This is a genomic window from Flagellimonas amoyensis (assembly GCF_003058265.1).
Lineage (GTDB): Bacteria > Bacteroidota > Bacteroidia > Flavobacteriales > Flavobacteriaceae > Flagellimonas > Flagellimonas amoyensis.
Genome location: NZ_QBUK01000012.1, coordinates 1 through 57,671, shown reverse-complemented (window position 1 = coordinate 57,671; position 57,671 = coordinate 1). Strand labels below are relative to the sequence as shown.

The window sequence follows — 57,671 nt, the reverse complement described above, 5'->3', positions numbered from 1 at the left end:
TTTAAAAAAATAGTGAGTCAACAGAATACGTTAATATGAGTCCAGAAGTACCCATAATAATTTTAATTCTAGCGATTCCTAGCTACTTTGTATGCAGTTGGATAATTAGAAAGTTTAAAATTGGTCATGAAAGAAACAGTAGGCAGATTGCGATTGTCTCTGCTTTACTTCTAAGCCCTTTTGTTTATGTTGCCTTAATAATAATTTGGGTTTTTTCAGCTTCATACTACACTTCAAATGACTTTGATAAAATTGAATGGGATTCAAATGTTGAGGAACGATACCGGATGGCTGAAGATATAATTGATAGCAAAATGCTGATTGGAAAAACTAAATCAGATGTGATACAAATTTTAGGAAGTGAATATTCCATTAGTAATGAAAATCATTTATCCTATGAACTTGGAATCAAACCAGGGCTATTCAACATTGATCCAGACTATTTGGATATTAAATTTGAAAATGAAGTAGTTTTAAGTGTTAATCAATCTGGTAACTGAATTAAGGATTGTCTTAATCTATACCTCACTCCGCAAAACCCTCACCACTCCCCTAATCGCCGTAGCCACTTCCTGCAACTCTACTCTAGAAAAAGTATCTTCTTCCACATAGAACAACATCTCCACGGCCAAATCCAACCAATTGGCCAAGGACTCTGGTGTACCATAGACATCTAAAATCAATTCAGATAGTTCTTCTTGCCATTCCCTAGAAAATTCGGTCATCTTTTCGATATTACAGAAGACCAATTTCACAAATAATCTTCAGATGTCCGGCCCTATATATCGTACACCACAAAGACTCCAAAGATTTGATTGATTTTTGGCACCCCGAGTGGATTCGAACCACTGTGAAAGCTTTTGCAGAGCTTAACCTAGCCTCTCGGTCACGGGGTGATCTTTAAAGTTGGGTCAGACCAACTGCTTGATCAGCAAAAAGGCCAGACCAAAGGCAAAAATTGGTGCAACTGCCCACACGGTGAAGAACCGTTTTACCGTTCGGTTCGAAAATGTTTCCCTAAATCCGTTCTTGGTGATGCCCAGCGCAATAAAGGCTGTACCGTTCAACTGTACCAGGGATGTGGGAATGCCCTTGGTCATGGAGGCCATTAGCAAGAGGCTGGCCACCAAGATCGATATCACACAGGCATAAAAAGGGTTGACATCCACAATGTCCTTTCCGTTCTTCTTCGTCACCTTGTGTCCGAACAACGAACTCCCAATGGCAAAACAAGGTGCCGTCAACAGCATGGAATACAAAATGACCCGGGACAGGTCCGTCTCCCCCATCTGGTTCACCGCCAAAGATGCTATGGGGGCGGCGGCATTGGCCACATTGTTCGCCCCAATGGAAAAAGCCACGTACAGCGATGCGGCCACCAAAAGCGCCTTCAACCCCTTGTGTTCCTTCAAATGGTCGTAACTGTCCGTAAAGAACCGATCCTTTAAATAGGGAAACACCCATTTGGACAGGGCCAACATGATCAGGAACGACACCAAGGGCAAAATGAACCATGTGGGTAAAATCTCAAGGAACAGTTTTTGGGTGTTCAGGCCGTCCAGTGCCGTGGCCGCCCCTGCTATGGCCAACACGGTGGACTGGCTCGTGGATTGGGGCACGCCCAGCAGATTGGCCAGGAAAAGGGACAATCCGATACAGAGCAATATAATGGAGGTGACCATTGGGGTGAACAGGGACTGTTCCAACAGCCCGTTCCCCAAGGTAAGGGAGACTTCCTTGCCCGCCAACAAGGCACCGATAAGCACCATGATGCCAAAGAGGGCCGGAATCATGGTCCTTCTGATCACTCCCGCCCCATAAGCAGCGGAAAATGCCGGGGCCGTACCGCTACCGCCCATGTTCACGGCCAAAAACATGGATAGGAACAGGGGAATGGCCATGACTCCCCAAAAGGATTCGATTTCAATCAAGCTCGATAGTGTTTGCATGCTTCAAAATAAATGTTCAGAATAGTTTGAATTGTGTAGTGATCCCATAGGTGGCGGGGTCACCAAGCACGCCCGCATAATGTCCTGCATTGCCCCCTGCTGGCAACAATTGCTCAAAATAATCCTTGTTGAACAGGTTCTTGGCCCAGATAAAGACAGAGAAACTTTTGTTGCCCCTAAAACCCAGCCTACCGTTCACCAGCGTATAACCGTCAATGTTCAGATAGCGGGACGCCGAGGGACTCGAGGAGAACGATGATCGGGCATAGAGATCGGCCCCGAGAAAAAATTCCCCTTTTTCCCCAAACAGATTGCCCCCGCCATGGATCTCGGTACCCGTGGTGACCGTCCACTTGGATATCCCGGGAAGTACTTCTCCCGAAATGTCCTTATAGTCCTCCCCTCCGGTTTCTTCCAAAGGCACCGGTGCATTTGTGAAGGACACATAGGTGCCATCGGTATAGGACACTCCCGCGTTGAACCTAAAATATTGGGGAAGATCATAGAACACTTCCAGTTCAAGTCCCTGCACCCTGACCTTTTCCGCATTGGCCAAGTAACCCCGGGTGACCCCCAGCTGGGCCGACTGTACATTGGTCTGGTAATCCTTGATGTCCGTCCGGAAAGCGGTGAGGTTGAATATGGCATTCTTGAAAGGTTCTGATTTGAGCCCGAGTTCAAAATGGTCCACTTTTTCCGGTTTCACCACGGCCAGTTCCAAAAGGGGCACCCCATCCTCCGTGGGAATCCCACCAAGGTTAAGTCCCACTGGCTTGAATCCCAAAGAGTAGGTTCCGTACACCCTAAAATTTTCATGTAGGATATGGCTCAGGGTCAATTGGCCCGACAGGTTCCAATCATCGATATCCGTCTGGAAGGACATGGGAGTGAAGACCCTGTTCTGCAGAGCGATGAGCGCAGGGTCATCTGTCTGGAGTCCACCCGTCACCGTATTTTCAAAATCTACCTCCTTTTGGTCATAATTGATGCGAAAACCGGGCAGTAGGGACCATTTGTCTGCAAAACTCCAGTCCAACTGTCCAAAAAGGGCACCACTGAAATTGCGGAAACTGGGCCTGGTCTCTTGGGTGAGCCCATCCAATAGTCCCGGGGTCTCCCAAAGGGGATCTTGGTTGTTCTGGACAAACCGCCACTGGTCAGATCCCGCCTCAAGAATGTGTGCCCCTATCGCATCCAATTTTTGGTAAAAGGCAAACAGACCAAGGGTTCCGTCCAATCGTTCAGAAAACTCCCCTGCATAGCGGAACTCCTGTGAATATTGATGATGGATGGACGGGGCCTGAGAGCGTGAAATGGCCGAGAGGCCCGTAAAGTCCCTATCGTTGGACGGCGCCCATTTCCAACTTCTCCATGCCGTGGTGGAGGTCAGTGTGCCCTTTCCCAACGCAATGTCAGCGTTCAGCGACACACCTCCAAAATCCTGGTCCGAATTCCAAGGGGTATCATGGTCAATGACACGGTCGAAAGGGTTTCGGCTGGGCAGGTCGTACCCCAAATCGGCTATGATGTTCTCAAACTGCCTGAAATCGGCCCTTAAGGTCGGTGCCGTACCCGCATACACCTGTGCATACCCATCGGGACGTTGTCTGGTATAATCGGCCGACAACAAAATACTGATGCCTTCACTGGGCAGGTAGAACAACTGTCCCCGTAAACCTTGGTTGTTCAGGGTATTGGTATATTTTTCGGTACGTTGGTTGTAGATGGTCCCATCCCGATGCGTGCCACTAAAGGACAGACGGGCCGCCAATTTGTTGCCCACCAAAGGCCCGGAAAGGGAACCTTTGGTCTGTATGAAGCCATAATTACCAAAAGATTGCTCAAAATTGAGGGTATTGGTAAATGTGGGCCTTCTTGTGGTAATGTTGAAGGTACCGGCCGTGGTGTTTTTCCCAAAAAGGGTCCCTTGTGGCCCCCGGAGCACCTCTATCTGCTTGGTATCGATAAAATCCAGGGTGGTTGCAGCAGGTCGGGCGTAATAGACCCCATCCACATAAAATCCGGCACCGGGATCGATACCATCGTTGGTCAGCCCAAAGGTGGAACCCATCCCCCTGATGTTCAATGTGGTATTTCGGGGGTTGGACGAATACAATTGTACCGACGGTACAAGTTCCTTCACCCGGTTCACGTTGAAGGAGACTGAATTGTCTATTTCCCTCGCCCCAATTACCGCAATGGGTATGGGAATTTCTTGTACGGCCTCACTTCTTCTTCTCGAAGTGACGATGATCTCGTTCAGGGAAGTGCTGGAGGGAGTCAGGTAAATCTCCAAAACTTGGGGAGCGGCCAATCTAAATTCCTTGGTCTCGTAGCCCAAATAGGAGACTTCAATGGTAATAGGGTAATTCTCCGTATGCTCCAACCTAAAACTGCCCTCGAAATCGGTAACGGTTCCGTTTTGGGTATTTTGCACCACTAGGGTGGCCCCTACCAAAGGTTCCGAAGTGGAAGCATCATAAACCGTACCTCGTAACTCTTGCTGGGCATTGACCAAAGTGGTCCACAAAAACGGAAAATAGACCAAAAGATAAATTTTGTTTTTCATAACATTTATATTCTATAGGATTAGTATGATTTAAAAACAAAAATATAAAACATATATTTCCTACCAAATTAATAGGATTTAAAATTATAAAAAAAATTACTTGTTTTCCCTTAGCCTTTCTTCCCTTTGAAGTATGTTGGTCAGGGTAGCCGTATGTAGTTGGGCCACGGTATGCTTTCGGATTTCCATGGCGACCTGTCTGATGCCGCAGGTAAGTTCATCCACACATTCCTCGCAGCGCTCGTAGAAATTCTCCGATACACAGGGTAAAAGAGCGATGGCCCCATCAAAGAGCCGCATCACCTCGGCCATATGGATCTCATCGGGGGACTTGTTCAGCGAATAGCCCCCGTATTTGCCCTTGGTACTTCGCAGAATACGTGCATTCTTAAGTTCGGCCAATATGGATTCCAGAAATTTGAGAGGGATGTTCTCCTCTGTGGCAATACTTCTGACCGATACCGGTTGTTCCTCCAATTTAGATGCGATATGCACCAAGGCCTTGATGGCGTATTTTGACTTTTTTGATAACATCGATTGTACTGAAGTGCCCCTAAAATACAATTAAAGTATTTAATGCGCCGAGCTATTTTGCCAGAAAGATTTTAAACTTCCTCCCCTACGCCTTCATTGCCTTCGTTATTTTATGAACAGCGCCTTAAAGGTCGTGGCATCGTTTTCTTCCTCCGGGTTCTCCTCTTGGAACATTTTCAGAAAATTGGAAAAACTGGTCCATGAGGTATGCAGCATTCCCCTGTAGCGGGGTTTCATGTCGGCGGTGGCATCCTTTCGGAGTGTTCTCAGCATTTCTTGCTGTTCCAAGGCCACTTCGGGCTTTCGCCAAGAGCAGGTGGCCACATCAAACCCGTTCATGGCAAAATGGATGGCTGTTGGGTCGGGTCGTTCATAATGCCAATCGCAGATCATCACATCCTTGGGGATAAGGTCTATGGCACGGTGGGTATTGTTCATGCTGGCCTCCCACATGCCCATTCCGGTGGTCTTGCCATCGATCAAACGATCGCCCCAGATCCAGAGCCGTTTATTGGTCTTGGCCAAGTGGTTCCTGATCTTGGTGACCTCCCCTGCAAAGAGTTCCGCCTTGTCCCTACCGTTGCATCTGGGGCAGTTGGGCATCCCGATATAGAACACCTCGTCCATGCCCGCATGAAAGGCATCGGCCTTAAAGGCCGTTGTGATCTCATCCACAAGATCAAAGACCACTTTGTGCACCTCGGGATGGAGCGGACAATAGCTTTTACAGTACAGCCCGTCCGCATTGGGCCATTTGTACTCCTCTGGGATTTTCACCTCTGGGGTCTCATCAAATTCTGGATAGACCTCCAATAATTTTCCGATCTTATCGGCCCAGGATTGGTGTCCCAATAAATTGATCTGGGGAACAATCTGGATTCCGTGCTGTTGACAAGCGGCCACAATGGCATCCACATCCTTTTGCGTGAGCGGGTTTCCTGTAACCAGTTCTGGATGTGAGGTGTATTGAAAATTGTAATCGACCCGCAGTACCAGTGTATTGATCTTTCGCGGAGCCAGTTCTTCATTGATGAATTTCACGAACCGGCCCACATTGTCCTTATCGGGGGCCGCGATGGCCAAACCGCGTAAGGGCAATTGTTCTTCCTGTGCCCGGAGCAAGAAAACCGTAAACATCAAGAAGCAAAACTGTACTGTTTTTTTCATGTTTGTGTATTTTAGGTTGCCTTTAGAGGTAGATTGAACCTATCAAAGCTATACAAACATATCGATTTTGTTCATTTTTTGGAATTGATGGGATTTGAATCAATACACCTACCTACGCCTTTTACTGCACTGCTTCGAGGGCTTCGGTAATCTTTTGGTTCCACTCCAACTGTTTTTCCCGGTTTCTGGAAAAGTTGGTCTCCCAGTCGTACTGATCCTGAAAATCCTGAAGTTCCTTGAGGATATCCTTATAGATTTTTCGCACTTCGGCCTTTACATCATCAGAAAATGAGGTGCGTTTCAGCCTACCGCGCATTTTACGGGCGAAGAGTTCCGAAATGTCAAAATGGAGCTGTTCGTGGGCCAAAGTATTGTCGTTGCAGAGTGTCGGCCTATACCAAGATTCGTTCGGATAAAAATGGGCAGTTACCTCAAAATCCAGTTTTACTTCGTGGTGCAACAGGTTGGCGGAATAGGAATAGCTGATGCCACTGGCCGTAGTGGCAGCGGGAACGGCGGCCGGGGGAACTTTCCCCTTAAAATCGTCCCAGGTGAGCCTAAAGTTTTCATTCCAAGGGACACCCTCCTCAATTTCTTGTGCAGATCCCAAAAAACCGAGAAAAAGCAGGCATCCTATGAAAACTATCTTACCCAATGAAAATCGATTACTCTTTCAATGTCTGGATGTAGGCTATAGTGCACAGGGCAAGTGTTCGCGGTGTGTACCAGAATTTTTCTGTTCTTTTCGGACACATCGGCGGGAAGTTCCAGTTTCACCTCAATTTTGGATATCCGTCTTGGGTTGGCGGCCATGTGTTTGGTCACCTCGGCAGTGGAACCTGCCAAATCCACACCCAAGTCCCTGGCCTTGATGCCCATCATGGTCATCATACAATTGGCCAATCCGGTCGCCACAGTGTCCGTAGGGGAAAAGGCCTCTCCCTTTCCATTGTTGTCCACAGGTGCATCGGTGATGTATTCGCTTCCTGACCTGACATGGACACAAGTGGTCCGAAGGTCTCCGTTATAGGTTACTTTTGATGTCATCGAGATTCACTTCTTTGATCTGTAGGTCTTCGTACTTCATAATATAACAGGCTCGGTTGAAGTAGCCTGAGGTCCAATCGTTCAAATAATCAAAGCTGTTTCCGGTGTACTCCGTTAGCCCAATGATCTTGGAAGTTTCAAAAAGGTTGTTCTTATGGGCCAATTTCAACAAAATGTCGAAAGTAACATCAAAACCACGCACCGCATAGCGATCGGGCTTCAATCCATTATAACGCTTTTCATAGGCCGCAACAAAAGTGTCGTTGCCCGCTTCCCTGTAAAAGGACGGATAGGTGAACTGCAAATTGGACAAATGGGTCATGGAAACTGCATCGTCCTCAAACGCACCGTTGTAACTGGTGGTGAACATGCGTACTTTTGTCTTCTCCGTGTTCGCCGAGTTCAATATAGAAGTTACGCTGGCCACCATGTTGGGCTGCTCGGTTTCGAGGAACACCCAATTTTCCTTGGTATCCGAAAGTTTTACAAGAAATCGGTCCAAATGGAGTGATTTGTTGTCTATGATCTTTGCAATCTGCGCCGCCGGGAATTTGGAGAGAATGGAGTCGTGTGCCACCTGATGGGTGGAATCCGCTACAATGATCACATTCTCTCCTTTGTGTATTTTTTTCATGTAGGACAGCATTTTATCCCGCAATACGGCATCGCGCGGTACGGAGAAGAAAACGTTGCCATGGCTCAACTTGCTTTCCGAAGCGATAGGGGCAATCACGGGAATGTTCTTGCTGGCCGCTTGCACGGCAACCTCGTTCAAAGCCTCTGAGGCCACTGGGCCAATGATGGCGTTCACTCCGTTCAGGTTTTCCCTGAACAGGATTTCCTTCACCTTGGCTTGGCTCAGTTCGGTATCGTACGTTTTCACATCGACGGAAACACCCAGTTTCTTGATGGAATCCAAGGCTACCAAAGCCCCTGAATAGAATCCAAGGCTAAGGGCAAGGTCCCTTCGGTTCTTGATCATGCTCTCGGCCTTTTCCCTGTCGTTCACATTTACGCGATCTAGCCTGAAGGGCAGCATAAAGACCAGTTTGGGCCTGTTCATGACATCTATACTGTCTATCAGATTGATCTTGTCCAGTACCAAGGCGTTTTTCACCTCTAGGCCTGCGGCCTTTTCCTTGGGGAGTTTGAGCACCATTCCTGCCTTGAGTCCATTTTCAAGGTCGGGGTTCAGGCGGAACAGTTCCTCCCTGGAAATGTTCAGGTTTTGGGTGATCCTGAAAATATTCTGCTTGGGCTTTACTTCGTAAAAGATGAAGTTTTCGGTATTCACCGCCCCGGATGTGGCCTTTTTCTTGGGCAAACGGATGACCATCCCATCCTTGAGACCACCTTGTTTCATGATCTCTGGATTCAATTTGACAATGGAATCCGAAGGAATGCCATACTCCCTTCCCAAACTATATAAGGTCATTTTTGGGGGAACGGTGTAAGAAGTGAACAGGTCTACTTGCTGTTCCTTGAGGCTATCCCCTTTGGGGCGGGGAAGTTTGAGTTTCTGTCCCGCTGCCAAATAATTGGTGGTATTGTCCAGATCAGGGTTCAGGAGCAAGAGACTGTCAACGGTAATGCCATATTTATGGGCAATGCTCCATCGGGTCTCTTTGGGCTGAACGGTATAGGTCTCAAAATCGAGATCTCTTTCATCATCGATGGCTTTCTTGGAAAACTTGGGAATCTGGAGTACCATACCTTTTTTCAACTGCTCGGAATAGAGCTGTCGGTTATAGCGCTTGATCTGATCCTCGGTGACCTTGTACTTTTGGGTAAGCCCGAACATGGTCTCCTTTCTTTTTACCCTGTGTCGTGTGTAGCCAATGGGTTTTTCTTCCTGAAGTTCTTCCTCGGCAGGTTTTTTTTCCTCCACCTTCACGGCCCCGTTCAACGGAATGATCAACATGGTGTTGACCTTGACATCGGCAGCGCTTTTGATTTCTTTATTGGCCTGTAAAATGGAGTATGGCGTAACCCTGTACTTCTGGGAAATGCTCTGTAGCGTTTCCCCCTCTTTTACGGCATGTGTGGCATAATTCTGTGCGGAAACCGGGATTGCCGCCAAAAAGATGACCGCAATGACCAGTTGTAAGATGTTTTTTTTCATTCCCATTCTATAGTTGCAGGTGGTTTTGAGCTGATGTCATACACTACTCTATTAACGCCCTTGACCTTGTTTATTATATCGTTAGAGGTCTTTTGAAGGAATTCATAGGGTAAATTCACCCAATCTGCCGTCATTCCATCGGTACTTTCAACGGCCCTGAGCGCGACACATTTTTCATAGGTACGCTCATCTCCCATGACCCCGACACTATCTACGGGCAAAAGCATGGCTCCGGCCTGCCAAACCTTGTCATAAAGTCCCCATTTTTTCAAACCTTCAATAAAAATGGCATCCACTTCTTGCAAAATGGCCACTTTTTCCGGGGTGATGTCGCCCAAGATCCGAATGCCCAATCCCGGCCCGGGAAATGGGTGACGCCCCAAAATGGATTCGGACATGCCCATGCTGGCCCCTACCCTTCTCACCTCATCCTTGAACAACATTTTCAAGGGCTCCACGATCTTCAATTTCATATAATCGGGCAATCCACCTACATTGTGATGGCTCTTGATCACTGCGGAAGGACCACCACTTGCCGAAACGGATTCGATCCTATCTGGATAAATGGTGCCCTGTGCCAACCATTTTGCATTTTCCACTTTATGGGCCTCATCATCAAAAACTTCGATGAAGACCCTGCCAATGATCTTTCTTTTTCCCTCGGGATCGGATTCTCCCTTCAGAGCGTCCAAAAAACGTGCCGAAGCATCCACTCCCTTCACATTGAGTCCCATGTGCTTGTATTGGTCCAGCACATTTTCAAACTCATTCTTGCGCAAAAGGCCATTGTTCACAAAAATACAGTGCAAATGATCCCCTATGGCTTTGTGCAGCAACATGGCCGCTACGCTGGAGTCCACGCCTCCGGACAACCCAAGGATCACTTTATCGTCCCCGATTTCCGCCTTTAGTTCCTCTACCGTGGTCTCCACAAAGGCATCGGGGGTCCAGTCCTGTTTTAGGCCGGCTATGTTCACCAAAAAGTTTTCCAATATTCTTTTCCCATCGGTGCTGTGATAGACCTCGGGGTGGAACTGAATACCGTATGTTGTTTCGCCATCAATTTTGAAGGCTGCATTTTCCACATCGTGTGTACTGGCCAAACGGATACCGCCTTCGGGAAGTTCCTTGATGGTATCACTGTGACTCATCCAAACCTGGCTTCCTTGATCCAGACCTTTTAAAAATTCCTCGTCATTTTTCACGAAGGAAAGATTGGCCCTACCGTATTCCCTTGTCGCGGATGGTGCCACATTGCCCCCATGGAAGTGGGACAGGTATTGTGCCCCGTAGCAAATGCCCAACAATGGCATTTTCCCCTTTATCCCAGAAAGATCTGGATGCGGAGCGGTTTCCGATCTGACGGAGGAAGGCGATCCCGAAAGGATCACGGCCTTATATTCCGAAAGGTCTTCGGGCAGCTTGTTGTATGGTTTTATTTCCGAGTATATGTTCAGTTCCCTAACGCGTCTGGCGATCAACTGGGTGTACTGGGAACCGAAATCCAAGATGAGTACGTTGTTATGCATGGGCAAAAATAGCAATTTGCTTTAGTTGAAAAAGTATGTTTTAAAGGATATTTATGACACTTTTTCAAAAGGCCGCCTATCCCCATGGATTCCAGTGGTGTGCCATTTCCAATAACACCCTTTGGAAGAACATAACCTTATGTAGTTTTTTTCTTAACAGTTTTCGTCATTTATTTGCGTTTCCTAATACCAACAAAACATGATCAAGGGATTCATCTTTGATTTGGACGGAGTGATCACTGATACTGCCGAGCTGCATTACGAAGCCTGGAAAAAACTTTCCGATGGAATGGGCTGGCACTTTGACCGCGAACTCAATGAAAAACTCAGGGGCATTTCCCGAATGGATTCCATCAAGGTCATCATGGACCATAACCATGTTATCCTGACCGATGATGCCGTGGTTGAGCTTGCCACCAAAAAAAATGACCTCTATGTTGATAGTTTGGAGAGCATGACCCCCGAGGATTACCTTCCCGGTGCCAGGGAACTGCTCACCCATTTACGACAAGAAGGGTTTCTGGTCGCTTTGGGAAGTGCCAGCAAAAATGCGATCAAGGTACTCCAACAGCTCAATGCCATGCACTATTTTGATGTGATCGGGGATGGAAACAGTGTGGCCAAGAGCAAACCCGCTCCGGATATCTTTTTGTATGCTTCCGAAAAATTGAAACTACAACCCAGCAACTGTGTGGTTTTCGAGGATGCCGAAAAAGGCATTGATGCTGCGATTGCCGGTGGGTTCCACAGTGTAGGGATTGGACCCAAGGAACGAGTGGGCCATGCCGAGCTGCGGTTCAATACCATGAAGGAAGCCACCTATTTTGAGGTCAGGTCCTTCTTTTCCGATTTTTTCTGATTTCTTTTTAAAAATGGATATAAAAGCAAAAAGCCCCGGGAACCACTCCGGGGCTTTTCAATAAAATCAAAACCAACCTAAACATATGAGTTAACCAACTCATAAATCTTTACTTTTTCATAGCAACTTTCAATAACAAAACAACCATAGGGAAAAATACCCTACCTGTTTTTTTACTTTTTTTTTAAAAAAATCGATTTTTCGTCCTTGATCAGGATTTCAAGATGAGGAATCCGTCCCGGAAAGGATCCAATGCATCCAATAAAGTTGGGATCAGGGAGTCCCCCATTTCGAGGTACATCTCGGAAAAATTGAGCTGTCTTTCCTGAAGGGACCTGTTGGGAAACAGCTCATTCTGAAGGTCGGTCAGCCGGACCACATGGTCCTTCAGTTTTCTTTTCTGGGCCAGCAACAGGCGTTTTTCCAAGGCATCCAACCCTTTCTTTTGCTTGACTTCCTGGGCCTTAACAGCACCCATAAAACTCTTGTCGGTCTGCTCCGCCAATTCGTACATCAACCGGAACTGTTCTTCCAAAAGTTTTTTCTGGGGAGTAAAATCAATATCGATATTGGAAATCTCTCGAATCTTTTTGTTGATCAGCGAATGTTGTTTCAGGAAAAGGTTGGAAACCTTTACACCGAGTTTTTGTACTTTTTTGTACTGCTTCTCCGTGACCAGCAAAGCTGAATTTCGGAGCAAGAGCATGGGAAAGGTAATTCCCATATCCTCAAAATAGGGTTTGAGTTCCAACCAATAGGCCAACTCACCTCCCCCGCCAATATAACAGAGATTGGGCAGGATCACTTCTTGGTACAAAGGCCGGGCGATCACATTGGGTGAAAACCGCTCTGGGTGCAGCTCCAATTCTTCCCGGAGCTCATCTGGCGTAAATTTGATAGGGGTGTCCACCACATAAAAATCCCCCTTCTTTTCCACGATCCGTTCCCTAAGGCCATCCTTCAGATAAAAATAATTGATTTCCCTAGGATTCACTTGTATGGTATAGTCCGAAGATATCTGGGCAAGCGCGTCAATGGTCTCCATTACCTTATGGAAGGGCTTATGTTCAAAAATATCCTTCTCCGCAAACGGCACCAGCAATTTCTTCAGTGCAGCATCATCCCCGTCCACAATCACCAATCCTTGGTCGCCAAACAGTTCATTGGCCAAAAAACGGGTGGCCTCGGCAAGATTGTCATGCTCCAAGTAGGCCTTTCGGAAAAGATTTTTCAATTCTTCCGCTTTGGTGGTCTGCCCCAATTCGGCGGTCAGTGTATCAAAAAGGACCTCCAGGCCCTCTGTGGACAATCTTCCCACCGCGCCGGACGCTTTTCTGTTCCACAGTATCTTTTTTCCGTGCAGGTTGAAATAATTGATCTCTTCAAAATCATGGTCCTCGGTGGCCATCCAGTAGACCGGCACAAAATGATGGTTCAGATGCCTCTCCTTCAATTGCTTCGCCAAGTTGATGGCCGAAACGATCTTGTACAAAAAATATAAGGGACCAGTGAAAAGGTTCAATTGATGCCCTGTGACCACAGTAAACGTATGGGTGCTCCCCAAGGAAGAAATGTTGTCCAAAGTGGCTTCCGTTACCTCAAACCCAATGTATTGCTCCTTCAAAGAGGCCACCAAAATTGCCCTGTGGGCATCTGGATAGTTTTCCTGTTTTTCCTTGATCTGCCCTTCAAAGTTCTCCGGCAAGGGAAATCGGTTAAAAAATGGTTTTAGTTCCTCCCGTTGGTCCAGGTAATCGCAAATGAGCTTTGAAAAATAACCTGTTTCCTTAAAGGGTACACAATCTACTTCCATTAAAACTGAATGAGGTGGTCAAAGATAATTCTCTTCTTTTTTACTAATCCTAAAAATACGTTAATTACTTTTTTGACCATGTGACCTTTGAAAATTGTAACTCTAGCTGAATTTATTGTTAGATTTGGTTTGAACTAATTGACCACGCATGACCCGATTTTTATTTTTGGCAGCCTTCCTCTTTGCCCTTTCCATCCACTCCCAACAATTGAAATCTCCCTCTGAATTTTTGGGATATGAACTTGGAACGGAATTTACCCGCCATCACGAAGTGGTGGATTATTATGAATATTTGGCCGAAGCGGCCCCAGATCGGGTAAAACTCACCGTTTATGGGCAAACCAATGAACGTAGGCCCCTATTGCTGGCCTATGTGTCTTCCCCTGACAATATTGGCAATCTGGAAACCATACGCCAAGAACATTTAAAAAGTACCCAAGGAAGCGGAAGTTCCGAAAAGGCCATTGTGTGGCTCAGCTATAACGTGCATGGAAACGAAAGTGTGAGTACCGAGGCCTCGATGAAAACCATTTATGAACTTTTGACATCCAAGGGCTCCTATTTGGAAAATACCGTCGTCATCATGGATCCCTGTGTTAACCCGGATGGCCGTGACCGTTACAGCAATTGGTACAATCAATACAAGAATACACCCCATCAGGTGGACCCCAACAGTAAAGAACACAACGAAGGGTGGTGGAACGGACGCAGCAACCATTATATGTTCGACCTCAATCGCGATTGGGCCTGGCTTACCCAAGTGGAAAGCCAACAGCGCATCAAAAAATTCAATGACTGGTTGCCCCATGTGCATGTGGACTTCCATGAACAGGGAGTGGACAATCCCTACTATTTTGCACCCGCTGCCGAACCCTATCATGAGGTCATCACAGATTTCCAACGTGATTTTCAGATTACCCTGGGGAAAAACCACGCCAAATATTTTGATGCCAATGGATGGTTCTATTTTACCAAAGAGGTCTTTGATCTTTTCTATCCCAGCTATGGGGACACTTTTCCCATTTATAACGGCTCCATCGGGATGACCTACGAACAAGGGGGAAGTGGAAGGGCCGGCCTTGGAATAATCACCGGGATCGGGGACACCCTCACCCTGGAGGACAGGATCGCGCATCATTTCACCACTGGACTTTCCACTGTAGAGGTTTCTTCCCAGAATGCCAAAAAACTCAACGAAGAATTCAAGAAATTCTACCAAAACCAAAACTTCAAGTACAAAAGCTACGTGCTCAAGGGCAACAAGGACAAACTGGATGCCTTGAAATCCCTTTTGGAAAAACATGAAATACAGTTCGGGGACCTTTCCACTGGTTCTTACAAAGGCCATGCCTATGGTTCCGGAAACAATGGAAGCATGTCCGTTGACAAAAACGGGATGGTAGTCTCCACCAATCAGCCCAAGGGCACCTTGGTCCAGGTACTTTTCGAGCCCAATGCAAAACTTACCGACTCGTTGACCTATGACATCACCGCGTGGTCACTGCCCTACGCCTATGGATTGGAAGCCATTGCCTCCACTTCCTTGGTAGCACCCCAGAACAACGGGGATGTGACATCTAAATCTATCATCAATCCCGACAGCTATGCCCATCTTACGGACTGGAACAGTTTAAAAGATGCCAAATTTTTGGCCGAACTCCTCAAAGAGGGCATCCGGGTCAGGAAAACGGACCATCCCTTTTCCATTGAAGGCAAATCTTTTGAACGCGGTACTTTGATCATCACCAAAGGTGACAATGCCCACGACCCCAATTTTGTCCGAAAACTGCAAACCATTGCTGCCACCCATCAAAAAGAAATCGTGTCCACCAGCACTGGTTTTGTGGATTCCGGAAAGGATTTTGGCTCATCTTACGTACAGATGATCACCCAGCCCAAGATCGCTGTGCTTTCGGGAGGCCCTACCTCAACACTTCGCTTTGGCGAGATATGGCACTTTTTTGAGCAACAGCTGCATTATCCCTTGACCGTTATCGATGATGAATACGCCAAAAGGGTCGACTTGGGCAAGTACAACATTCTGATTTTACCCGATGGCCGTTATGGCAACTATTTTAATGAGGACCAACTCTCCGAACTGAAGGACTGGGTGCGAAAAGGAGGCAAGATCATAGCCATGGGCGGTGCCATCAGTGCCTTGGACGGGGAAAAAGGGTTTGGCATCAAAACAAAGGAAAAGGAAAAAGAGACGGAACAGACCCATATCCCACTCCCCTATGAGGATGCCGAAAGGGAACAGATAAAAGATGCCATTACCGGGGCGGTCTTCAAGACCAAGGTGGACAATACCCACCCACTGGCCTACGGCTACGGAACGGATTATTTCACCTTGAAACTCGGCAGTGCCAGTTACGAGTATCTGGATGGGGGCAATGCCGTTTATATGGAGGACAGTACGAGACCATTTTCGGGTTTTGCAGGCAGTAAGGCTCTAAAGAAAATCTCGAAATCCTTGATCTATGGTTCGGAGCAATTCGGCAGGGGCCAAGTCATCTATATGGTGGACAACCCATTGTTCAGAGGGTTTTGGGAGAATGGGAAGCTCTTTTTTGCCAATGCCCTATTCATGGTCAACTAGAACCATAGACAGTTGATTATAAAATGTTTAGTCCATGTTATTTAAGATATCAGAAGATACTACGGATTCCAAAATTTTGTATCTTTAATAGCACTTTCACGTAAAAATTTTGGGTATGCAACTGAACAAACCATTTCCACGCTCGTGGAAAACCGCGTCAACATTGTTTTTCGCAATGCTGGTCCTGACATTTGTTGGCACCACCAAGGCCCTTGCATTCCAAGAAGGTGCCGTTGATTTTGACCAATATAGTGGTGAAGTGGTGGACGAGTCCACAAACAAACCTTTGGTTTTTGCCACGCTCACCGTGGAGGGCACCAATATTAGCACCATTACCAATACCGAAGGAAACTTCCTCCTGAAAGTACCCAAAAACAGCACCAGTTCAAATGTGATCGTATCCTTTTTGGGCTACCGTACCGAAAGTGTGCCCCTATCCGAACTGAAGCCCGAAAACAACAAAATTTCCCTTGCGGTATCCGTTACCCAATTATCGGAGATCAATATCAATGCTCCACGGGACGCCATGGCATTGGTACGTGAAACCATGGCCAAAAGAGATGAAAATTATTTCGGTGACCCGACCCTCATGACCGCTTTTTACAGGGAAACCATTAAGCGGAGAAGAAGGAACGTATCCTTGGCAGAAGCGGTGGTGAACATCTATAAAACATCCTACAGTTCCAACAGGGACGACGCCGTGGAACTCTACAAGGCAAGAAAGAGCACGGACTACAGCAAATTGGATACCGTGGCACTCAAACTTCAGGGCGGACCGTACAACACCTTGTACGTGGATGTGATGAAATATCCCGAATACCTCTTCTCCAATGAATCCATTTCCAACTATAAATTTTCATTTGACAGGTCCATCAGGGTCAATGATGCCTTGATCTATGTCATCAAATTTGCCCAACACGAAAATATCCTGGAACCTTTGTATCAAGGGGAGCTTTACATCGATGTGGAAAAAAGAACCCTGACCAGTGCCATCTTTTCCTTGAACATTACCGACAAGGACATGGCCGCTCAACTCTTCGTCCGAAGAAAACCTGCAAAAGTGGACGTTTGGCCTACCGAAGTTGCCTATAGGGTGGATTATCGGGAAAAAGAGGGGAGATGGTATTATGGATATAGTAGTGTTACGATGGAGTTCAAGGTAAATTGGGCCGATAAATGGTTCAATTCCGTGTACAGCATGACCGCAGAAATGGCCATAACCGATTGGGAGAGAAATATGAGCGGTGAGCTTCCCAAGAACCGGGAACGCATCAAGAAATCCATTATTATGGGCGATGAGGCCATAGGTTTCACCGATGCTGATTTTTGGGGCGAGTACAATATCATCGAACCCGAAAAATCCATAGAATCGGCCATACGCAAAATACAACGGCAATTGCGCCGCGACGAGCGGAACAGCGACTAGGTCCAAATCCGCGGGCTAATTTTTTTGTGCATATATTTACTTTGGCTTTTTGCCATTGGTAATGTATAATGCAATCCTTGCCCAATGTCCAAACGAAGAAACTTTTTAAAATCGGTGACCGTTCTTGGGGCCACTACCCTTTTGCCACAGACCGGATGGGGAAATGAACCACAATCCATCGCACATCCCATCATCAAACCCAAAAAACTAAAAAAAGGCGACACCATTGGCTTGGTGGCCCCTGGCTATGCCATCAAACCCGAAGTCTTACAAAGGGCATTGCAAACCTTGGAGAAAATGGGGTTCAAAACCTTCCATACGCAGCGTATCATTGGCAATCATGGCTATTTCAGCAATACGGACGAAGAACGGGCCATGGATGTGAACCAGATGTTTGCCAACACTGAAGTGGATGGCATATTGTGTGCCCGTGGAGGATATGGCTGCACCCGAATCCTGGACCGTTTGGATTACAATACCATTCGGAACAACCCGAAGGCACTCATCGGGTTCAGTGACATTACGGCTTTGATACAGGCCATTTACAGTGAGACCGGACTGATCTGTTTTCACGGCCCCGTGGGCAGCACACTGGATGATTCATACAGTCAAAAGTATTTTAAAAAAATCCTGATGAAGGGAAAGGATGTCCAACCCATCAAAAACGTAAAGCTGAAAGATCAAGAGTTTCTGGAGAATCCAGAATATGAAAGGTATGTCATCACCCCAGGAAGCTGTCAAGGCGAACTTGCAGGTGGAAGCCTTACCTTGGTCAATGCACTGATAGGCACCCCCCACGAAATTGATTTCACGGACAAACTGGTGTTCCTGGAAGATGTGGAAGAAGCTCCGTACCGGATAGACCGTATGCTGACCCAACTCATTGAAGGCCCTACATTTTCCAAAGCAAAAGGAATCATGATCGGGGTCTGCAAAGGATGTGACCGTGAAAAAAACGACACCAATTTTACCCTAAAAGAAGTCATCATGGACAGGATTGCACCTTTGGGCATTCCCGCTGCCTATGGGATGAGTTTTGGGCACGTTCCCAACAACTTTACACTTCCCGTGGGTATCCAAGGAGCTTTCAATGCCGATGAAATGGGTCTGGAACTGCTGGAGGCCGCGGTTTTGTGACGCATTTCCAAATGAAATTACTTCTTTGATCATCAAAAAAATATACTACAGTCATTCCACAAGATTAGAACGCTTCACAACAAAAAAGAATCTGCATTTGGGTGTATTTCTATATTTGGCACCATAAAACATAAACCTTATCTAAACATGAAAAGAATTGTATTAGCAACCGTTGCTGTAATTGCATTGGCATTTTCAGCCCAAGCCCAAGATGTAAGATTTGGGGCGACCGCAGGGTATCTGAATGCAAGGGGAAGCGTTAAAGCCGAAGGCATTAGCATATCCGCCTCAGAATCTGGTTTTTACGTCGGGGGTGTAGCTGACTTTATGGTCTCTGAGAGTTTTAGTGTCCAACCAGAACTTCTCTTTGCAAGCATTGATGGGAGCAATGGCCTTTTGCTTCCAATTTTGGGCAAATTTGCCATCTCGGAAAAATTCAATTTTCAAGTTGGTCCACAACTGGTCTTTTCCTTGGAAGATACCCCAGAGGACTTTAGCAGTGTTGAGTTTGACATTGCAGGCGGAATCGGCTATGACATTAATGAAGATTTCTTCATTGAGGCCAGATACTCCTTCCAGATCAACAACTCCTACACCGGTAGCGAAGATGTAAAGGTCAGGGGAAATTATTTGACCATCGGGATGGGATACAAGTTCTTATAGGAACTCTTCTTATCGAACCAATATAAAAGGGAGCAGTGAATCACTGCTCCCTTTTTATTTTTAAGTTACATATGACGGCTACTTGGAGAAATCCTGAAGTGTCTTGATGATGATGGAAACACAATCCATCAATTGTTCGCGGTTCATCACCAAAGGTGGGGCGAACCGGATGATGTTCCCATGGGTCGGTTTGGCCAAAAGTCCGTTTTCCTTCAGGGCCATGCAGATGTCCCAAGCTGTGGAACTGTCCTCACTATCATTGATTACGATGGCGTTCAGCAATCCCTTGCCACGAACTTTTTCCACCAAATCGCATGTGGGGATGAACTTGTTCAATTCTTCCCGGAACAATTCCCCCAATTCCTGTGCATTTTGGGCCAGTCCCTCTTCCTTGACCACTTCCAAAGCCGCCATGGCCACAGCGGCTGCAATGGGGTTGCCCCCAAAAGTACTTCCATGGCTACCCGGAGTGATGACCTCCATGACCCCATCATTGGCCAAGACCGCAGAAACAGGATAGACTCCCCCTGAAAGGGCCTTGCCCAAGATCAAAATGTCCGGTTTTACCCCTTCATGGTCCACGGCCAACATTTTTCCTGTCCGGGCAATCCCGGTCTGCACCTCATCAGCAATAAAAAGCACGTTGTATTTTTCACAAAGGGCCTTGGCCTTTTTCAGATAGCCTTCGGAAGGTACATAAACACCTGCTTCACCCTGTATCGGTTCCACCAAAAATCCGGCTATATGCGGATTGGCTTCCAACGCTTTTTCCAAGGCCGTCAAGTTATCGTAAGCAATCTTGATGAAACCTTCCGTATAAGGCCCATAGTCTGTTCGGGCCACAGGATCATTGGAAAAAGAGATGATGGTGGTGGTCCTACCATGGAAATTGTTCTCGCATACCACGATCTGGGCCCGGTCTTCGGGAATCCCTTTCTTTTGGTAGGCCCATCTACGGCAGATCTTGAGGGCCGTTTCCACGGCTTCCGCCCCCGTGTTCATGGGCAACAGTTTGTCAAACCCAAAAACTGAGGTGGCATACTGTTCATATTTGCCCAACATGTCATTGTAAAAAGCCCTCGAGGTCAGGGTCAGGGTCTTGGCTTGGTCCATCATGGCGCTGATGATCTTCGGGTGGCAATGCCCTTGGTTCACCGCCGAATAGGCCGACAGAAAATCATAATACCTTTTCCCTTCCACATCCCAGACATGCACACCTTCCCCCCTGCTCAAGACCACGGGCAGCGGGTGGTAATTGTGGGCTCCGTGCTTGTTTTCCAAATCGATCGCTTGCTGCGAAGTCAAATGCTCTAAAACAATCATTTCAATAATGATTAAATTGATAAAACAACCATTCCTACTGTACCTTTATTCTTTCGGAGTCCCGAAAAAGCAGCGTGGGAGAGAAATCATCCCTTGGAGTGGCCGCAAATTACAAATTATTGCCCAAAGATAAAGGGGAAGATGTGGGCAAAGTTTTAGGGTCGATTTAAGATGCTCCACCATGACAAATGCCAAAAAGAGGTTACTTTTGCCGCATGCGACGAAAGAATAAACGACAGACGTTTGAACAGGTAGAAGTCATCGATGCCGGCGCCAAAGGAAAATCGGTGGGGAAAGCACCGGATGGCAGGATCATCTTTCTATCCAATGCCGTTCCGGGCGATGTAGTGGATGTGATGACCACCAAAAAGAAAAGCGCCTATTTTGAAGGGGTGGCCACCCATTTCCATAAGCTTTCCGATAAACGAACAACCCCAGAATGCCAACATTTTGGGACCTGCGGTGGGTGCAAATGGCAACATATGGGCTATGGGTACCAACTGTATTTCAAGCAACGGGAGGTGGAGAACAACCTCAAACGCATAGGAAACCTGGAACTTCCAAAGGTGAGTGCCATTCTAGGTTCCGAAAAGGAATATTTCTACAGGAACAAGATGGAATTTTCTTTTTCCAATAGTAGATGGCTCACCCAAAAGGAAATTGTCTCGGAGAGGGATTTTGAAGATAGGAACGCCTTGGGTTTCCATATTCCCGGCATGTGGGACAAGATATTGGACATCAAAAAGTGTCACCTTCAACAAGACCCTTCCAATGCCATCCGACTGGAGGTGAAAAAATTTGCCGTCGAAAACGGACTGGCCTTTTTTGACCCCAGAAACCAAAAGGGATTACTACGAACGCTCATGATACGGACGACATCCACCGGGGAAATCATGGCACTCCTCCAATTCTTTGAGGACCAAAAACAGGAAAGGGAACAGTTGCTGAACCATTTGATGGAAAAATTCCCGGAAATCACTTCGTTGCAATATGTGATCAACCCCAAACAGAACGACACGATCTACGACCAAGAAGTGGTCTGTTTTTCTGGTCGCGACCATATTTTTGAGGAAATGGAGGGGTTACGGTTCAAGATAAATGCCAAATCATTTTACCAGACCAATTCGGAACAGGCCCATGTGCTCTACAACGTGACCAGGGATTTTGCCGGGCTCACTGGTGATGAACTGGTGTACGATTTGTATACTGGCACAGGGACCATTGCCCAATTTGTCTCCAAAAAGGCCAAAAAAGTGGTGGGTGTGGAATCCGTTCCCGAAGCCATTGAAGATGCCAAGGCCAATGCGGTCCTAAACGGCATTTCGAACGTGGAATTCTTTGTGGGCGATATGAAAAATGTGTTCAATGATGATTTTATCGCCCAACATGGCAGCCCCGATGTAATCATTACCGACCCTCCAAGGGATGGTATGCACAAACAGGTGGTGGAGCAATTGCTCCAGGTGGCACCGCCCAAAATCGTCTATGTGAGCTGTAACAGTGCCACCCAGGCAAGGGACTTGGCTTTGATGAAGGACACCTACAAAGTGACCAAGGTGCAGCCTGTGGATATGTTCCCACAGACCCATCACGTGGAAAATGTTGTACTTTTGGAAAAACGGGTGTAATTGTTGAATTAAAATCCGCTACTATTTGGAATGAAGAGAATAATCCCCATCCTGCTTATCCTATCATTGCTCATCTATTTTTCTTCCTGCGAAAAAGATGACATCTGTGTCAACGGGGACACACCGCTTCTGGTCATTGGTTTTTTTGACATAGAAGATACCACTGTCGCGAAGGACGTGCCATCGCTCCGTATCAAAGAAGTGATCTTGGACAGCACCCTCAACACCTTTACTGACCGGGCCGATTTGGACTCGATAGGGATTCCACTCCGGAACGATGTGACCAGCACCTCATTTGCCTTTATCAACGATTCTGCCGATGATGATGAGACCGATGCGGAAACAGGAAACATTGATTCCCTGACCATTTCGTATACCACAAGGGAAGATTTTGCTTCCCGGGCATGCGGGTTCGTGATCAATTACGATGGTATCAGCATTACGCTCCCTGAAAGTGCAACCAATTGGATACAGGACATTTCTGTTGTCCAACAAACCATTGAAAACTCCAACAACATCCATGTCAAGATATTTCATTAGTCTTTTCGTTTCCATGGTACTGCTCCCCATTTGTATGTTGGGGCAGAGTGAACCTATAGACCTTCAACCCAAGGATACGGTGGAGTATAAGGATGAATATGGCCTTCGGGTGGGTGTGGATTTGAGCAAACTGGTGTTGTCCTTTGCCGATGAGGACTATACAGGCCTGGAATTGGTCGGGGACTACCGATTGACCCAAAAACTCTATTTGGCCGCTGAGATCGGGAACGAGACCAAAACACAGGGAGAAAGCCTGAACAGTACCCTGCTTTACAATTTCAAGACTTCGGGAAGCTACATTAAAGTGGGGGCAGAAGTGAACACCTACCAAAATTGGTTCGGGATGAACAATTCCATTACCATCGGGGGAAGGTTTGCCGCTGCAAGTTTTAGCCAGACCCTGAACGATTACACCATTTTCAACAGCAATCATCTATACAATCCCGACTTTTTGCCGGGCATCCAACCCAATGAGGAATTCAGTGGTCTGAACGCTTCGTGGTTGGAGTTCGTCATGGGCATCAAGGCCGAACTTTTCGCCAATATTTATATTGGCATGAGTGCCCGTTTGGGATTCTTGGTTTCCAATAAGGAAGATGAGCGCTTCCCGAACCTCTGGATCCCAGGCTTCAACAAGGTGACAGATGGGAGTAATTTTGGGGTGAGCTACAACTATAGCATTTCCTACTTCATCCCTCTATATAAAAAATCAAAAAAGAAAAAGGAAGAACCCGAACAGTAACCATGGAGAATAGCCATATCAATTATGTGGAGTTCAAGGCAAATGACCTTCAAGAAATAAAGGCTTTTTATGGCCCTACCTTTGGTTGGTCGTTCACGGACTATGGTCCCGATTATGTTGCCTTTTCGGATAGTGGGCTCGAAGGTGGTTTTGAAAGAACCGAGGAACAGGCAGTGAACGGAGCTTTGATCGTACTCTACCATGAGGACCTGGAAGGCATACGGGAAAAGGTGGTCAACGCAGGGGGTGTCATCGTAAAGGACATATTCCCGTTTCCCGGCGGCAGAAGGTTCCATTTTACCGACCCATCCCATAATGAACTGGCCATTTGGTCGGACAAATAAGCAATTCCAACTTCGTTGATCCCAACAAAAAAAGGACCTGAATTTTCAAGTCCTTTTCCCGATAATTAGATTGAGTTAGTTAGTTTGTGTTCTAAACACATGCCAAAGCTAAACATTTATTCCACTTAAGCAAATTTTTTCGTTGTTGTTGTTGCAACAATCACAAAATTGTTGATCTAGTCCTGGTACTTTGCCTTCTTGCTCCCTTCATAAATTTCGTACTTGACCAAGCGTGCCTCCAGTTTTCCGTTGTACGCCTTTATTTTCCGTGATGGACGTAAACCGACATGCTTCAAAGCTTCAAGGTTGGAGGTGATCATCCATGCATCCGTGCCTGGATACTCCTGTTTCAGGGTATCTCCTATCTTGGCATAGAATTCGTCCACCTCAATGGGCAAACGCTCCCCATAGGGAGGATTGAACACCATATGCAACTTGCCTTCCACCGGTTTCTCCGTCCTGAAAAAATCCTTCCGATCTATGGTGATGTATTCCGCAAGATTGGCATTCTCCACATTTTCCTGTGCCTTTCGCACCGCTGAAGGGGCCTTGTCGTATCCAATTATCTTATGATGGAACTCCCGGATCTTCTTCAAACTGGCTTCCACAATTTTTTCATGCAGTTCTGCATCGTAATCCTTCCAATGCATAAAGGCATATGCTTCCCGATTGATGTTGGCCGGGATGTTGCAGGCAATCATGGCCGCTTCGATCAAAAAGGTACCGCTACCGCACATGGGGTCCAAAAAATCGGTGTGTCCGTCCCAAGCACTTGCCAAGAGCAGTCCGGCGGCCAATACCTCATTGATGGGCGCAATATTGGTCAAAATGCGATACCCCCTCTGGTGCAATGAATTTCCAGAACTGTCCAATGAGACCGTACAGGTATTTTCATGGATGTGGATATTGATACGCACATCGGGATCCTGTGAATCCACATTGGGACGCTGTCTTTCCACTTCCCTGAATTTGTCCACAATGGCATCCTTGCCCTTGAGGGAGACGAACATGGAATTATTGAACACTTCCGAACTCATGGTAGTATCTATGGCAAAGGTTTTATCAGCACCAAAAAATTGGGGCCAATCCAGTTCGTAAATTTTTTTGTAGAGGTCCTTTTCGTTGAAGACCCTGAACGTGCTTATGGGCTTGTACACTTTCAATGCCGTCCGAAGGCAAAGATTGGCCTTGTACATGAACCCGGTGTCCCCTTCAAATGTTACGTTCCTGACACCTTCCTCTACCCTACCAGCCCCCAAGTTCCGTAGTTCTTTGGCCAAAAGTGGCTCAAAGCCATAAAGGGTCTTGGCCATCATCTTAAAATTTCCTGCCATCCTATCTTAAAATCTTTCCGTAAAAATAGGCTATTTTTGCCCCTTCAAGCCTAGATATGGATTTTCCTTCTATCTTCATTTATTTGGCCCCCATCGTTGCCGTTTGGGCAGGATTCGCATTTGTACGGTTCACCAAGCCTTCTGATACGGCCCGCATCAAGCTTTTGTTGGCATTCAGCGGTGCCTTTTTGTTGGCGCTCACTTTTTTTGAACTGCTCCCGGAAGTGTATGAAGGCCATGATCCCAAAACCATAGCACTTTATATTTTGGGGGGCATCTTGTTGCAGATTTTTTTGGAATTCTTTTCCAAGGGAGCGGAACATGGACACTTGCACATCGATTTGAAGGAAAATAGGTTTCCCTTGCTCCTATTTCTGAGTTTGTCCATCCACGCCTTGGTAGAAGGTGTTCCCATCCATGGCAACAATTCCATTCTCTATGGCATTATCATCCACAAGGTCCCAATTGCCATAGTCCTCAGTATTTTTCTGCTAAATTCCAAAATGAAGTTGGGCACCATCCTGTTGTTCATGGCCGCCTTTTCGCTGATGACCCCTTTGGGCAGCTTTGTTTCGGCACAATCGGAATGGATGGAGAGCCACGGCCATTTGCTGACCTCCTTGGCCATTGGGGTATTTTTTCATATTTCCACCATCATCCTTTTTGAAAGTGCGCAAGGACACGCTTTCAACCTAAGGAAACTCTTGGTCATCATTCTGGGAATAGGGATTGCTTATTTTGTGTAGCTTCGGTTTTTATCAAACCAAATACCCAATAATCCCATATATCAAAAACCAATGGCTCACGGCGCCACCCAACACAAAAAAGTGCCATATCAAATGGTTAAAGGGAATCCTTTTCACCGCATAAAATAAAATGCCTATGGTATAAAAGGCCCCTCCAAATCCAAGGTAGAGCAAACCTGTGGAAGACATATGCCCCATCAAATAAGGAAGGTCAATGACAATCAACCACCCCATTACCCCATAAAGTACCAAGGAAAATACTTCAAACTTTCCCGTGAAAAATATTTTCAACACCGTTCCGAACAGGGCAATGCCCCAAACCAGATAGAACAACAACCATCCCTTTGATGGCAGCAGCACCGTAAGACACACTGGGGTATAGGTCCCGGCAATCAGGTAATAAATGCTGATATGGTCCAAGATCCGAAGCTTTTTTTTGAGTTTGGGGTCTTCCACGGCATGGTACACGGTAGAGGCCACAAACAACAATACGAGCGACAGGGAATAGGCAATGAGACTGCCTTTCAGATAGGGCGTTTGACCCAGTTCTTTTTTGAAAAGGAACACACTGCCCACCAAGGCCAGGACAATCCCGAACGCATGGGAATAGGCGTTCCACTTTTCTTCCACTAAAACAGGGTCCGTTTTGGCAACCACAACGCTTTTTTATCAAACAAATGGAGATGCCAAAAGTAGCCCACAGGGACGCTTTTGCAAAATGTTCTTTGCTATTTTAGACATTAGGGCTTGAAATACGCCACGAGCTCCGGCACGGCCTTCTTCAGTTCGTCCACCGCCAAATCACACACGGCAAAGGCTCCTGTTGGTGAAAGGTGTGTATCGTCCGCCTCCCCCACCGGAAAAATAGCGTATTCGCCCGGGAGATAGTGCAAAAACAATTGCTTGGAACGTTCCTCCCCAAAAGTGGAGACCAATTCGCGGGTGCGCTCCTCCATTTCAAGCAGAGGGACTTCCATTTCCTTTACTACTTCGCGCACTTTGTCGGGATAGACCCCGTGGGTATGGACCAACACACCGTTCTCAAATTTCCTCCGGGTGATGGATGTGGCCAAAATGGGGGTTGCCCGTTCCTTCCGCACATCGAGGACAAACTGTTTCAAGTTGGCCCTGTACTGCTCTGGTGTGGAATAACGCAGTTCTCCCTTGCTGGGGGATTCATCATTGTGCCCAAACTGGATGATGACATAATCCCCGGGTTGTACCTCGCTGAGCAATCTGTCCCAATGCCCTTCTGCCCTGAAGTCTTTGGTGGCCCGTCCATTGATGGCATAGTTCTTCACTTGGATACCTTCCACATATAAGGGCAACACTTGCCCCCAACCTTTCTCGGGGTTGTTGGGTGTATAGGGCTTGTTCGCCATGGTGGAATCCCCTGCCAAATGAATGGTAGGTGTATGCTGCGGCATCGAAAATGCCAACAGCAAAGGGATCAATACTAATAATTTCCTCATGCTTTTTTATTCAAAGGATACAGCTCCCTCTGGAACTCCTTTACCCAGTTCGGCCTGGGCTTGCAACTTCTTTTCCAATTTTACCTTCCCCGTCAATGGGCCCAAAATCCGGACAGGACTGCCCTCCTTCATTTCGTGGGAGAATGCATTTACCTCCACATTTTTGCTGTTGTATAGCGTAAGGGCACTTCCCTTGGTCGGAACAACCTTGACGTCTTTTAAAATCAGACCGTCCGTGTCCACGGCAACAATGCCTTTCTCTGCCTCCAAAAAGGCATTTTCCAAGGTAACATTTTGAAGGTTCATCTCGGGTAATCCCTGGAAATTGGCCGCAACACCCGAAGCTACCACCCGAATGTTCTTCATGTGGATGTTTTTAAAGGATGGCGTTTCTTCGGTGACAGGCACCAAGGCCTCATCACGTGCCTCATCCTCCGCACTTTGATCTTCCTCCAAAATAGGGGAATTGCCCTCATAGAACAGGTTGAAATTGATGGCGTCCGTAGGGATGTTGATCATATCGATGTTGGAAATATGGATGTTCTCCACAACGCCTCCCCTTCCTCGGGTACTTTTGAAGCGAAGTCCAATATCGGTGCCGATAAATGTGCAGTTGGAAACATGGACGTTCCTTACCCCGCCCGACATTTCGCTGCCCACCACAAAGCCTCCGTGACCGTGATAGACAATATTGTTCCTCACGATCACATTTTCCGTGGGCATGCCCCGGTCCCGCCCGTCCTTGTTCTTACCCGATTTGAAACAGATGGCATCGTCCCCCACATCAAAGGTGTTGTTGTAGATGAGTACATTTTTACAGGATTCCAGGTCTAGGCCGTCCCCATTTTGGGAGTACCATGGGTTTCTTACGTTAAGGTTACGGATGATGACATCTTCGCTCATGAGCGGATGGATGTTCCAAGCAGGTGAATTTTGGAACGTTGGGCCATCCAACAAAATACGCTTGCTCTTGACAATACTCACCATTACGGGACGAAGGAAATCCTTCATTCCCTCCAAAACCTGTCTGTCATTGGACTGGGGCACGTTAAAGTTGTCCGTGGCTATAAATCCGGAGAGGGAGGATTCAGAGGGAAACCAAATGTCTTCGGTTTCGTTAAGTACGCCTCCAGATTTGACAAGGCTCTTCCATTGGCTGGAGGTCATCTTTCCCTTTTTCACATAACGCCATGCATCCCCACTGCCATCAATGGTCCCGTTTCCTGTAATGGCGATATTCTCCACCCCGATCGCGTAGATGGGCGACATACAACGAACGGTGTTCAACCCCTCAAAGCTGGTCTCCACCAAGGGGTATTCGTCAAAATTCTTACTGAAAAGCAGCAATGCCCCATCTTCCAAGTGCAGGTTGATGTTGCTCTTGAACTGTATGGGACCCGTAAGCCACATTCCCCTTGGCACCACTACCTTTCCGCCTCCTTTCTTGGATACCTCTTCTATAGCATCGGCAAATGCGCTTGTATTGCTCTGGATGCCATCACCCACTGCGCCAAAATCTGCAATGGACACCTGATAATCCGGAAAGGAGGTCTCTTTGACCCTTGGCATATCAAACTCCACCCCTTCATACATATCGGCTGTTTCTTCCTTGGGTTGCTCGGCGATGGTCTTACCTTCTTTTTCACCGCAGGCCACAAATGATAGTGCGACCATCCCTAAAGTCATCAGTTGAAATCCAATCTTTTTCATGTGCTGTAAATTGTTCAGTTTATTGCTTTATATCATTTCAAAAAATCCTCCCTGAGAGGTGTAAATACATCAATCAATAGGCCCGCTTCGAGACATTTTACCCCATGCTCGATATTGGGCTGGGCAAAAAAACCATCACCGTCTTTCAATACTTTGGTTTGGCCATCCACAGTGACTTCAAACTGCCCACCGGCCACATAGGTGACCTGGGAATGAAAATGATGGTGCATGGCACCGATGGCCCCTTTTTCAAACTTGACCTTTACCATCATCTGCTGGGAATTGTACCCTACAAACTGTCGGGAAACCCCTCCGCCCAAATCCTCCCAGTCGGAGGCTCCATCAAAAAATAGATCTTTCTTCAATTTCATCTCAGTTGTATAGTTTTATCTCGGCCGGAACCCAGCCATTGAATATGTTTTCCAAGGTATATTTTTTCACCTCATCGGCGTTTAGTTGGTGCGACCAGTCCACCCTTGTTTTAGGGCCGGCCCCTGGCCCCTTGCTATTGGATTCGGCATAATAGGTCGTTTTTTCCTTATCCGGGAACATCTGATCCCCGGGCCAATGGTGCCATCCTTCGGGCAGTATGTGAGGTCCTAGGTCAGAATCGATGAAAACGGTTCGGGCATAAGGCCTCCACGGACGTCCGAGATATACTTTGGATACGCCTTCCTCCGCAGTCAATCGGGCATTGAGGAACACATAACCATAGGTTTGACCCTTTGGTGTGGCTGCCGCCGTAATATAGGAATCCTTTAGGCTACGGATCTCACAATCCTTGAAAACGGCCGTTGCCTCCCCAAAAATGAAATCGGTGGTCCCTGCAATGAGGCAGTTGTCATAGTACTGTCGACTGCCTTCGTTTGCCGTATAAACTGTGTCCTGGCAACCCAAAATAGTACAATCCTCGGCAATGAACCGATCACCCTCTACATGCAGTGCCACAGCCTGTCCCTTGTCGCACCAAGTGTTCTGTATGGTCAGGTTTTTGAAATGGATGTCGTCCCCTTCCACAAGAACGGTATGTGACGTAAAGGTGGATAGTTTACCGTCATCCTTGGTCATTTTCCCTGAATAATTGTTCCCACGGATGATGGTCCCGTCCCTGCTTTCCCCAATAAAGGTCAACTGATGCTTCCAGGAAGGAATCTCAATATATTCTTCATAAATCCCTTCCTTGATAAAAAACTGTACATAGGAAGGGCCAAGGTCGCGAGTGGAATTGATGGCCTCTTGGATCTGGGTGAAATCGCCACTCCCATCCTGCGCCACCACAATTTTTCGATAAGGTTCCTGGGCCTGAAGAATACATCCCAAAAGAGAACATAAAAGAAATACCTTGAACCTCATCATTTGAACACTTTTTGTAAAAATTGCACGGTATGGTCCACGGTCGGTTCAAACCATGGGTGGACCAACCAAAAGGAATGGGGGGAATTGGGGAAGGTAAGTACTTCACTGTAAATGCCCCATTCCGAATATTTTTTGATCAAATCGTCCCGACCTGCATGAAATCGGGGCTGTGCACTGTTGATGAACAGTATGGGCGGTGAGTCCGGGGCGATGAACTCCAAGGGAGAAGCATCTTCCCACACTTCCAGATTATCTGCCTTCATGCCACCCAACCAGTATCCTGCATAAGTACCTTCTTCCGCTTCGGGGTGGACAAAGGAGACTATCCCATCCACATTCACAATGGCCTTGATGTGCTTGTTCTTCATCCCGACCAAGGAGGCCAACTGTGCACCTGCAGAGGCACCCAGAATGGCTATTTTTTCGGTATCCAAAGGATATTTGGATGTGCACAGATATGTTACCGCTGCATTCAAATCCGCTATGGCGGCCGGATATTTGGCCACATCGGCCAAACGATAGTTCACTGCCATGGCCACAAAACCGTTTTCGGCCAAATGCTGTGCCATAACGCGTTGGTTTTCCTTACTGCCCGAGATCCATCCGCCTCCATGCACCAAAATCACAGCTGGTGTTTTATGGGCAATATCCTTGGGATAATAGATATCCGCCTTTAGGGACACTCCATCCACTTGATGATAGGTAAGATCCTCTTCATATACAATCTTGTCGGATTGCAATGGCTCCACAGGAACAATGTCCGGGTAGTTTTTGAGCAATTTCTGGTAGGTGGCGGCTATGGTATAGGGAGTGGCATTGGGCCTTTCCACTTGGGCCGATACAACTCCACCGAGCAGTAAACAGAGCATCGTGATATGTGTGGGCAATAATTTGATCACTTCAATTGCTTTAGGGCATCAAATACCAGTTGCGCCACCGCCTTTGCCCCTTCGGGCTGAAAGTGGGTATTGTCCTCCTGCCCATCGGGATAGGCTTCATAGACCCCAGCGGGCAAGTTCATAAAATAGGTTTCGGACACATAATCTTTTCCCTTTGAAGAGAAAAAGTCCATGGACAATTGGTTCAGGTCGATCAGCGTAACGTCCATTTCCGCTGCAACTTCTTTGGCCGCTTGGGGATATTCACCGTGCACATTTTCCAGTTTACCTTCTTTCCAAGGGTAATTTCTGGCCACTGGGGTCAATATGATGGGTCTGGCATTCTTCTGCAGTGTCTGTGTCACGAACAACCGGAGAAATTCCTTATAGCCCTCAATGTCCACAAAACGTTCGGTCTTGTTCTCAGCAGCATCGTTGTGCCCAAATTGCATGATCACCAAATCACCGGGCCGGAGCGCCTCATAGACCGAACGCCAACGGCCTTCCTGAAAAAAAGTACGGGTGCTCCTGCCTCCCCTGGCCCTATCTTCCACACGGACCGAATCGGACTGGAACAAAGATCTCACGGCATCCAAACTGTCCTTGACAAAAAAGGATTGGAATCCCTGGCCCCAACCCGCTACTGGATAACGGGTCTTCATATAGTCTTTTCCCGGATCATAATCGCCCGTGTAATCGGCCATGGTAGAATCACCGATCAAATACAGTGTCGTTACCTTCTCTTGGGGTTGACTTGCCCAAAACAACAACACAGACAAAACTGCTAAAATTCCTTTCATGCTCTTTTTATTCTGTAATCCTAAAATAATCCACATCAACATAGCCACCATATTTGGTGGCTGCCTCACTGACACTGAAAACCCCCACCTTAGCACCTACCCATTGCCCGGGCTGCGCCTTGAAGGGCTTTCCTATTTTGGTGTATTTTTTTCCATTTGTGCTATAACTGAACTGACACATCGCATCGGGTCCCGTGACCTCGACCTGAAGATACACTTCGTTGGTCTTTACACGAGTTTCCTCGTTGGTTTCTTCGGGAAGGTTCTTTTTGGCCTGGATGGACTGGGTCTGCTTTAAGACATACCCCTCTGCATCGTGGGTGAGCGTGAGGGTGGCGTAATCCAGACCGAATAGCATCAATCCTGCACTTTTACCAACTTCTGCTTCTTCTGGTACCAATTTGATCTTGGTCGTTGCCTTAAAACTGGGTGCAGGAAACTTTTGCAACAACAATGCCGGCATGTTCCAGAGGTTGTTGTCCGCTTCTTTCTTCTTTACGGTGAACAAACGCAAAAACCCTCTGTCCTTGATCAAGGAATACCAAGTGACCTGTGGGTTTGCCTGCCATTGCCATTGCAATCCTATATGGTCTGAATTGAATTCATCGGACTCCGCCGGAGCGATGATCGGATGGCCAGCAACCGGTTTTTTAAATGCCTGGACAGGTTCCCCGATGCCATTTCCATCCAAGTCCTTGCCCATAAAGGGCCAATCATTTTTCCAATCTACAGGTTGAAGGTGTACGATACGCCCGTAGGCATCCACATCTTGAAAATGGATAAACCAATCGGTGCCATCGGCAGTGTCCACCCACCCTCCTTGATGCGGGCCATTAACTTGGGTAGACCCTTGTTCCAATACAATCTTTTCTTCATAGGGACCATAGATGTCCTTCGAACGCAAGATCAATTGCCAACCTGTGGCCACTCCGCCTGCCGGTGCAAAAATGTAGTAGTAGCCATTCCTTTTATAGAATTTTGGGCCTTCCACTGTTGGATGGGCATCATGACCGTCAAAGACCACGGTCCCTTTATCGAGTACCTTTGTCCCTTCGGGGTTCATCTTGTTGATGGCCAAAATGCTCTTCACCGCTGCACGGCTCCCTGCATAGGCATGGACCAGATAGGCATTTCCATCTTCGTCCCAAATAGGACTGGGGTCGATAAGCCCTTTTCCTTCCATGACCAGAACGGGTGGCTCCCATTCGCCATAAGGGTCCTTGGTCTTTACCATGTAGATCCCAAAATCGGGGTCGCCCCAATAGATATAAAATTCATTGTTGTGGTGACGAAGGCTCGGCGCCCATATCCCATTGCCGTGTTGCGGTACATTGAACACATCTGCAGGAACGATTTCCTGAACGGCGTGGTTGATCAGTTTCCAGTTCACCAAATCCTTGGAATGCAGAACGGGCAGTCCCGGTACTGCCGTGAAGCTGGAAGCGGTCATGTAGTAATCGTTCCCTACCCGGATCACATCCGGATCGGAATAATCCGCATATAAAATCGGGTTTTGGTAGGTTCCATCTCCTTGATCGGAAACCCAAACCTGGGAAAAACCCCATGTTACCCAAAGGAGGGTCAGCAATGGGACTACTTGTAACGCTTTTTTCTTCATTGCAAGATCAACTGTTCTTTGCACCACAATTGTGATGGTCTATTTATCCAACTCCAAGGCCGCCATGATAAAAGGCCCTACCCCTTTGGGGTCGTTGGGACGAATGAGTTCGTTCACATAATACTCGTACGAACCGTCACGGTATGGATTTCCACCCAATCCGGCAACCCCGCAAATTTGGTTGAGACTTACGATACCCTTGTCGTCCTTTGTACCGAACTCCTTGACCATGGCATCAAAACTTTCGTTGGCCACGGTCTTGTATTTTTTGGGCAGATGGCCTTGATTGGCCCCCTTCGCCAAGGTATAGACAAACATTGCCGAAGCGGAGGCCTCCAAATAGTTTCCTTCTTCTCCTCCTTTATCGAGTACTTGGTACCACAGTCCCGTCTTGGGATCCTTGACCTTATCGATCGCTTCCGCATATTGGTTCAAGTAATTGACCAGCCTTTGGTGTCCCGGATGCTCCTTGGGGAAAAAATCCAGTACATCCACCAGAGCCATTCCGTACCATCCCATGGCACGTCCCCAAAAATGGGGCGACAATCCGGTCTCTTTGTCCGCCCATGCCTGCTCTTTGCTCTCGTCCCAACCATGGTACAGGAGACCTGTATCCGGGTCTTTGGAGTTTTGTTGGATCAGGTCGAACTGCAATACAATATCATCATATGCCTTTTGGGCCGTTTCCCCTTCATCAAATCGTTGGGTGTACTGCGCATAGAAAGGTTCGCCCATGTAAAGTCCATCCAGCCACATTTGATAGGGATAGACTTTTTTATGCCAAAAGCCTCCTTTGGAATTGCGGGGCTGTCCCTTGAGTTGTTCCCTCAACTGATGAATGACCTTGAGGTATCTTTCATCCTTTGTTTCATCATATAGGCCAAAAAGGGCACTGCCCGGTTTTACGCGGTCAATATTGTAAACGTCCATCTTGTAGGTCTTCACATGGGCACTGTCATCGATCATCAGGTCGTACCAATCCTTGATGTATGCATCGTATTTAGGATCGGGATATTCGGCTTTTACCCGCTGACAGGCCAAAAGCATGAGCCCGTGTGTGTATTCCCACTTGTGCTTGTCCACAAAATCGAGTGTCCATGCCTCTGGATTTCGTTCCATTTCGGACAACATCATCCGTTCCGACCATTTCAGGTTCTCGGGCACGGTCAATGTCATCTCTTCGGAGGATTCTTCTTTTTTTGGGCTTTCCTTACAGCTCAAGGGTGCCATCAACAAGAAGAGTACTCCGATTGTTCCGAACAGTTGTCTCATTATTCCAAGGTTCCTTTTTGGTCCAACTGCTGCAACTTGGCATCCAAATCCTTGAAAAAATCGGCTTCGTTGGTGATCCCATCCAATTCTTGCTCCCAAGCAGCCAAGAAATAGTAAGTGACCCCGTTGGTCGTTGGTTTGAAAACCACCAAATGGTCGTCAGAACCTTCTAGCTGTTGTTCCAATTCGTCCATTTTATAAAATACGGCCATTCCCAATAGATCGGTATCGTTCACCAAGGTCTGGTTTCCATAGGTGGCGATATAGCCCCACTTGCCATCTGTGCTGGTCTTAGACTTGACGGGTATGTGGTCAAACTTCACAATTCCTGTAGAGAGCCCAGAAAATTCAGTGGAAGGTTTCAATTCTACTTTGGTGAACCTATCCTCTGGATAGATTGACAATAATGCTTTCAAATCTGTGGTGATATCCGCCGCTTCCCAGCCTGTGTAGTCAATGGTCACGGTGGCCACACCTTCTGCATTGGCCACCGAGGATGCAGTGGTGCCTACTTTCTGAAAATGCACTATGGAATCATTTACGAACCGTCCGTAACCTCCAATTCCCATGGATTTTCCTGCTTTGAGGATGTCCTGTCCCCAGTAGCTCATTTCGTGGTAGTCGTCAAAACCATCTTGACCCACATAAGGCAACACCAAGGAATCCACTTTTTTACCATAGATATCGATAGCGTTTCGCCAATCCAAATAAAGACGGTAGCCCACATTTTTGTTCTCCCACCCCGGTCCTTCATACCGAATGTACCAGGAATGGTCGGTATGCTCTTCGGGGACGGTCATCTTTTCCACATTTTTGAAGGTACCGCCTATGTATTCTTTATGGTCTCTTGGACCATCTTCCCAAGTTCCTCCTTCTTTGATGGAAATTTCAGCATAGGGAGCGGCCACGGCCACTTCCACAACTTCTGGTTCCTTTTCAGCCTCCTTTTTTTCTTGTTTGCAGGCCGTAAGCCCCAATAGAACGATTCCTGATAGTGTTAAAATGTGTCTCATCTTTTTTTGAAATAATCGGTTATCCATATTTAAATTTTTGGGTTCCAATCATCGGTCCCCTTCAAAATAGCTTCCGTTGTATAGTTCTCGGCCTCCTGCTTGGTCAACTGCTTGGCCCATCCTACGCGCGATTTATTGTTCGCTCCAGGTCCCGTGGAGCCATACTCTGCATAAAAAGTGGTCTGCTCCGCTTGGGGCTTGTTCCAGTTATGCCATCCTTCGGGCTTGATATGCTTGTCCATATAGCAATTGATGAACACCGTTTGGGCATGGTCCCGCCAAGGTCTTCCCAAAAAAAAGGTGTTCGCCGCTGCACTCCCGGTCAAGCGACAGTTGATAAAGACCAATCCGTGGCTTCTATCTTTCTCCGTGGATGCTGCGGTGAGGTAGCCTTGGTCTTTGGCAAAGATCTCGCAGTCCTCAAAAACGGCAGTTGCCCAACCAAAGATAAAGTCCACTGTCCCTTCAATATAACAGTTTTTGTAGAATTGGCGTGTACCATCTCCTTGCACATAGAGGGTGTCCTGATACCCGAGAAACCTACAGCCTTCGAAGATTGCCCTGTCCGCCGATACGCGCACCGCAACGGCCTGACCCACGACTCTTCCATCTCCCGCATCGTTCTGAAAGGTGATGTTCTTGGCCCTGAAACCGGCACCGAACACAAAAAAGGATGAAGACCCCGTGGTCCCGACTTCTTCGCCAAAACTGTTGAGCGTGCGGGCAGAATCATTATAAGTCAAAATAGTGCCTGTGGACGATTCCCCCACAAATGTGACATTGGTCTTGGTCGAGGGCAGGGTCAATTTTTCACGATAGACCCCATTCCTTATAAAAATCCGTGTTTCGGCTTTCCGAAAATCAGGAACGGCGTCAATGGCCTCTTGAACCGAACCATAGTCCCCAGTACCATCTTGGGCCACTACAAAATGGTAGCGTTCCCCATTCATCAACGAGGTGTATTGTTGCTCCTCCACCAAACTATTGATATACACCTCCAGATTGGTGTACTCTTTACCCAAATTGAAGCCCATGGAATCGTCCTTAGCCAGATCCAGTCCCTTTGCCCTTTCCCAAGCATCGGGCATGCCATCTTGGTCAGCATCCTTAGGGGCTTCGCCGGATTTAAGCTCTGGCCATCCGCCCACCTGCTCTTGGGAATCTATGATTCCGTTTCCTACCGATGTGGTTCCGCTTCGCACATCGCTAACAATCCGTTGATCCACGGCATCACGTTGGAGGCTGGCCCCAGCCGATCTCAACACGGAAAGATAAGCCTCTTGGGCAGATTGTGTCCTAATATTCCCATTTACGGGAATGGCTTTTTCAAGCTTGGTGGATTTCGGATCATCACACTGCACGCCACCACTCCAGTTGTCCTTTGAAATCTTGGGAAATCCTTCCATATGGTTGCCATCCACATAAAACTTACCGTAGGGCTCTGAAGGATTTACAATCCTGTCTTTGGTTGACTTTGACGTAGCCGGACCAGATTTGAAATAATTGTTCACCACATTATAAGTGCCCTTCTCTCCTCCATAAATGCTGTTGCCTCCCCAATTGTAAATGACATTGTTTCGGAAATCGACAAACTCATCGGGCAAATTGACCGTGGTCGACGAACCACTGAACCTTGGATTCCTGCTATTGTTGGAAGCGATAAGGTTATGATGGAAAGAAACCTGGGCTCCTCCCCAAATGCCTCCATAGCCATGATCCCCTTTCTGGTGTACGGAACGGTTCAAAGCTTCTGACACGATACACCATTGCATCGTAAAATTATGGTTTCTATAAAAAGAAGCTACCTCATCCGTTGCCCAGCTCATGGTGCAATGGTCCAAAATGACATTCTTGATATCCCTTCCACCAATGGCGTCAGCCTCTTGATTGTTGCTATCCCCCATTCGAAACCTCATGTAACGGATGATGACATTGTCCGCCTTGATGGAAACCGGATAACCGGCCAATGTGATGCCTCCGCCTGGTGCCGTTTGCCCGGCAATGGTAAGGTCTCCCCGGTTGATATCCAATGAAGATTCCAGATAGATGGTACCCGATATGGCAAACACAATGGTGCGCGGACCATGCTTTACAATCCCTTTTCTGAGGCTACCCTCTCCTGAATCGTTCAAATTGGTCACAATGTACACCTCTCCACCACGTCCTCCCGAAGCGTGTCTACCAAAACCCTCTGCAGATGGAAAGGCCAAGGCTTCGCCCTCGGATTGTGATAAACCCCAAAAAGGCACACACATCATAAAAATGGCGGCCATAAAAAAGGACATTGGGCCGTTCGGCCCTATTCCTATGTTCCTATTTTCAATCATTCATAAAATTTATGGGCCATTGCCCAAACAAAAACAATAGGGCGGGCTCGAATCATGGCCTTACCCGCCCTATATCATTAAAACAAACTATGTCCTACACTATTGGAGCCAGCGTGGGTCTCCAATTCCTTCATCGATCAATGCTTGGTTGGTTACGGTATAATCCCCATTTGCCGCATCGACAAAGCCAGGGTCCAAAGTGGTAAAGTTCGCTGATGTATCATAACGATCTCGTGTTGAATCATAAAAACTGGGTGCATTAAAATAGTTATTGTTGGCAAATGTTATATCATCATCAGTAGAAGCTTGATTGGAATAATAAGCGTTCGTTTCTGCAAAAAGATTGTTGGTCACCGTAATATCGTTGTCATCAAAACGAATGTACACAATCCTGTCTTCGGTATTGGAAACCCCTACAAACGTACAATGATCGATAAGCACTGTTGCCGTGACACCTATTCCGTTGGTGTCTCCAGCTCCATCCATTCGGATAAAGTCCCGACCATTTGGAGCATCTATGAATGTACTGTTGGTCACTTCAACATTGTGCACATCACCACTCCTAAAGTCAATAAAATCCCCTCCCCCCAATGTTGCGTTGGATGCAATGGTGTTATCCACGATGAAATTGCCCAAAATGGCACCTGCGGTGCTGCCATAGATCAATTGGCGACCAAAATCATGGATGTTACAACCTCTTATCTGTACTGAATTGTAATTCCCAGCAATCTCCATTGTCACTAGGGTGAATAGGTCTACAGTTCCTACAAGCTCTAAATCCACCAACTGAAGGTCTTGCAATCCTGGAGCCATGCTGAAGGATACACTTAAGACTGGCTTGTCATAGGGATAAAGACCCTGTATGGTTATGGATTTGTCAATGACGATATTACCCACAAAAGCTTCGTAAACGCCAGGGGCCAATACCAGTACATCACCGTCAACCGCATTTGCAATGACTACGCTCAAATCTTCTTCTGGCTGCACCAGAGTGGCGTCACCTATGTCGATGAGTGTTGTGAAAATCGATGTTCCACGCACGGTACCATTGTTATAGAGCACCACGGTATATTCCGTCTCCCCTGTCAATCCTGAGATCGTTGCCATACCCACTGAGGCTTCCTCTGGGGTTATGGGACGTTCCACATTTCCTGGATTGATCAACAGATGGGTTACGGCACTTCCTTCTGGCCACCTTAATGTGGCTGCTGTTGCTTGGATATCACCATCCTCACTGGGCAAGAATATCTGTTCAGGATCTGTTTGAATGGATACCGATACCCATTTGGAATCCTGCTTGCCTTCTGCTATCCCTTTCACCCGAGCGGAATAAAGGGTCTCCCCATCAAACTGCTCCTGGATCGGAAGGTCTTCGGGCGCTACTTCCACCGTACGGATGATATTATCGAATCCGGCACCTTCCGCAAATTCCACAATATAGCTATCTGTATCCTGTCGCACATACCAGCTCAATTCTATAGTGGTCATGTTACGTATCCTTGCCGTGAGGTCCGTTGGTGCGAACACCCGGTTCACATCGAGTTCCTCTATGACTTCCCCTTCCTTGGAGTTACAGCCCACGGATAGGACCGCCAAAAGGGCCATGGCGAATATTGTTCTTATATATCTGAATGTTTTCATTTTTCTGATGTTTTGTGGATGACCATTAATAGCCATAATCGTTAACCAATTGTCCGTTGCTACCATCTATGAACACCTGCCAGATGGGCCAGAATTGGCGTGCATCTGGATCTACGCCCGGTTTGTAGAGCGCATCGATCTTATCCGCATTGAAAACATCCCAGGCCTGGGCACTATACTCAGGTCCCGGTGCACCTTCTTCACCCCTGTTCAAACCAAAGATTTCCAAGGATTCGTTGTCCGCTTCGTTGATCCTCCAATACAAAGTTGAGGGTACATTGGCATAGTCACCTGCCCTGGAGACCAAATCGTTCAGTTCCGTTTTGGTTTCATCAAGCTTGTCACCCAACATATTCCAACGGATGAGGGCCTGCTTACGGACCATTTCTCCCGCAAATTCCAATTTGTGCTCTTCCACGATGGCATTGAACATTGTTGCTTCGCTGGCTTGGGCCGCAGACAGATATGCGTCCACTTCCTGGGCATGGTCTGCAGGGTCGAAGGCACGCTCGCGCAGTTCACGCAAATAAGGCACCGCAGCACCGGGGCCATTCAGTTCATTGGCGGCTTCAGCAGCCATGAGCAACACTTCGGCATAACGCATGTAGACCCAGTTCAACCCATCATCATTGGAAGACGTCACATAACGGGTCATCCATTCGTAACGGTACTTTCCAAAGTTCCACAGGTCCAAACTAAGGAGTTGCTGTTGGGCAAAACCGTCAGTATTGGCTTGTGCATATTCATAAGGAACACAAGTCACATCCCTTCGTTGGTCAGCTTCGGAGTAATCGTAGAACAAACTGGGAACTGGACCAATGGTACCTCCCCTGGCTTGTCCGGTATGCTGATCCACACTTCTGTGTCGCACCCCAAATGTAAAGGCCACACGACCCCTACCAGATGCAAAGGGCAACTCCCAAAGGGATTCACCTCCGGCGGAAACATTCTCTTGGCATACTTTTCTCCAAAAATCTTCAAAGGTGGTCTCCAGACGGGCCGTACCACTTTGTATAACATCCCTGCATTCCTGCAATGCAATGGTGTACATGGCGTTTCTGGATAATTCGGGATCATTGCTCAAACGGATTCCATCAGGATATTGCTGATATCCACCGGCTATCAGGGCTATTTTTGCGCGAAGTCCTTTTACAAAAGCCTTGTTCACCCGCTCCACACTTGATGTAAGGGACGATTGGTTGGGCCATGCCACCAATTCTGCCGCTTCCTCAAGGTCCATCAAAAGCTGCTTATATATGACATCCCTACTGGATTTTGGGATGTAAAGAGTTTCTGAGGATATGGGCTCAAAACGAGCAGGAACATCTCCCCACGCCTTGGTCAAATCTGCATAGACTATGGCCCTCAATGTAAGGGCTTCCCCCAAATGTTGTCCCATCTCGGTTCCCGGCATGGGATCTCCATATTCACGGATGCCACGGATGACGATGTTTGCCCGTTCAATACTGGCATACATCTGCGCCCAAGCATTGTTCTCCGTATTCATTTGGGAATTGCCCGGTTTTGCGTCGTAGTTGATCAAATCATATTGGTCACTTGTTGTATAATTGTGCCCATTGTTATGCCACTCCACATCAGTGTTCATTCCGTACCAAGGAATAAAACGGCCGCGATAGGAGTTGGTCTGTCCAAAAGGTATCTTGATACCATCCACTGCACCCATGGTAAGTCCGGGTGTGGAAAATATAACGGATTCATCGAGGGTGGACTGTGCCGGTGCATCAACTTCACAAGAAGCCAGCATTCCCATAACCACAACACCCATCAAATAGAATATTCTTTTCATTTCTTTGATTTTTTTGATTAAAAGTTAAGGTTTACACCGAGTACGAACTGACGGCTTCTTGGGTATGGTGAAAAATCCACACCGGGTGTCAGTGGTGTTCTCCTTCTTGTGGATACTTCTGGGTCAAGTCCTGAATATTTGGTCCAAAGCGCAACATTGTAACCTGTTGTATAGATACGGAACCTAGTAAATCCAATCTTCTTGACCACATCATCTGGCAATGAGTATCCCAACGTGAGGGTGTTCAATCTTAAAAAAGAGCCGTCTTCCACTGCCCAGTCACTGAACACATAGTTGTTCATGTAGGGTGACCACATCGTGGTACTGGCATTCAACGCTTCCAACTGGGAAGGGTCTGTTACCACTGTCCCTGTTGCTGGATCAATATTGGTCCATCTGTTTCCCAAGGCCATTTCCGAACCTAGGTTACGGTACTGACTGTTCCTGTTGGCGGTGGTGTATTCAATCTTATTGGCATTGTACACATCATTTCCATAGCTATAGTTGAAGGCAGCTGTAAGGTCAAACCCATAGGCATAACCATTGAGCACAAATCCCCCTGTATGTTTTGGCAGAGCCCTGCCAATGATATCCATGTCCGCATCAGTGACCAACCCATCACCGTCAATGTCCTTGAACTTCATGCTACCGGGCATCGGTGTGTTTCCCAATACTGCAGAGGCATCGGCCACTCCTTCCCTAAGCACATAGCCTCCGTCCACAAAATCAAAATCGGACACTTCGTAACGACCATCGTGCAGGTAACCTTGCATAATCCCGATGGGTTCCCCTTCCATGATCAAAAATTCGTTATGGATGTCGGAAGAAGCCCAATTGGTACGCTCACTAAAGGCTTCCATGATACCCAATGAGGTCACTTTGTTGTCGTTCTTGCTAAAATTGAGCGAAAGGTTCAACCCATAATCCTCTTTTTCGATGACCGCTATGTTCAAGCTGGCCTCTATACCTTGGTTCTGGGTCTCTCCCATGTTGCGGTATTGGTAATCATAACCCGTACCGGGCACTGGGAACCTCATCAACAAGTCCTCTGTATTGTTCCTATATACTTCGAACGACCCGCTCAGGCGATTGTTAAAGAGTCCAAAATCCAGACCGATGTTTCTTGTGATGGTGGTCTCCCACTTTAGTTCGGGGTTCGCCAATATGGTGGAAGCTGCCCAAAAACTGTCCACCCCGTTGATCCAAGTGGAGTTGTTGGACACGAAGTTTTGTACGGTCTGCCCAACGGGAATGTTTTCATTTCCAGCCTGTCCATAACTTACACGGAGTTTAAGGGCATCCAACCAATCGGTGTCCTTCAAAAATCCTTCTTCTGAAACTTTCCAAGCTACTGCCGCAGAAGGGAAATAGCCCCAGCGGTTGTCCCCCAAGAATTTACTGGAACCATCCGCCCTAAAGGTAGCCGTGAACAAATACTTATCGAATAGGTCATAGTTCACACGTCCAAAAAAGGACAATAGTTTTTCATCTGGGCTGTAAAAATTATCCACAGATTGGGGAGTTCCCTGCGTGGTCAACTTTCTGGCCTGGTCAAAATCAAAAAAGCGGGGAAGTCCGTGCACCACTTGGGTCACTTGGTTGCGCTCATAAAGGATATACTCTTGCCCCAATAAAACCTTCAGCCTATGATCATCATTGAGGTATTTTCCCAAATCGATGTCAAGGGTATTTGCCGTACGGAACCTATTGTCCTTCCGATCACTCATGATGATGGCCGGCAAGCCTTGGTTCTCTGCCGCGGGGGCATTGTTCGCATAGTAGGTCTGGCGACCATAGAACCGGTAATCCAAATAGCTGTAATTGTCCAGACCCAAATCGGCCTTAAATTTTACATTATCAAAAATTTTCCAACCAAAACTGCCCAACATGTTGTAGTTCTGTCTTTTTTGCAAACGATCGTTATCCGCCGTGGCTACAAAGGGGTCTATCAGTGCAGTGGATGAATACTCCTCGGTGTCAGTAGTAGTGATTCCAGCCAAAGGAATGGGTGTGTATCCCACCGAATGTCTGAGTCTGGCATCTGCTGAGGATGATTCATTTTGTTCGTTGGCCCCTCCTCCTTCAATCTCGGTATCGGAATAACGTATGGTAAAGGATAGGTCAATTTTATCATTCACCTTGTTGTTCAGTTTCAACGCCAAGTTGTTACGAATGAATTCAGACCCGACTTGGATCGCCTTTTCATCAAAACGGGCATAGTTGAAATTGTAATTGAACTTTTCCGTCCCTCCCCTTACACCAAAATCTTGGCTGTGGATCTCTCCGGTCCGTCCATAAATCTGCTTTTGCCAGTTATTGCCTTCCAACCCATTGTACTGGTCGATGTCCGAATAACCTCCAAAAATATTCTCGTAGGAGGATAGGTCCTCAGCATTGCGGAGCATTGCATATTCGTATTGCCAGGCCACAAAATCAGCAGGGTCCAATACATCGATAGTATTGGCGATCTGTTTCATCCCGTAAAACGAGTTGATGGATACGGCAACTTTTCCGTCCCTTCCGCTTTTGGTGGTGATAATGACTACCCCATTGGCACCACGCGAACCATAAATAGCTGTCGAAGATGCATCTTTCAACACAGTGATGTTCTCAATATCCGATGGAGAAATGTCATTGATGCTGTTCACCGGGAAACCATCCACGATCAACAATGGGGAGCTGTCCTGTGTAATGGAACCACCTCCTCGCACACGGATGTTGACTTCTGCATCGGGCGAACCTTCGGTGGATACGATCTGAACCCCGGCCAAACGCCCGGTCATGGCCTCGGCCGCGGTGGCAACGGGCACATTTTTAAGATCGGTCCCCGAAACGGTCACCACCGAACCTGTCAAATCCGACTTACGGGCAGTACCATAACCAATAACCACCACTTCGTCCAATTCGGATGTGGATTCCGTCAGTGTAATATTCATGGTGGAATTGTTCCCCACCGTGCGTGTTTCGGTGGCAAAGCCCAAATAAACGAACTCCAATACGCTTTGCTCCCCCGCAACGGAAATTTCATAATTACCATCAAAATCGGTGGCAACTCCATTGGTGGTACCCTTTTCCACAACGGCAACTCCAGCCAAAGGCATTCCATTGGCATCGCTCACCGTTCCCTTTACCACATATTGCTGTGTAGCGGGAAACAGCATTTTGCCCAGTACTGCATGGGTGTCGCTCTTGGCATTGAAGCCCAGCATGGGCAAAAAAGCCAAAAGATGCCCCATCAGCACCAAGAGTACTTTCTTCCTTAAAAAGAATGTTTTTTTCATAAAGTTGTTTTTGAGTTAATTTTCTGCACAGGTCGCCTTCCAGAAGGCATTCAATGTTTGTTAGTTGTAACTTTTTGTAATCGATTGCACCAAATTATATATTAATTCTGAAATTGCAAAAATTTAAGTGAGAAATTTAGAGATTTAGTAAATAAAGGAACCTATTATTACTGCTTTCACACATAAAAAACCCTATATTATCAACTATTTCTCGGCCAATACCCTAAAAAAGCCTACATGTATTGGGAATTTGTTATATTTTAGAAATATTTTCAATCGATTACATAAATTTGTCTGGAAAACCACCGCGTTATGGCAAAGAATGAAAAGGTTACCATTTACGACATTTCAAAAAAGTTGAACATTAGCGCGGCTACGGTGTCTCGGGCTTTGAACAACAATCCCAAAATAAGTGAGAAGACAAGGGAACTTGTCATGAAAACGGCCCAAGAGCTCAACTATAAGCAAAACAGGTTGGCCTTGGCCCTTAAAAGTGGGAAAACGAACAGCATTGGGGTCATTGTGCCCTATATCAACCGGAATTTCTTTTCTGCTGTGATCGATGGCATTGAGAAACAACTTACGCCACATGGCTACAATGTGATCATATGCCAATCCCATGAAGATGCCATAAACGAGGCCAATCATATCACTGCGCTGTTGAACACCCAGGTAGACGGTATCTTCATGTCGGTTTCAAAGACCACCCACGACACTGTACATATTGAGAAAATCCTAGAAAACAACACCCCGTTGATCTTCTTTGACCGTAAAAAGGATATACCCGGTGTAAGCTCGGTCACCATTGACGATTTCAGGGGAGGCTATATGGCCACGGAGCACCTTATCCAACAAGGAGCAAATAGGGTGGCGCATTTTTGTGGTGATTTGAACCTCGAGATCTATAGAAACAGGCACAATGGTTTTTTGAAGGCCCTGGAGGATTATAACATACCCATCAACAAAAACCTTATCATACATACAAATAGTAGAATTGAGGCCGGTGCCGAGGCTGTGGCCAAACTTTGGGCCAAGAAGAACAGGCCCGATGCCATTTTCTCATCCAGTGACTATGCTGCGTTGGGCGCTATCCAAGAACTACGCAAACTTAACGTGAAGATTCCCGAAGAGGTAGGTGTGATCGGTTTCAGTAACGAACCTTTTACCAAATACATGGAACTTCCAATGTCTTCCATCGACCAAACCCCTGTCACCATGGGCGAAATTGCCGCTCAGGTGTTCTTAGAGCAGATCAACAACAAGCAACATGTACTTTCTGTGGAGAAAAGGGTGGTCCTAGCCCCCGAACTTGTCATCAGGAAATCGTCCAATAAAGCAAAGAGTCTTAAAGGGACACTCCCCGTTTCCACGGAATAAAATCGTTCTGGTTGAGTAACATGGCCTTGGATTTTATTTCCCCAGAGGCCACTTTGATAATGTATTCCAACATTTCCTCCCCCATTTCCTCAATGGTCTTTTCTCCTTTGATCACAGGCCCTGCATCCACATCAATGATGTCGGACATCTTGGCGGCCAGTTCACTGTTCGAGGATACTTTGATCACTGGAGTGATTGGATTTCCGGTAGGGGTGCCCAATCCAGTGGTGAACACGATCATATTGGCCCCTGAACCTGCCATGGCAGTGGTGCTCTCCACATCGTTCCCAGGCGTGCAGAGTAGGTTAAGCCCTGGTTTGGTCACATATTCCCCATAATCCAACACTGAGGTCACAGGTGAGGTACCTCCTTTTTTGGCGGCCCCGGCAGATTTCATGGCGTCCGTGATTAGGCCGTCCTTGATATTTCCGGGCGATGGGTTCATATCGAAACCTGAACCTGCATCCACTACCGATTTCTCATAGTCCCGCATCAGTTCCAGAAAACGGGACGCATCCGCGTCGTCCACACAGCGGTTTACCAGCTCCTGCTCCACACCGCACAATTCGGGGAATTCGGAAAGAATGGGTGAACCTCCCACCGCCGATAAAATGTCCGATGCATATCCCAAGGCCGGGTTTGCGGATATTCCAGAAAAACCATCGGACCCACCACATTCCAATCCCAATTTGATCTTGGACAACGGCGCAGGCTGTCTTTGGATTTGATCGGCTTTTTTTATGGCCTCAAAAGAATCCTTGATGATGGTGGAAAGCATTTCTTCCACCGTTCCCATCTTTTGTTGCTCATAAATGAGCACTGGTTTTTGAAAATCGGGGTTGATGGCCTCCAATGCCTTTTTGAAAAAATCTATCTGTAGGTTTTGGCACCCAAGGCTCAAGACAGTGGCGCCGGCCACGTTGGGGTTGTTCACATAACCCGCCAACAGCTTGGCCAGCAATTGCGAATCTTGGCGGATACCGCCACAGCCCCCTTGATGGGTAATGAACTTTACTTCAATATTGTTGAAAAAACCTTCCTGTTCCTCTTCTTCCGCTGGGTCCGAACCCGAAGTCGGCTTCAATAGGTTCCGAAGCATCAACTGGTGCTTGGTCGGCCTGTGATAGGCCAATTCCTTTTCGAAAACCTCTTTCAACACCTCAATATTCCTATTCTCACAGAAAACCAAAGGAAAGAACAACCATACATTGGCGGTCCCCACCTGTCCGTCTGGGCGGTGGTATCCCATAAAGGTACGGTCCTTCCAAGCGGATATATCTGGAGAGGTCCATGATGTGGTCTCGGTTTTTCCCGTGGTCACATGGCTTTGGTGCTTTACATTATCAGTGGTCAGCAATCCGCCTTTTTTGATGGGCTTTACCGCTTTTCCAACGAGAACGCCATACATATAAACGGCATCGCCCACACTGAGGTCGTCCAGTGCAATCTTGTGCTTTGCCTTTGTTTTTTCCAAAAATGTAATGGGCCTTTCTTCAAAAACCACTTCCGAGCCAGCAGAAAAATCCACCAATGCAATGGCGATGTTGTCCGCTGGATGTATTTTGATCAAAGTCTTCATAAGTTCATAGCTTTTTTGGCATTTTGACGGTTACCCGACTACTTTGCTGTCTTCTGAAAATTTGTTCAATCCTTCGGCTATTCCGAAGGCATCTATGCATTCCAGTGCCTTTGCCACATGTTGGGACAATCCTGGGACTAGGGTCAAATCTTCATCCCAAAAAGCCAAGTGTGAAAGTGTCCTTTCTGAAATGGCTGCATAATCGTTGGTGCCCCACAAGGTCTTGAAGAAGTCCACCACTTGGGCATCATCTTGAACCGGGAGTGTCGTTCCTTTCCAGTCCCCTTTGTAAAAACGGATCAGGCAGGCGAACGAAAAGGTCAAGTGCAACGGCAACTTGCCAAATTTATCTTGATAATCCAACAGACTGGGCAATACCCTTACCTTGAACTTGGAAATCGAATTCAATGCGATACTTGACAATAGGTGTTTGATGAAGGGGTTCCTGAAACGATCAAAGACTTCCTCCGCAAAATCATCCACTTCGGCCTGTGGCAAGGGTAAAATTTGATTGATTTCCTCAAAAACCGCTTGTCTCAAAAACGCACTGGTCACTGCATCGTCCATGGTTTCCTTCACCGTGGTGTTGCCATACATGATGGACAATGGCACCACTGCTGTGTGTGCGCCGTTCAGTATCCTTACTTTTCGGGTACGGTAGGGCTGCATGTCCTTTACCACCAACACATTCTCATCAATTTTATGGAAAGGGATTTTCTCCAAAAGTCTATCGTCCCCTTCAATGACCCATAACAGGAATATTTCAGCAGCTACGATCAGTTTGTCCTTGTATTCCAATCGGTCCTCATAGGAGGCCAGATCGTCCTTGGGATAACCAGGCACGATCCTATCCACCAAGGTATTATGGAAATGGTTATGGTTTTCTATCCAAGCTATAAATTCTTGGCCCAAATCCCAATCCTTGGCATACTGGAGAACCATTTCCTTGAGCGTATCCGCATTATGGTTGATCAACTCACAGGGAATTACCGTAAGTCCTTTGTCTTCTGCTCCATTAAAGTGTACATACCGCTTGTGCAACAATGCGGTGACCTTTCCGGGAAAGCTGCTGGGGCATGAAGCATACCCTTTGTCTTCAGGATTGTAGGCAATCCCTGATTCCGTGGTGTTGGAAATCAAAAATTCCAAACTTTCCTCTTCTGCCAACGCCAAAAACTCTTGATAATCCGAATAGGGGTTTATGCCTTTTTGTACACTGGAAATGACTCTTTTTTCATCAATGAGCTCTCCTTTTTTGATCCCCCTCATAAAAAGGGTGTATAGTCCTTCCTGTGCATTGATGGTAGGAATCAATCCTCCGTTCAGAGGTTGGACCACAACCACACCTCCATTAAAATCAGCTTCGGTATTGAGCCTATCCACAACATAGTCCACAAAGGCCCTTAAAAAGTTGCCTTCACCAAACTGTACTATCTTAATGGGAAGTTTGGCCCCGACATTTACCGTGGTTCTATTTAAATTATTCATGTATTTTCTTTTTCAATTATAGGTTATACCCCAAAAACCCTTGGCAACCACAGGCTAAGGCCTGGGAAATAGGTGATGAGGAACAGCGCCACGATCATGGCAATGAACAATGGCAGTAGAGGTTTAATGACTTTTTCTATGGTCGTATTGGCAATACCAACGCCCACGAAGAGCACTGAGCCCACAGGTGGCGTGCAGAGGCCTATGCAAAGGTTGAGCACCATCACGATGCCGAACTGTATGGGGTCCATCCCCAGTTCGGTCACGATTGGCAAGAAGATGGGAGTGAATATGAGCACTGCGGGTGTCATATCCATAAAAATACCCACAAACAACAACAACAGGTTGATTATCAATAAGATTATAATTGGATTATCACTCAAACCCAACAACACATCACTGATACCCTGCGGAATGTTCTCAAAGGACATCACCCAAGACATACTCATGGAAGCACCGATGAGCAACATTACAATGGCTGTGGTCGCAGAGGACTCCAAAAGGATATTGGGCAGATTTTTCCACGTGATCTCCTTATAGGCAAATCCAAGGACCAAGGTATAGAGCACTGCGATCGCGGAGGCTTCGGTGGCGGTAAAGACGCCCATCACGATTCCTCCCATGACCACGACCAAGAGCATCAAACTTGGGAAGGCTTTCCAGAAAGTGACCAGCACTTCTTTCATTGAACTTCTTTTCCCGACGTTGAACCCTTTTTTCTTGGCCCAGAAATAGGCGACAATCATTAAAAAGAGTCCTGTCAGCATCCCTGGAATGTATCCGGCCAAAAAGAGCGCGGCAATGGAAACCCCACCACTGGCGAGGGAATACACAATCAGCACGTTACTGGGCGGTATCACCAATCCTGTTGTGGCCGATGTGATGTTCACCGCCACCCCAAATTCCTTGGAATAGCCTTCTTTTTCCATTTCAGGACCGAGTATGCTTCCCATGGCGGAAGCGGATGCCATGGCGGAACCTGCAATGGCCCCCATCAACATGGCGGATATGATATTGATCAAGGCCAGACCTCCCGGTAGCGATCCCACCAAGGTCTTGGCAAATGCGATGAGCCTGTGGGCTATGCCCCCTTTGTTCATCAGTTGCCCCGAAAGCACAAAAAAGGGAATGGCCAGCAGCGCAAAACTATCCAGTCCGGTCGCCATCCGTTGTGACACTGTGGTCATTGCCGGCAAAGCAGGTATGCTCACCAACATGGTCAACAAAGATGAAATGGAGATGCTCCAAGCCACAGGGGTCCCTATGGCCAATAGGCATACAAAGCTGACAACCAAAACCAAGATAGGTATATAATCCATGTCTATTTTTTATAAATGAGGTCCGTAGTTTTATAGTAGATGATCAATAGACCGCTCAAGGGCAGTACCGTATATATAAAGGCCAAGGGAACATTGAGTGCGGGGGAATGCTGTTCCAGGATATAGCTGATGTACACCAACCGTATCCCGCCCACGACCAATGCAAAAAAAGCGAACAGGATGATCAGCACGTTCACCATTCGGAAGAGCAACAACTGTGTCTTTTTACCGGCTTTCATGGGAAGTACGTCAATGGCCACGTGCATGTTCCTTCCCGAAACATAGGCCGCGCCCAGAACACCTACCCATATCATTAAATATCGGGCCAGCTCGTCCGTAAAGGAACTTGGGTTGCCCGTGATGTACCTACTGAACACCTGCCACAGTACATTGATGACCATGACGGCCATGATGACCACCAAGATCCAGCCCAAAATTTTGTCCACTTGCTTCCTGAAGCCCATAATTAGTTGGTTTGTTGGATTTGTTCTATGAGGTTGCTCATCACCTTATCATCCTTGTATTGATCGTATATCTCTTGGACCGCCTCCTGAAAAGGGGCCTTATCCGGATAGATCACTTCAACCCCGGCCTTTTCCACTTCTTCAAGGGCTTCCTTTTCAGAAATGGCCCATAATTCCCTCTGATATGCCACGGAATTGTCGGCAGCTTTTTGCAACCATTGTTGTTCCTGCTCGGAAAGCTTGCCCCACAAATGGGTACTGACCACCAAAACATCGGGCAACATGGTATGCTCGTTGATGGTGTAGAATTTGCAGACCTCATAATGCCTGGACAGGTAGAAGCTGGGAGGATTGTTCTCCGCGCCGTCCACCACGCCCTGCTGCAATGAGGTGTAGAGTTCGCCCCAAGAAATGGGTGTGGGTGCACCTCCCAGGCCGCGCACCATGTCCATGGCCGTGGCACTTTCCATGACCCTGATCTTCAATCCCTTCAGGTCGTCAGGTGTGGTCACTTGTTTGTCCTTGGTATAAAAACTTCTACTTCCGGCATCATAATAGCAAAGGCCCTTCAACCAGAATTTTTCGCCCTCATCGAGCAATTGTTTGCCGATAGGGCCATCCAGCACCGAAAAGGAATGTTGTTTGTCCCTGAAGAGAAAAGGAATGCCAAAGACCTTCATCTCCGGGGCGAAATTTTCCATGACGCCCACGGAAACCTTGGTCATGTCCAAACTGCCGATCTGCAAAAGCTCCAAGCTTTCCCTTTCGGACCCCAATTGTTGGTTGGGGTATATCTTGATGCTCATCTTTCCGCCGGACAATTTTTCCAAGTCCTCGCCCATTTTGAGCATGGCCTTGTGCACAGAATGGTTTACATCCAGACCATGGGCCAATTTGATTACCCTGGTCTCATTGGCCGTATCGCAAGCTGAGATCACGATCAACAGGACCAATCCCAAAAACCATCTGTATCCTACTTTCATAGTTATCCCTTAAGCTTCTTGATGATGTCCAGACTCTGCTTCACTGCGGCCTCCAAGGCTGCAAAGTCCCCATTGGCCAGAATTTCCTTCGAGATGAGCTTGGAGCCCATGCCCACACAGGTCACCCCTGCCGCAAACCATTCGCCCAAGCTTTCTTCGGTCGGCGACACGCCTCCAGTGGGCATGACCTCCGTCCAAGGTTGTGGTCCCTTGATGTCCTTGACAAAGTTGGGACCATAGGTCCCCCCGGGGAAGAGTTTTACGATCTCACAGCCCAGTTCCTCTGCCCTGGCAATCTCGGTAAGGCTCCCGCAGCCGGGCGACCACAGTACTTTCCTGCGGTTGCACGCGATGGCGATGTCCTCCCTGAGCACCGGGGTCACCACGAAGTTTGCCCCCAATGCCATATATAGTGAAGCCGAGGCCGCATCGGTGACGCTGCCCACACCCATCATCATTCCGGGAAGTTCTTTCAGGGCATATTTGTTGAGCTCTCCGAATACCTCGTGGGCAAAGTCCCCACGGGCCGTGAACTCCATCAACCGTGCCCCTCCCTCGTAACAGGCCTTGAGCACCTTTTTCCCCAATTCGATATCGCGGTGGAAGAACAACGGGACGAGTCCCGTTTCCCTCATTCCCTGTGCCACTTGTGTTCTTGTATAATGTGCCATTGGTTCTTTTCTTTTAGCTATTATCGGGCCACCCTTCCTGAGGCATCGCCGCCCATCAATTTTTCGACTTCTTCCACCGTCACCAGGTTCGCATCCCCTTTGATGGTATGTTTCAGGCAGGAGGCCGCCACTGCAAAGTCAAGTGCCTTTTGGTCGTCCCCTTCATATTTCATCAATCCATAGATGAGGCCGCCCATGAAGCTGTCCCCTCCGCCCACACGGTCCACGATGTCCGTGATCTGGTACTGGCGGGTCTCGTACATCTTCTTGCCATCGTACAGTACGCCCGCCCAACTGTTGTGCGAGGCACTTATGGATCCCCTTAGGGTGGTGATCACCTTCTTTGCCTTGGGAAACTTCTCCATCATCTGCTTGCAGACCGACAGGAACGCCGCTGCCTCCACATGTTCCCCTTGGGTGGTGATGTCCAGTCCCTCCGGCTTGATGCCGAAGTGTTTCTCCGCATCTTCCTCATTGCCCAGTACCACATCGCAGTACGAGGTGAGCTCCGACATGATCTCTTCTCGCTTCGCATCGTTGCAGTACTTCCAGAGCTTGGCCCGATAGTTCAGGTCCGTCGAGATGGTAAGACCCTTCCCGCTGGCCACTTTCACGGCTTCCAGACAGGCATCTGCCGCTCCCTGTGATATCGCGGGGGTGATCCCCGTCCAGTGGAACCATCCGGCCCCTTCGAACACCTTGTCCCAGTCCACCATGCCCGGACCGATCTCTGCCATGGCGGAGTGTGCCCGGTCATAAACCACTTTACTGCCGCGGCTCACTGCCCCGGTCTCCAAAAAGTAGATGCCCAAACGGTCCCCACCATAGATGATCTTGTCCGTGCCCACACCGCGCTTGCGCATCTCCATCAATGCGCATTCCCCGATGTCGTTCTTCGGAAGGCGGGTCACAAAGTCCACAGGAACCCCATAATTGGCCAAGGAGACCGCCACATTGGACTCCCCGCCCCCATAGACCACTTCAAAACTGTTGGCCTGCGAGAAGCGTAAAAAACCCTCTGGCGATAGGCGGAGCATGATCTCCCCGAACGTTACCACTCTTTTCATATATTCTTATTTTTTAAAAAGTTAAAATAGTCTTTAGCATTTCCATAACTGATGTTGGCCACCATATTTCCCACCAGATCCATGTCGTTGGGCAATTCTCCGGAAGCTATTTCCTGTCCCAACAGATTGCACAGGATCCTACGGAAATACTCGTGCCTTGGGAAAGATAAGAAACTACGGGAATCTGTCAGCATACCGATAAAACAACTTAGCACTCCCATATTGGAAAGGGTGTCCAATTGCTTGGTGATCCCATCTTTTTGGTCCAAGAACCACCAACTGGAACCCCATTGCACTTTTCCTTTAACGGATCCGTCGTTAAAGTTTCCAATCATGGTTGCGAACACTTCATTGTAGGAAGGGTTCAGGTTGTATATGATGGTTTTTGTCAATTTGTCCGAACTGTCCAAATGGTTCAGATAGGCAGACAATGTCTGGGCCTGTGGAAAGTCTCCCACGGAGTCCCAACCTGTGTCCATTCCCAATATGCCCAACATTCTGGCATTGTTGTTCCGCAAGGCTCCCAAATGGAATTGTTGGACCCAGCCCAAGCGGTGGTAGTTTTCCGAAAGGAACAACAAAAGCGCCGTCTTGAACTTTTCCTCTTCTATCGGGGTCAATACTTCCCCGTTCAATCGTTTGGAGAAAAGGGCCGATACTTCCGCATCGGTAAATTCAGTATAATACATTCGATTGAGGCCATGGTCGCACAGTCTGCATCCATTTTCATGGAAGTACTCCATTCGCTTCTGCAAGGCATCACAAAGGTCTTGATAGGACCCGATATTGATACCCGATGCTCCGGAAAGCATCTGAAGATAGTGCAGATACTCAGCGGATTCAATCAAAATGCTCTTATCGGGACGGAAAGCTGTGCTCACCGTTACTTTCCAATTGTCCTTTGCCAAGGCTTTGTGATGTTCCAAAGTATCTATCGGGTCTTCTGTGGTGCAAAGTGTTTCCACTTGCATCATTTCCAAAAGTCCCCTGGTGGCATGCGTCGGTTGTTGCAACTTGGCAGCAGTTTCCGCATATATTTCCCTCGATGACCCTTCATTGAGGTATTGGTCGATGCCAAAATATCTTTTCAACTCCAAATGGGTCCAATGGTACAAAGGGTTCCTCAAGGTATGGGGAACTGTTTTGGCCCAGGCATGGAACTTTTCTTCATCGGAGGCATTCCCTGTGATGTATTTTTCATCGACCCCCATGGTCCGCATGGCCCTCCATTTGTAATGGTCACCCGCAATCCACACTTGGGAAATGTTCCCAAACACTTCGTTCTCGGAAATACTCTTGGGAATCAAGTGGTTGTGGTAATCGATGATGGGCTGCTTTTCCGCATAATCGAAGTAAAGTTGTTCAGCATACTTGTTTCCCAACAAAAAAGTATCTGTAATAAATGTATTTTTTGACATTTCCGTCTATTGTGTTTCAATCATTCGTTTGCAGGCTTTCCTATAGTGGCCAGAATTCCTCCGTCCACATAAATGACCTGTCCATTTACAAAATCACTGGCCTTGGAAGCCAAAAATACCGCTGTTCCGGCCAAATCCTCGGGGTCGCCCCAACGTCCGGCCGGTGTTCGTTGTATGATAAAATCATTAAATGGATTCCCATCCACTCTGATCGGTGCGGTTTGCGAGGTTGCAAAATATCCTGGACCTATCCCGTTCACCTGTATATTGTGAGGCGCCCATTCCGTTGCCAAGTTCCGTGTAAGCATCTTCAGTCCTCCCTTGGCCGCTGCATAGGCACTGACACTGTTTCTTCCCAGCTCGCTCATCATGGAACAAATGTTGATGATCTTTCCTTCTTTCCTCTGGATCATATCCTTGACCACCAATTGCGACATGATGAAGGGTCCCACCAAATCTACATCAATGACCCTTCTAAAGTCAGAGATTTGCATGGAAACAGCAGCTTCCCTCTTGATGATGCCCGCGTTGTTTACAAGAATATCGATTTTGCCGTGTTTGACAATGATCTTGCCTACAAATTTTTCCGATTCAATTTCATCGGTTACATCAAATAGATATCCCGTTGCCTTGAACCCTTTATCTTGATAATGCTTTAGGGCATTGTCCATTTTTTCGGGCGTGGTCCCTGTTATTACCAGTTCCGCTCCAGCCTGCGCCAATCCTTCGGCCATGGCCATTCCCAATCCATGGGTGCCTCCTGTGACCAAAGCCACCTTGCCTTTTAAACTAAATAAATCCATTTTTCGCTGTTTTTCTGGTTGGGTGTTATCTCAAATCGCTTGGGGATACACCATCCATGTCTCCATAGTCGAGGTTTTCGCCTGCCATTCCCCAAATAAAGGAATAATTGGATGTCCCCGAACCAGAATGAATGGACCATTCCGGCGACAGTACAGCATCGTGGTTTTTGAGGAATATATGACGGGTTTCCTGTGGTTGCCCCATAAAATGGCTTATGGTCTGCCCGGCTTCGAGATCAAAATAGAAGTAGGCCTCCATACGGCGGGCGTGTACGTGGGACGGCATGGTATTCCATACATTGCCCTCCACAAGTTCAGTGAGCCCCATCTGCAATTGACATGTGGGCACAATACTGTTCACGATCAATTTATTGAGAATACGCTTGTTCGCAAATTTCTCTTCGCCCAAATTAATGATCTCCGCATCCTTGCGGCTCACCTTCTTCACAGGATAACTTTTGTGTGCAGGTGCAGAGTTGATATAAAACAATGCCGGACTATCGGCACTTGAAGACTTGAAAATGACCTCTTTGTTGCCACTGCCAACATATAATGCCTCCTTTCTTTCCAGCTCATAGGTCTTGCCATCCACTTCCACTACTCCAGCACCACCTACATTGACTATTCCAAGTTCTCTTCGCTGCAAGAAAAATTCAGCTTTAAGATCGTCAATGGTTTCCAACTGTACCGCCTTCTTTACAGGCTTCACTCCTCCCACGATAAATCTGTCGTACATTGAATAGGTAAGCCTTACCGAATCGTCCTGGAACAGCCCTTCTATCAAGAAGTGGTTCCTTAATTCTTCGGTATTATATTTCTTAACATCTTCTGGGTGATGCGCATAGCGCAATTCGGAATAGGTCATATCTGTGTAATAATTAATGCAATCGATTACACAAATATAAAGATTTTTTTCAATTACAACATTTATACAAAAAAATATATTCAAAAATTAATATTGAACAAAAAAGGGATAGTTTTAATGTCAACTAGGTAATAAACCTTGGAATTCGCTAAAGATGGAGCCGAAGTGAAAATCATACATTTTGGGTAATGAACAGCTTGTAAGCAATACAAAACTCAATCATCAGTACGAATGCTTATTCAGATGGTGTATGATGGAGGGTTATGCAAGGAGAGATGATATATACAAACAAAAAAGCCCCTTCACGTATTGTGAAGGGGCTTGAGGAAGGCGGCGACCTACTCTCCCACCTGGTGTGGCAGTACCATCGGCGCTGACGGGCTTAACTTCC

At 47.2% G+C, this 57,671-nt stretch carries 48 protein-coding genes; 12 read left to right on the top strand and 36 right to left on the bottom strand.

Annotated elements, in window-relative coordinates; genetic code table 11:
* Positions 1-35: 35 nt before the first annotated feature.
* Positions 36-500, top strand: coding sequence for a hypothetical protein (locus DB398_RS15740; RefSeq protein ID WP_108425414.1), 465 nt, complete (start codon positions 36-38; stop codon positions 498-500).
* 18 nt (positions 501-518) lie between these two features.
* Here the strand turns inward: DB398_RS15740 and DB398_RS15735 are convergent, their stop codons facing one another.
* From DB398_RS15735 to guaA, 9 genes are all read right to left on the bottom strand, one after another.
* The gene (locus DB398_RS15735) at positions 519-725 is read right to left on the bottom strand and encodes a hypothetical protein (RefSeq protein ID WP_108425413.1); all 207 of its coding nucleotides are present in this window, start codon (positions 723-725) and stop codon (positions 519-521) included.
* Between the two features lie 186 nt (positions 726-911).
* A complete protein-coding gene (locus DB398_RS15730) occupies positions 912-1,949 on the bottom strand; it encodes an inorganic phosphate transporter (RefSeq protein ID WP_199913423.1) in 1,038 nt (345 codons plus the stop codon).
* A gap of 16 nt (positions 1,950-1,965) precedes the next feature.
* A complete protein-coding gene (locus DB398_RS15725) occupies positions 1,966-4,518 on the bottom strand; it encodes a TonB-dependent receptor (protein ID WP_108425412.1) in 2,553 nt (850 codons plus the stop codon).
* Positions 4,519-4,614: 96 nt separating this feature from the next.
* Positions 4,615-5,052, bottom strand: coding sequence for an RrF2 family transcriptional regulator (locus tag DB398_RS15720; RefSeq protein WP_108425411.1), 438 nt, complete (start codon positions 5,050-5,052; stop codon positions 4,615-4,617).
* 105 nt (positions 5,053-5,157) lie between these two features.
* On the bottom strand, positions 5,158-6,219 hold the full coding sequence (locus tag DB398_RS15715; RefSeq protein WP_108425410.1) for a family 20 glycosylhydrolase: 1,062 nt from the start codon (positions 6,217-6,219) through the stop codon (positions 5,158-5,160).
* Positions 6,220-6,340: 121 nt separating this feature from the next.
* Positions 6,341-6,874, bottom strand: coding sequence for a DUF922 domain-containing protein (locus tag DB398_RS15710; RefSeq protein ID WP_108425409.1), 534 nt, complete (start codon positions 6,872-6,874; stop codon positions 6,341-6,343).
* Entirely contained in the window at positions 6,862-7,266 is a 405-nt protein-coding gene (locus tag DB398_RS15705; RefSeq protein ID WP_108425408.1) for an OsmC family protein, read from the bottom strand. Before DB398_RS15705 ends, DB398_RS15710 begins: the two co-directional genes overlap by 13 nt.
* On the bottom strand, positions 7,244-9,388 hold the full coding sequence (locus DB398_RS15700) for a LysM peptidoglycan-binding domain-containing protein (protein WP_108425407.1): 2,145 nt from the start codon (positions 9,386-9,388) through the stop codon (positions 7,244-7,246). The genes DB398_RS15705 and DB398_RS15700 overlap by 23 nt, the downstream gene beginning before the upstream one ends.
* Positions 9,385-10,917, bottom strand: coding sequence for a glutamine-hydrolyzing GMP synthase (gene guaA / locus DB398_RS15695; protein ID WP_108425406.1), 1,533 nt, complete (start codon positions 10,915-10,917; stop codon positions 9,385-9,387). The genes DB398_RS15700 and guaA overlap by 4 nt, the downstream gene beginning before the upstream one ends.
* A gap of 199 nt (positions 10,918-11,116) precedes the next feature.
* Here guaA and pgmB point away from each other — a divergent pair, with 199 nt between their 5' ends.
* On the top strand, positions 11,117-11,776 hold the full coding sequence (gene pgmB / locus DB398_RS15690; protein WP_108425405.1) for a beta-phosphoglucomutase: 660 nt from the start codon (positions 11,117-11,119) through the stop codon (positions 11,774-11,776).
* Positions 11,777-11,987: 211 nt separating this feature from the next.
* On the opposite strand, the gene bshC is transcribed toward pgmB, so the two are convergent.
* The gene (gene bshC / locus DB398_RS15685) at positions 11,988-13,589 is read right to left on the bottom strand and encodes a bacillithiol biosynthesis cysteine-adding enzyme BshC (protein WP_108425404.1); all 1,602 of its coding nucleotides are present in this window, start codon (positions 13,587-13,589) and stop codon (positions 11,988-11,990) included.
* A 148-nt stretch (positions 13,590-13,737) separates the two neighbouring features.
* Here bshC and DB398_RS15680 point away from each other — a divergent pair, with 148 nt between their 5' ends.
* From DB398_RS15680 to DB398_RS15665, 4 genes are all read left to right on the top strand, one after another.
* On the top strand, positions 13,738-16,188 hold the full coding sequence (locus DB398_RS15680) for a M14 metallopeptidase family protein (protein ID WP_108425403.1): 2,451 nt from the start codon (positions 13,738-13,740) through the stop codon (positions 16,186-16,188).
* A gap of 115 nt (positions 16,189-16,303) precedes the next feature.
* Positions 16,304-17,614 carry a carboxypeptidase-like regulatory domain-containing protein gene (locus DB398_RS15675; RefSeq protein ID WP_108425402.1) on the top strand — a complete coding sequence of 437 codons (1,311 nt, stop codon included), beginning with the start codon at positions 16,304-16,306 and terminating at the stop codon, positions 17,612-17,614.
* An 84-nt stretch (positions 17,615-17,698) separates the two neighbouring features.
* Entirely contained in the window at positions 17,699-18,751 is a 1,053-nt protein-coding gene (locus tag DB398_RS15670; protein WP_108425401.1) for a S66 peptidase family protein, read from the top strand.
* 147 nt (positions 18,752-18,898) lie between these two features.
* Positions 18,899-19,414, top strand: a complete 516-nt coding sequence (locus tag DB398_RS15665; protein ID WP_108425400.1) for a porin family protein — start codon at positions 18,899-18,901, stop codon at positions 19,412-19,414.
* 78 nt (positions 19,415-19,492) lie between these two features.
* Here DB398_RS15665 and rocD read toward each other — a convergent pair whose 3' ends face one another.
* Positions 19,493-20,737: an ornithine--oxo-acid transaminase gene (rocD, locus tag DB398_RS15660; RefSeq protein ID WP_108425399.1), complete on the bottom strand. Its 1,245-nt coding sequence runs from the start codon at positions 20,735-20,737 to the stop codon at positions 19,493-19,495.
* Positions 20,738-20,952: 215 nt separating this feature from the next.
* Here rocD and rlmD point away from each other — a divergent pair, with 215 nt between their 5' ends.
* The 4 genes from rlmD to DB398_RS15640 are packed head-to-tail and all read left to right on the top strand — an operon-like array spanning position 20,953 to position 23,991.
* Complete coding sequence (rlmD, locus tag DB398_RS15655) at positions 20,953-22,365, top strand: 23S rRNA (uracil(1939)-C(5))-methyltransferase RlmD (RefSeq protein ID WP_108425398.1); 1,413 nt, start codon at positions 20,953-20,955, stop codon at positions 22,363-22,365.
* 30 nt (positions 22,366-22,395) lie between these two features.
* Positions 22,396-22,905 carry a DUF6452 family protein gene (locus DB398_RS15650; RefSeq protein WP_108425397.1) on the top strand — a complete coding sequence of 170 codons (510 nt, stop codon included), beginning with the start codon at positions 22,396-22,398 and terminating at the stop codon, positions 22,903-22,905.
* Positions 22,886-23,647 carry a DUF6048 family protein gene (locus DB398_RS15645; RefSeq protein WP_108425396.1) on the top strand — a complete coding sequence of 254 codons (762 nt, stop codon included), beginning with the start codon at positions 22,886-22,888 and terminating at the stop codon, positions 23,645-23,647. The genes DB398_RS15650 and DB398_RS15645 overlap by 20 nt, the downstream gene beginning before the upstream one ends.
* A gap of 2 nt (positions 23,648-23,649) precedes the next feature.
* Positions 23,650-23,991 carry a VOC family protein gene (locus DB398_RS15640; protein ID WP_108425395.1) on the top strand — a complete coding sequence of 114 codons (342 nt, stop codon included), beginning with the start codon at positions 23,650-23,652 and terminating at the stop codon, positions 23,989-23,991.
* Positions 23,992-24,167: 176 nt separating this feature from the next.
* Here the strand turns inward: DB398_RS15640 and DB398_RS15635 are convergent, their stop codons facing one another.
* Positions 24,168-25,325, bottom strand: coding sequence for a THUMP domain-containing class I SAM-dependent RNA methyltransferase (locus DB398_RS15635; RefSeq protein ID WP_108425394.1), 1,158 nt, complete (start codon positions 25,323-25,325; stop codon positions 24,168-24,170).
* Between the two features lie 56 nt (positions 25,326-25,381).
* On the opposite strand from DB398_RS15635, the gene DB398_RS15630 reads away from it, so the two are divergent.
* Positions 25,382-26,071: a ZIP family metal transporter gene (locus tag DB398_RS15630; RefSeq protein WP_108425393.1), complete on the top strand. Its 690-nt coding sequence runs from the start codon at positions 25,382-25,384 to the stop codon at positions 26,069-26,071.
* 12 nt (positions 26,072-26,083) lie between these two features.
* Here the strand turns inward: DB398_RS15630 and trhA are convergent, their stop codons facing one another.
* The 14 genes from trhA to DB398_RS15560 form a co-directional block, all read right to left on the bottom strand.
* Positions 26,084-26,728 (bottom strand): PAQR family membrane homeostasis protein TrhA, encoded by a 645-nt coding sequence (gene trhA / locus DB398_RS15625; protein WP_108425392.1) that lies wholly within the window; start codon positions 26,726-26,728, stop codon positions 26,084-26,086.
* Positions 26,729-26,811: 83 nt separating this feature from the next.
* Positions 26,812-27,543: a rhamnogalacturonan acetylesterase gene (locus DB398_RS15620; protein WP_108425391.1), complete on the bottom strand. Its 732-nt coding sequence runs from the start codon at positions 27,541-27,543 to the stop codon at positions 26,812-26,814.
* Positions 27,544-27,549: 6 nt separating this feature from the next.
* On the bottom strand, positions 27,550-29,253 hold the full coding sequence (locus tag DB398_RS15615) for a glycoside hydrolase family 28 protein (RefSeq protein ID WP_234416351.1): 1,704 nt from the start codon (positions 29,251-29,253) through the stop codon (positions 27,550-27,552).
* Between the two features lie 32 nt (positions 29,254-29,285).
* Entirely contained in the window at positions 29,286-29,624 is a 339-nt protein-coding gene (locus tag DB398_RS15610) for a cupin domain-containing protein (RefSeq protein ID WP_108425390.1), read from the bottom strand.
* 1 nt (position 29,625) lies between these two features.
* Positions 29,626-30,609 carry a pectinesterase family protein gene (locus DB398_RS15605; protein WP_108425389.1) on the bottom strand — a complete coding sequence of 328 codons (984 nt, stop codon included), beginning with the start codon at positions 30,607-30,609 and terminating at the stop codon, positions 29,626-29,628.
* Positions 30,606-31,508, bottom strand: coding sequence for an alpha/beta hydrolase (locus tag DB398_RS15600; protein ID WP_108425388.1), 903 nt, complete (start codon positions 31,506-31,508; stop codon positions 30,606-30,608). The genes DB398_RS15605 and DB398_RS15600 overlap by 4 nt, the downstream gene beginning before the upstream one ends.
* Complete coding sequence (locus DB398_RS15595) at positions 31,505-32,287, bottom strand: rhamnogalacturonan acetylesterase (RefSeq protein ID WP_108425387.1); 783 nt, start codon at positions 32,285-32,287, stop codon at positions 31,505-31,507. Before DB398_RS15595 ends, DB398_RS15600 begins: the two co-directional genes overlap by 4 nt.
* A gap of 7 nt (positions 32,288-32,294) precedes the next feature.
* A complete protein-coding gene (locus DB398_RS15590; RefSeq protein ID WP_108425386.1) occupies positions 32,295-33,905 on the bottom strand; it encodes a glycoside hydrolase family 43 protein in 1,611 nt (536 codons plus the stop codon).
* Positions 33,906-33,944: 39 nt separating this feature from the next.
* Positions 33,945-35,177: a glycoside hydrolase family 88/105 protein gene (locus tag DB398_RS15585; RefSeq protein WP_108425385.1), complete on the bottom strand. Its 1,233-nt coding sequence runs from the start codon at positions 35,175-35,177 to the stop codon at positions 33,945-33,947.
* Positions 35,177-36,190 carry a DUF4861 family protein gene (locus tag DB398_RS15580; RefSeq protein ID WP_108425481.1) on the bottom strand — a complete coding sequence of 338 codons (1,014 nt, stop codon included), beginning with the start codon at positions 36,188-36,190 and terminating at the stop codon, positions 35,177-35,179. Before DB398_RS15580 ends, DB398_RS15585 begins: the two co-directional genes overlap by 1 nt.
* Before the next feature lie 29 nt (positions 36,191-36,219).
* A complete protein-coding gene (locus tag DB398_RS15575; RefSeq protein WP_234416349.1) occupies positions 36,220-38,517 on the bottom strand; it encodes a pectinesterase family protein in 2,298 nt (765 codons plus the stop codon).
* Positions 38,518-38,616: 99 nt separating this feature from the next.
* Positions 38,617-40,158, bottom strand: a complete 1,542-nt coding sequence (locus DB398_RS15570) for a DUF5123 domain-containing protein (protein ID WP_159076472.1) — start codon at positions 40,156-40,158, stop codon at positions 38,617-38,619.
* 25 nt (positions 40,159-40,183) lie between these two features.
* Positions 40,184-41,965 (bottom strand): RagB/SusD family nutrient uptake outer membrane protein, encoded by a 1,782-nt coding sequence (locus tag DB398_RS15565; RefSeq protein ID WP_108425383.1) that lies wholly within the window; start codon positions 41,963-41,965, stop codon positions 40,184-40,186.
* Positions 41,966-41,982: 17 nt separating this feature from the next.
* Positions 41,983-45,246, bottom strand: a complete 3,264-nt coding sequence (locus tag DB398_RS15560) for a SusC/RagA family TonB-linked outer membrane protein (protein ID WP_234416346.1) — start codon at positions 45,244-45,246, stop codon at positions 41,983-41,985.
* Between the two features lie 312 nt (positions 45,247-45,558).
* On the opposite strand from DB398_RS15560, the gene DB398_RS15555 reads away from it, so the two are divergent.
* Positions 45,559-46,623, top strand: coding sequence for a LacI family DNA-binding transcriptional regulator (locus tag DB398_RS15555; RefSeq protein WP_108425381.1), 1,065 nt, complete (start codon positions 45,559-45,561; stop codon positions 46,621-46,623).
* Here DB398_RS15555 and DB398_RS15550 read toward each other — a convergent pair.
* Genes DB398_RS15550 through kduI form a run of 10 tightly spaced genes read right to left on the bottom strand, consistent with a single transcriptional unit; the run spans position 46,592 to position 57,280 of the window.
* A complete protein-coding gene (locus DB398_RS15550) occupies positions 46,592-48,202 on the bottom strand; it encodes a UxaA family hydrolase (RefSeq protein ID WP_108425380.1) in 1,611 nt (536 codons plus the stop codon). The two genes, DB398_RS15555 and DB398_RS15550, sit on opposite strands and share 32 nt — an antisense overlap.
* A gap of 30 nt (positions 48,203-48,232) precedes the next feature.
* On the bottom strand, positions 48,233-49,690 hold the full coding sequence (locus tag DB398_RS15545; protein ID WP_108425379.1) for a tagaturonate reductase: 1,458 nt from the start codon (positions 49,688-49,690) through the stop codon (positions 48,233-48,235).
* Positions 49,691-49,713: 23 nt separating this feature from the next.
* Entirely contained in the window at positions 49,714-51,009 is a 1,296-nt protein-coding gene (locus DB398_RS15540) for a TRAP transporter large permease (RefSeq protein ID WP_108425378.1), read from the bottom strand.
* Between the two features lie 2 nt (positions 51,010-51,011).
* Complete coding sequence (locus tag DB398_RS15535; protein WP_108425377.1) at positions 51,012-51,473, bottom strand: TRAP transporter small permease; 462 nt, start codon at positions 51,471-51,473, stop codon at positions 51,012-51,014.
* A 2-nt stretch (positions 51,474-51,475) separates the two neighbouring features.
* A complete protein-coding gene (locus tag DB398_RS15530; RefSeq protein WP_108425376.1) occupies positions 51,476-52,456 on the bottom strand; it encodes a TRAP transporter substrate-binding protein in 981 nt (326 codons plus the stop codon).
* Between the two features lie 2 nt (positions 52,457-52,458).
* A complete protein-coding gene (locus DB398_RS15525; protein ID WP_108425375.1) occupies positions 52,459-53,127 on the bottom strand; it encodes a bifunctional 4-hydroxy-2-oxoglutarate aldolase/2-dehydro-3-deoxy-phosphogluconate aldolase in 669 nt (222 codons plus the stop codon).
* A gap of 20 nt (positions 53,128-53,147) precedes the next feature.
* Positions 53,148-54,194, bottom strand: a complete 1,047-nt coding sequence (locus DB398_RS15520; protein ID WP_108425374.1) for a sugar kinase — start codon at positions 54,192-54,194, stop codon at positions 53,148-53,150.
* A complete protein-coding gene (gene uxaC / locus DB398_RS15515) occupies positions 54,191-55,612 on the bottom strand; it encodes a glucuronate isomerase (RefSeq protein ID WP_108425373.1) in 1,422 nt (473 codons plus the stop codon). Before uxaC ends, DB398_RS15520 begins: the two co-directional genes overlap by 4 nt.
* 20 nt (positions 55,613-55,632) lie before the next feature.
* Positions 55,633-56,415 carry a gluconate 5-dehydrogenase gene (locus tag DB398_RS15510; RefSeq protein ID WP_108425372.1) on the bottom strand — a complete coding sequence of 261 codons (783 nt, stop codon included), beginning with the start codon at positions 56,413-56,415 and terminating at the stop codon, positions 55,633-55,635.
* A gap of 25 nt (positions 56,416-56,440) precedes the next feature.
* The gene (kduI, locus tag DB398_RS15505) at positions 56,441-57,280 is read right to left on the bottom strand and encodes a 5-dehydro-4-deoxy-D-glucuronate isomerase (protein ID WP_108425371.1); all 840 of its coding nucleotides are present in this window, start codon (positions 57,278-57,280) and stop codon (positions 56,441-56,443) included.
* Between the last annotated feature and the right edge of the window lie 391 nt (positions 57,281-57,671).

Coding starts and splice junctions, on each gene's coding strand:
- DB398_RS15580 (WP_108425481.1), bottom strand. CDS start 36,190: ATGAGACACATTTTAACACTATCAGGAATCGTTCTATTGGGGCTTACG.
- DB398_RS15735 (WP_108425413.1), bottom strand. CDS start 725: ATGACCGAATTTTCTAGGGAATGGCAAGAAGAACTATCTGAATTGATT.
- DB398_RS15570 (WP_159076472.1), bottom strand. CDS start 40,158: ATGAAAACATTCAGATATATAAGAACAATATTCGCCATGGCCCTTTTG.
- DB398_RS15545 (WP_108425379.1), bottom strand. CDS start 49,690: ATGAATAATTTAAATAGAACCACGGTAAATGTCGGGGCCAAACTTCCC.
- DB398_RS15705 (WP_108425408.1), bottom strand. CDS start 7,266: ATGACATCAAAAGTAACCTATAACGGAGACCTTCGGACCACTTGTGTC.
- DB398_RS15595 (WP_108425387.1), bottom strand. CDS start 32,287: ATGAAAGGAATTTTAGCAGTTTTGTCTGTGTTGTTGTTTTGGGCAAGT.
- DB398_RS15565 (WP_108425383.1), bottom strand. CDS start 41,965: ATGAAAAGAATATTCTATTTGATGGGTGTTGTGGTTATGGGAATGCTG.
- DB398_RS15615 (WP_234416351.1), bottom strand. CDS start 29,253: ATGAAAAAGATTGGATTTCAACTGATGACTTTAGGGATGGTCGCACTA.
- DB398_RS15510 (WP_108425372.1), bottom strand. CDS start 56,415: ATGGATTTATTTAGTTTAAAAGGCAAGGTGGCTTTGGTCACAGGAGGC.
- DB398_RS15640 (WP_108425395.1), top strand. CDS start 23,650: ATGGAGAATAGCCATATCAATTATGTGGAGTTCAAGGCAAATGACCTT.
- DB398_RS15610 (WP_108425390.1), bottom strand. CDS start 29,624: ATGAAATTGAAGAAAGATCTATTTTTTGATGGAGCCTCCGACTGGGAG.
- DB398_RS15530 (WP_108425376.1), bottom strand. CDS start 52,456: ATGAAAGTAGGATACAGATGGTTTTTGGGATTGGTCCTGTTGATCGTG.
- bshC (WP_108425404.1), bottom strand. CDS start 13,589: ATGGAAGTAGATTGTGTACCCTTTAAGGAAACAGGTTATTTTTCAAAG.
- DB398_RS15525 (WP_108425375.1), bottom strand. CDS start 53,127: ATGGCACATTATACAAGAACACAAGTGGCACAGGGAATGAGGGAAACG.
- guaA (WP_108425406.1), bottom strand. CDS start 10,917: ATGCATAACAACGTACTCATCTTGGATTTCGGTTCCCAGTACACCCAG.
- DB398_RS15665 (WP_108425400.1), top strand. CDS start 18,899: ATGAAAAGAATTGTATTAGCAACCGTTGCTGTAATTGCATTGGCATTT.
- DB398_RS15715 (WP_108425410.1), bottom strand. CDS start 6,219: ATGAAAAAAACAGTACAGTTTTGCTTCTTGATGTTTACGGTTTTCTTG.
- DB398_RS15550 (WP_108425380.1), bottom strand. CDS start 48,202: ATGAAGACTTTGATCAAAATACATCCAGCGGACAACATCGCCATTGCA.
- DB398_RS15590 (WP_108425386.1), bottom strand. CDS start 33,905: ATGAAGAAAAAAGCGTTACAAGTAGTCCCATTGCTGACCCTCCTTTGG.
- DB398_RS15680 (WP_108425403.1), top strand. CDS start 13,738: ATGACCCGATTTTTATTTTTGGCAGCCTTCCTCTTTGCCCTTTCCATC.
- kduI (WP_108425371.1), bottom strand. CDS start 57,280: ATGACCTATTCCGAATTGCGCTATGCGCATCACCCAGAAGATGTTAAG.
- DB398_RS15560 (WP_234416346.1), bottom strand. CDS start 45,246: ATGAAAAAAACATTCTTTTTAAGGAAGAAAGTACTCTTGGTGCTGATG.
- DB398_RS15605 (WP_108425389.1), bottom strand. CDS start 30,609: ATGATGAGGTTCAAGGTATTTCTTTTATGTTCTCTTTTGGGATGTATT.
- rocD (WP_108425399.1), bottom strand. CDS start 20,737: ATGATTGTTTTAGAGCATTTGACTTCGCAGCAAGCGATCGATTTGGAA.
- DB398_RS15620 (WP_108425391.1), bottom strand. CDS start 27,543: ATGAGGAAATTATTAGTATTGATCCCTTTGCTGTTGGCATTTTCGATG.
- DB398_RS15585 (WP_108425385.1), bottom strand. CDS start 35,177: ATGAGACAACTGTTCGGAACAATCGGAGTACTCTTCTTGTTGATGGCA.
- DB398_RS15720 (WP_108425411.1), bottom strand. CDS start 5,052: ATGTTATCAAAAAAGTCAAAATACGCCATCAAGGCCTTGGTGCATATC.
- DB398_RS15740 (WP_108425414.1), top strand. CDS start 36: ATGAGTCCAGAAGTACCCATAATAATTTTAATTCTAGCGATTCCTAGC.
- DB398_RS15730 (WP_199913423.1), bottom strand. CDS start 1,949: ATGCAAACACTATCGAGCTTGATTGAAATCGAATCCTTTTGGGGAGTC.
- DB398_RS15630 (WP_108425393.1), top strand. CDS start 25,382: ATGGATTTTCCTTCTATCTTCATTTATTTGGCCCCCATCGTTGCCGTT.
- DB398_RS15725 (WP_108425412.1), bottom strand. CDS start 4,518: ATGAAAAACAAAATTTATCTTTTGGTCTATTTTCCGTTTTTGTGGACC.
- uxaC (WP_108425373.1), bottom strand. CDS start 55,612: ATGTCAAAAAATACATTTATTACAGATACTTTTTTGTTGGGAAACAAG.
- DB398_RS15540 (WP_108425378.1), bottom strand. CDS start 51,009: ATGGATTATATACCTATCTTGGTTTTGGTTGTCAGCTTTGTATGCCTA.
- DB398_RS15535 (WP_108425377.1), bottom strand. CDS start 51,473: ATGGGCTTCAGGAAGCAAGTGGACAAAATTTTGGGCTGGATCTTGGTG.
- DB398_RS15645 (WP_108425396.1), top strand. CDS start 22,886: ATGTCAAGATATTTCATTAGTCTTTTCGTTTCCATGGTACTGCTCCCC.
- DB398_RS15520 (WP_108425374.1), bottom strand. CDS start 54,194: ATGAAAAGAGTGGTAACGTTCGGGGAGATCATGCTCCGCCTATCGCCA.
- DB398_RS15575 (WP_234416349.1), bottom strand. CDS start 38,517: ATGATTGAAAATAGGAACATAGGAATAGGGCCGAACGGCCCAATGTCC.
- DB398_RS15650 (WP_108425397.1), top strand. CDS start 22,396: ATGAAGAGAATAATCCCCATCCTGCTTATCCTATCATTGCTCATCTAT.
- DB398_RS15670 (WP_108425401.1), top strand. CDS start 17,699: ATGTCCAAACGAAGAAACTTTTTAAAATCGGTGACCGTTCTTGGGGCC.
- DB398_RS15675 (WP_108425402.1), top strand. CDS start 16,304: ATGCAACTGAACAAACCATTTCCACGCTCGTGGAAAACCGCGTCAACA.
- rlmD (WP_108425398.1), top strand. CDS start 20,953: ATGCGACGAAAGAATAAACGACAGACGTTTGAACAGGTAGAAGTCATC.
- DB398_RS15700 (WP_108425407.1), bottom strand. CDS start 9,388: ATGAAAAAAAACATCTTACAACTGGTCATTGCGGTCATCTTTTTGGCG.
- pgmB (WP_108425405.1), top strand. CDS start 11,117: ATGATCAAGGGATTCATCTTTGATTTGGACGGAGTGATCACTGATACT.
- DB398_RS15555 (WP_108425381.1), top strand. CDS start 45,559: ATGGCAAAGAATGAAAAGGTTACCATTTACGACATTTCAAAAAAGTTG.
- DB398_RS15635 (WP_108425394.1), bottom strand. CDS start 25,325: ATGGCAGGAAATTTTAAGATGATGGCCAAGACCCTTTATGGCTTTGAG.